General features: G+C 49.6%; 50 protein-coding genes (2 of these 50 cut by a window edge). 13 read left to right on the top strand and 37 right to left on the bottom strand.

The genetic code is table 11. From position 1 onward, the window contains the following. Positions 1 to 1409 carry the 5' portion of a response regulator gene (locus tag MHI42_RS35640; RefSeq protein WP_342422225.1) on the bottom strand. Its footprint begins 190 nt before the window's first position, so only the first 1409 of its 1599 coding nucleotides appear in the window; it begins with the start codon at positions 1407 to 1409; its stop codon lies off the left edge, out of view. Between the two features lie 272 nt (positions 1410 to 1681). Here MHI42_RS35640 and MHI42_RS35635 point away from each other — a divergent pair, with 272 nt between their 5' ends. The 3 genes from MHI42_RS35635 (at position 1682) to MHI42_RS35625 (ending at position 4198) form a co-directional block, all read left to right on the top strand. Continuing rightward, positions 1682 to 2026 (top strand): AraC family transcriptional regulator, encoded by a 345-nt coding sequence (locus MHI42_RS35635; protein ID WP_342422223.1) that lies wholly within the window; start codon positions 1682 to 1684, stop codon positions 2024 to 2026. A 117-nt stretch (positions 2027 to 2143) separates the two neighbouring features. Continuing rightward, entirely contained in the window at positions 2144 to 2896 is a 753-nt protein-coding gene (locus tag MHI42_RS35630; RefSeq protein ID WP_342424866.1) for a YdcF family protein, read from the top strand. 492 nt (positions 2897 to 3388) lie between these two features. After that, positions 3389 to 4198 carry an aminoglycoside phosphotransferase family protein gene (locus MHI42_RS35625; protein ID WP_342422222.1) on the top strand — a complete coding sequence of 270 codons (810 nt, stop codon included), beginning with the start codon at positions 3389 to 3391 and terminating at the stop codon, positions 4196 to 4198. A 63-nt stretch (positions 4199 to 4261) separates the two neighbouring features. Here MHI42_RS35625 and ybaK read toward each other — a convergent pair whose 3' ends face one another. The 4 genes from ybaK to MHI42_RS35605 form a co-directional block, all read right to left on the bottom strand. Continuing rightward, a complete protein-coding gene (gene ybaK / locus MHI42_RS35620) occupies positions 4262 to 4738 on the bottom strand; it encodes a Cys-tRNA(Pro) deacylase (protein WP_342422221.1) in 477 nt (158 codons plus the stop codon). Positions 4739 to 4825: 87 nt separating this feature from the next. Further along, a complete protein-coding gene (locus MHI42_RS35615; RefSeq protein ID WP_039294685.1) occupies positions 4826 to 5077 on the bottom strand; it encodes a YolD-like family protein in 252 nt (83 codons plus the stop codon). 144 nt (positions 5078 to 5221) lie between these two features. Continuing rightward, complete coding sequence (aspA, locus tag MHI42_RS35610; RefSeq protein WP_171716032.1) at positions 5222 to 6646, bottom strand: aspartate ammonia-lyase; 1425 nt, start codon at positions 6644 to 6646, stop codon at positions 5222 to 5224. Between the two features lie 207 nt (positions 6647 to 6853). Beyond that, positions 6854 to 8527 (bottom strand): hypothetical protein, encoded by a 1674-nt coding sequence (locus MHI42_RS35605; RefSeq protein WP_342422220.1) that lies wholly within the window; start codon positions 8525 to 8527, stop codon positions 6854 to 6856. Between the two features lie 297 nt (positions 8528 to 8824). Here MHI42_RS35605 and kduI point away from each other — a divergent pair, with 297 nt between their 5' ends. From kduI to kduD, 3 genes are all read left to right on the top strand, one after another. Continuing rightward, a complete protein-coding gene (gene kduI, locus MHI42_RS35600) occupies positions 8825 to 9658 on the top strand; it encodes a 5-dehydro-4-deoxy-D-glucuronate isomerase (protein ID WP_039294695.1) in 834 nt (277 codons plus the stop codon). Between the two features lie 34 nt (positions 9659 to 9692). Beyond that, positions 9693 to 10448, top strand: a complete 756-nt coding sequence (locus MHI42_RS35595; RefSeq protein ID WP_039294698.1) for a DeoR/GlpR family DNA-binding transcription regulator — start codon at positions 9693 to 9695, stop codon at positions 10446 to 10448. Positions 10449 to 10514: 66 nt separating this feature from the next. Further along, entirely contained in the window at positions 10515 to 11270 is a 756-nt protein-coding gene (kduD, locus tag MHI42_RS35590) for a 2-dehydro-3-deoxy-D-gluconate 5-dehydrogenase KduD (RefSeq protein ID WP_039294700.1), read from the top strand. A gap of 212 nt (positions 11271 to 11482) precedes the next feature. Here the strand turns inward: kduD and MHI42_RS35585 are convergent, their stop codons facing one another. Together MHI42_RS35585 and MHI42_RS35580 are read right to left on the bottom strand one after the other, a co-directional pair. Beyond that, entirely contained in the window at positions 11483 to 12001 is a 519-nt protein-coding gene (locus tag MHI42_RS35585) for a hypothetical protein (protein WP_342422219.1), read from the bottom strand. Further along, entirely contained in the window at positions 12001 to 12426 is a 426-nt protein-coding gene (locus MHI42_RS35580) for a hypothetical protein (protein WP_342422218.1), read from the bottom strand. Before MHI42_RS35580 ends, MHI42_RS35585 begins: the two co-directional genes overlap by 1 nt. A 151-nt stretch (positions 12427 to 12577) precedes the next feature. Between MHI42_RS35580 and MHI42_RS35575 the strand changes: the two genes are divergently transcribed. Beyond that, complete coding sequence (locus MHI42_RS35575; RefSeq protein WP_342422217.1) at positions 12578 to 13207, top strand: NUDIX domain-containing protein; 630 nt, start codon at positions 12578 to 12580, stop codon at positions 13205 to 13207. Positions 13208 to 13459: 252 nt separating this feature from the next. Here the strand turns inward: MHI42_RS35575 and MHI42_RS35570 are convergent, their stop codons facing one another. After that, entirely contained in the window at positions 13460 to 15538 is a 2079-nt protein-coding gene (locus MHI42_RS35570; RefSeq protein ID WP_342422216.1) for a beta-galactosidase, read from the bottom strand. A 188-nt stretch (positions 15539 to 15726) separates the two neighbouring features. Here MHI42_RS35570 and MHI42_RS35565 point away from each other — a divergent pair, with 188 nt between their 5' ends. Further along, positions 15727 to 16605 carry an AraC family transcriptional regulator gene (locus MHI42_RS35565; protein WP_342422215.1) on the top strand — a complete coding sequence of 293 codons (879 nt, stop codon included), beginning with the start codon at positions 15727 to 15729 and terminating at the stop codon, positions 16603 to 16605. A 58-nt stretch (positions 16606 to 16663) separates the two neighbouring features. On the opposite strand, the gene MHI42_RS35560 is transcribed toward MHI42_RS35565, so the two are convergent. From MHI42_RS35560 to MHI42_RS35540, 5 genes are all read right to left on the bottom strand, one after another. Next, on the bottom strand, positions 16664 to 18955 hold the full coding sequence (locus MHI42_RS35560; protein WP_342424865.1) for a DUF262 domain-containing protein: 2292 nt from the start codon (positions 18953 to 18955) through the stop codon (positions 16664 to 16666). An 18-nt stretch (positions 18956 to 18973) separates the two neighbouring features. After that, the gene (locus MHI42_RS35555; protein WP_342422214.1) at positions 18974 to 20323 is read right to left on the bottom strand and encodes a DUF262 domain-containing protein; all 1350 of its coding nucleotides are present in this window, start codon (positions 20321 to 20323) and stop codon (positions 18974 to 18976) included. 16 nt (positions 20324 to 20339) lie between these two features. Further along, the gene (locus tag MHI42_RS35550) at positions 20340 to 21842 is read right to left on the bottom strand and encodes a hypothetical protein (RefSeq protein WP_342422213.1); all 1503 of its coding nucleotides are present in this window, start codon (positions 21840 to 21842) and stop codon (positions 20340 to 20342) included. A gap of 192 nt (positions 21843 to 22034) precedes the next feature. After that, positions 22035 to 23774 carry an ABC transporter ATP-binding protein gene (locus MHI42_RS35545; RefSeq protein ID WP_342422212.1) on the bottom strand — a complete coding sequence of 580 codons (1740 nt, stop codon included), beginning with the start codon at positions 23772 to 23774 and terminating at the stop codon, positions 22035 to 22037. Next, positions 23771 to 25510 carry an ABC transporter ATP-binding protein gene (locus MHI42_RS35540; protein ID WP_342422211.1) on the bottom strand — a complete coding sequence of 580 codons (1740 nt, stop codon included), beginning with the start codon at positions 25508 to 25510 and terminating at the stop codon, positions 23771 to 23773. The genes MHI42_RS35545 and MHI42_RS35540 overlap by 4 nt, the downstream gene beginning before the upstream one ends. A 170-nt stretch (positions 25511 to 25680) precedes the next feature. Between MHI42_RS35540 and MHI42_RS35535 the strand changes: the two genes are divergently transcribed. Further along, positions 25681 to 26550, top strand: a complete 870-nt coding sequence (locus tag MHI42_RS35535) for a LysR family transcriptional regulator (RefSeq protein WP_342422210.1) — start codon at positions 25681 to 25683, stop codon at positions 26548 to 26550. A 458-nt stretch (positions 26551 to 27008) separates the two neighbouring features. After that, the gene (locus MHI42_RS35530; RefSeq protein ID WP_342422209.1) at positions 27009 to 27515 is read left to right on the top strand and encodes a hypothetical protein; all 507 of its coding nucleotides are present in this window, start codon (positions 27009 to 27011) and stop codon (positions 27513 to 27515) included. 81 nt (positions 27516 to 27596) lie between these two features. Here MHI42_RS35530 and htpG read toward each other — a convergent pair whose 3' ends face one another. Further along, a complete protein-coding gene (gene htpG, locus MHI42_RS35525; RefSeq protein WP_342422208.1) occupies positions 27597 to 29480 on the bottom strand; it encodes a molecular chaperone HtpG in 1884 nt (627 codons plus the stop codon). A 224-nt stretch (positions 29481 to 29704) separates the two neighbouring features. Between htpG and MHI42_RS35520 the strand changes: the two genes are divergently transcribed. Next, positions 29705 to 30157 (top strand): GyrI-like domain-containing protein, encoded by a 453-nt coding sequence (locus tag MHI42_RS35520; protein ID WP_342422207.1) that lies wholly within the window; start codon positions 29705 to 29707, stop codon positions 30155 to 30157. A gap of 1 nt (position 30158) precedes the next feature. On the opposite strand, the gene MHI42_RS35515 is transcribed toward MHI42_RS35520, so the two are convergent. Together MHI42_RS35515 and MHI42_RS35510 are read right to left on the bottom strand one after the other, a co-directional pair. Continuing rightward, complete coding sequence (locus MHI42_RS35515) at positions 30159 to 30845, bottom strand: MBL fold metallo-hydrolase (RefSeq protein ID WP_342422206.1); 687 nt, start codon at positions 30843 to 30845, stop codon at positions 30159 to 30161. A gap of 60 nt (positions 30846 to 30905) precedes the next feature. Continuing rightward, the gene (locus MHI42_RS35510) at positions 30906 to 31802 is read right to left on the bottom strand and encodes a LysR family transcriptional regulator (RefSeq protein WP_171716046.1); all 897 of its coding nucleotides are present in this window, start codon (positions 31800 to 31802) and stop codon (positions 30906 to 30908) included. Between the two features lie 119 nt (positions 31803 to 31921). On the opposite strand from MHI42_RS35510, the gene dapA reads away from it, so the two are divergent. Next, positions 31922 to 32797 (top strand): 4-hydroxy-tetrahydrodipicolinate synthase, encoded by an 876-nt coding sequence (gene dapA, locus MHI42_RS35505; protein WP_342422205.1) that lies wholly within the window; start codon positions 31922 to 31924, stop codon positions 32795 to 32797. Between the two features lie 278 nt (positions 32798 to 33075). On the opposite strand, the gene MHI42_RS35500 is transcribed toward dapA, so the two are convergent. The 20 genes from MHI42_RS35500 to sleB form a co-directional block, all read right to left on the bottom strand. Beyond that, complete coding sequence (locus MHI42_RS35500) at positions 33076 to 34620, bottom strand: DEAD/DEAH box helicase (protein WP_342422204.1); 1545 nt, start codon at positions 34618 to 34620, stop codon at positions 33076 to 33078. 173 nt (positions 34621 to 34793) lie between these two features. Next, positions 34794 to 37742, bottom strand: a complete 2949-nt coding sequence (locus MHI42_RS35495; RefSeq protein WP_342422203.1) for an EAL domain-containing protein — start codon at positions 37740 to 37742, stop codon at positions 34794 to 34796. 194 nt (positions 37743 to 37936) lie between these two features. Continuing rightward, positions 37937 to 38509 (bottom strand): phosphate propanoyltransferase, encoded by a 573-nt coding sequence (locus MHI42_RS35490; RefSeq protein ID WP_039294751.1) that lies wholly within the window; start codon positions 38507 to 38509, stop codon positions 37937 to 37939. 116 nt (positions 38510 to 38625) lie between these two features. Continuing rightward, positions 38626 to 39627, bottom strand: coding sequence for a membrane dipeptidase (locus MHI42_RS35485; RefSeq protein ID WP_342422202.1), 1002 nt, complete (start codon positions 39625 to 39627; stop codon positions 38626 to 38628). A gap of 221 nt (positions 39628 to 39848) precedes the next feature. After that, positions 39849 to 40109, bottom strand: coding sequence for a stage V sporulation protein S (locus MHI42_RS35480; RefSeq protein WP_019910496.1), 261 nt, complete (start codon positions 40107 to 40109; stop codon positions 39849 to 39851). 202 nt (positions 40110 to 40311) lie between these two features. Then, complete coding sequence (locus MHI42_RS35475) at positions 40312 to 41106, bottom strand: TIGR00282 family metallophosphoesterase (RefSeq protein ID WP_342424864.1); 795 nt, start codon at positions 41104 to 41106, stop codon at positions 40312 to 40314. Between the two features lie 196 nt (positions 41107 to 41302). Then, complete coding sequence (gene rny, locus MHI42_RS35470; protein WP_039294762.1) at positions 41303 to 42844, bottom strand: ribonuclease Y; 1542 nt, start codon at positions 42842 to 42844, stop codon at positions 41303 to 41305. A gap of 308 nt (positions 42845 to 43152) precedes the next feature. Further along, entirely contained in the window at positions 43153 to 43887 is a 735-nt protein-coding gene (locus MHI42_RS35465; RefSeq protein ID WP_342422201.1) for a RecX family transcriptional regulator, read from the bottom strand. A gap of 135 nt (positions 43888 to 44022) precedes the next feature. Beyond that, a complete protein-coding gene (recA, locus tag MHI42_RS35460) occupies positions 44023 to 45087 on the bottom strand; it encodes a recombinase RecA (protein WP_039294766.1) in 1065 nt (354 codons plus the stop codon). Between the two features lie 284 nt (positions 45088 to 45371). Beyond that, the gene (locus tag MHI42_RS35455) at positions 45372 to 46661 is read right to left on the bottom strand and encodes a competence/damage-inducible protein A (RefSeq protein WP_342422200.1); all 1290 of its coding nucleotides are present in this window, start codon (positions 46659 to 46661) and stop codon (positions 45372 to 45374) included. A 59-nt stretch (positions 46662 to 46720) separates the two neighbouring features. Next, positions 46721 to 47308, bottom strand: a complete 588-nt coding sequence (gene pgsA / locus MHI42_RS35450) for a CDP-diacylglycerol--glycerol-3-phosphate 3-phosphatidyltransferase (RefSeq protein ID WP_039294770.1) — start codon at positions 47306 to 47308, stop codon at positions 46721 to 46723. Between the two features lie 150 nt (positions 47309 to 47458). After that, positions 47459 to 47950: a YajQ family cyclic di-GMP-binding protein gene (locus MHI42_RS35445; protein ID WP_171716050.1), complete on the bottom strand. Its 492-nt coding sequence runs from the start codon at positions 47948 to 47950 to the stop codon at positions 47459 to 47461. A gap of 234 nt (positions 47951 to 48184) precedes the next feature. Beyond that, on the bottom strand, positions 48185 to 48346 hold the full coding sequence (locus MHI42_RS35440) for a hypothetical protein (RefSeq protein ID WP_167336664.1): 162 nt from the start codon (positions 48344 to 48346) through the stop codon (positions 48185 to 48187). An 83-nt stretch (positions 48347 to 48429) separates the two neighbouring features. Then, positions 48430 to 49380, bottom strand: coding sequence for a RodZ domain-containing protein (locus MHI42_RS35435; protein WP_342422199.1), 951 nt, complete (start codon positions 49378 to 49380; stop codon positions 48430 to 48432). Between the two features lie 29 nt (positions 49381 to 49409). Then, positions 49410 to 50177 carry a DUF3388 domain-containing protein gene (locus MHI42_RS35430; protein ID WP_039294778.1) on the bottom strand — a complete coding sequence of 256 codons (768 nt, stop codon included), beginning with the start codon at positions 50175 to 50177 and terminating at the stop codon, positions 49410 to 49412. A gap of 147 nt (positions 50178 to 50324) precedes the next feature. After that, the gene (locus MHI42_RS35425; protein ID WP_036692667.1) at positions 50325 to 50585 is read right to left on the bottom strand and encodes a DUF3243 domain-containing protein; all 261 of its coding nucleotides are present in this window, start codon (positions 50583 to 50585) and stop codon (positions 50325 to 50327) included. Between the two features lie 115 nt (positions 50586 to 50700). After that, positions 50701 to 51468, bottom strand: coding sequence for a 3-oxoacyl-ACP reductase FabG (gene fabG, locus MHI42_RS35420; RefSeq protein ID WP_171716052.1), 768 nt, complete (start codon positions 51466 to 51468; stop codon positions 50701 to 50703). After that, positions 51468 to 52748, bottom strand: a complete 1281-nt coding sequence (locus MHI42_RS35415; protein WP_342422198.1) for a pitrilysin family protein — start codon at positions 52746 to 52748, stop codon at positions 51468 to 51470. Before MHI42_RS35415 ends, fabG begins: the two co-directional genes overlap by 1 nt. A gap of 2 nt (positions 52749 to 52750) precedes the next feature. Further along, complete coding sequence (locus tag MHI42_RS35410) at positions 52751 to 54031, bottom strand: pitrilysin family protein (protein ID WP_171716054.1); 1281 nt, start codon at positions 54029 to 54031, stop codon at positions 52751 to 52753. A gap of 184 nt (positions 54032 to 54215) precedes the next feature. Further along, on the bottom strand, positions 54216 to 55082 hold the full coding sequence (gene sleB / locus MHI42_RS35405) for a spore cortex-lytic enzyme (RefSeq protein ID WP_171716055.1): 867 nt from the start codon (positions 55080 to 55082) through the stop codon (positions 54216 to 54218). 173 nt (positions 55083 to 55255) lie between these two features. Here sleB and MHI42_RS35400 point away from each other — a divergent pair, with 173 nt between their 5' ends. After that, positions 55256 to 57232: an AraC family transcriptional regulator gene (locus MHI42_RS35400; RefSeq protein WP_342422197.1), complete on the top strand. Its 1977-nt coding sequence runs from the start codon at positions 55256 to 55258 to the stop codon at positions 57230 to 57232. A gap of 73 nt (positions 57233 to 57305) precedes the next feature. Here MHI42_RS35400 and MHI42_RS35395 read toward each other — a convergent pair whose 3' ends face one another. Next, positions 57306 to 57671, bottom strand: partial view of a DNA translocase FtsK gene (locus tag MHI42_RS35395; RefSeq protein WP_342422196.1) — the end only. The gene runs 2313 nt beyond the window's last position; only the last 366 of its 2679 coding nucleotides appear in the window; the start codon falls outside the window, past its right edge; its stop codon occupies positions 57306 to 57308.

Below are 57671 nucleotides of genomic sequence, written 5' to 3'. Positions count from 1 at the left end.
CCGGTATGCTTCTTGAAGAAGCTGCTGAAATAATAGGGATTCATATACACCATGGCGGCTATGGACTCCAGCGTAATATTCTCGGCATAATGCTCCTCCACGTAGGTTTTCACCTGCGCAAGCTGCGGCATTTCCTTGCCGGAGATCCGGCAGCCCAGCTGCTCGGACATTTTGGACAGGACCGCTTCAAATTCCTGCTGCAGTGCGCCGAAGGTGGGTGCATCCGCCAGCTTTTCAAGCAGCGGCCTCTCTCCCTGATTCAACAGCCCCGCATCCGCGCCGAAATCAGCCATATCCTGTTCGAGCTGGATCACAGCATTGTACACATAGGACACCGCCTGGTTCCGGCTATCTCCAGAGAGCAGACGCACGGTCTCCAGCAGTTCGCCGGTTAATGCCGTTAGCCGCTCCTTGTCGAATGATTTGAGCGCTTCCGGTAAGCTGCTCTGGATGACAGCAAGTGTGGATACAGGTACAGCAGCCTCCATTGGTTCGGCGGGATAAGGAATCACCCGGTTCAATCCGGCAAAATATCTGAATCTTAGCGCTTTCAACGCAGACTGGTAGGAATCCGCCGCCTCTTCAATACCGCTGGCCGGGCGGCCGATGCCTATTGAGACCTGCAGCTTCAGAAAGCTGTTGATTTTGTGATGCAGATCCTCCATTAATTGCTGCGGTTCATTCAGATGCTCATGCTGGAGCAGCACCCCGAAACGCTCTCCTTTGCGGAACACATACCCGTTGCCCCTGCTGTCCACCGTCTCCTTGATGATGTTCAGCAATGCGAATTCCACCAGCTTGCGTTCCCGTTCCTCCCAGCGCGAAGGCTGGCCGCTGTATTCATCCGTCTCAATGACACATACGCTGACATAGCGGGTAATCGCCGTGTTGCCCATCCGGGCAAGCGTAGCTGCCGCAGCCTTATTGCCGTCGGTCAGCTGCTCCAGCTGCTCCTCAACCGTAACAGACAGGTTCTTCCGCTCATAGGATTTGAGCATTTCCTTGTTGCGCTCTTCTTCGGACTCCTGGCGGATCACCGTTACTGCGCGGATCACTACCTGCTCCAGCTGTCCCGTATTCACCGGCTTGACCAGATAATCCAGCGCCCCGTATTGTACCGCTTGCTGGGCATAACTAAATTCCTGATAGGCACTGATAAAGACCACTTTGATCGGACGACCGGAATGATGAATTTCACGGATAATATCGATACCCGAATAACCCGGCATACTGATATCACTGATAATCAGATCGGGATGACAGCTGTCGATCATCGCCTTCAGCTCTATCCCGTCACATGCTTCCCCTACTATATTAAGCCCGAGGCTCTCCCAGGCTATGAGCTTCTTCAGCCCGCGCAGAATAACCGGCTCGTCATCCGCCAGCAGCACACGTATCGTTCTGTTCATTGCTGCACCTCCGCATGGTTGTCATATATATATTATTACAGGATAGCGGCTGTTTCAGTCTGTATTCATTATTGAAGAGATTCATCCAATTATACTTTATCACGATAACCCCGGCTGCCGGGTGAAGCTTTTTAAGAGGAAAGCGCAGTTTTTTAAGAATTTTGCTGCTCGGGTATACCAGCATCTCAGGCTGAGAGAGAACAAATAAAAGAAACAGCAGCAGTCATATAAGAGGGGAACCTCCATAGGCGGCCGGGCAGCAGGAGAGCAGTATGACTGTCAGCGGCAAAAGCGGGAGTGCTGTGCGTAGAGTAACGGCTTATCTGATCAAGCACTGCGGCGAGGATTTCTCCGGGGAACAGCTTGCTTCACAGCTGAATATGAATTACAGCTACCTGTCTGCCGCGTTCAAGCAGGCCACCGGACAGACGATTATTGAGACCCTTACCAAGCTCCGGATGAACAAGGCCATCGAGCTGATGCGGACGAGTTCGTACAATGTATCTGAGATCAGTGAAGCGCTTGGCTACCCCAACCCTTACTACTTCAGCCGAGTGTTCAAAAAAGTGCTCGGTGAATCCCCCTCTTCCTACATGAAGCATCTGTACCGCACCTGAGCATGGGCGAAGCTGGGAACACCGGCCGGACTCATGGTACAATACCAGAAATGACCTGCTATGCAGGGCAGGGAACATGAGACTCTTATATAATCCTTGAAAAAGTTGGTGACCTGCTTGATCTACCTCATTAAATTCGCATACAGCTTTGTTCTGCCTCCGGGAATTTTTGTGATTCTGCTGCTGGGGATGGTGGTCTGGCTGTGGAAAAGCAGCCGCCGTCCGGCGGTCGTACTGCTCGCGGTAAGCCTGCTGCTCTATCTGTCAATGACCTCTGTGGTCAGTGACCTGCTGATTGGCAGTCTGGAACGGCAATATACGCAGCCTTCTGCAGTAGAAGGCGATGTTATTGTCATCTTCGGCGGAGGTGCCACCTCCGGCACCCCGGATTTGGACGGGCAGGGCAATATGTCCGGTCCGGCGGCGAACCGGCTGCTGGCTGCCGCCCGGCTGTACCGGCAGACCGGACTGCCGGTTATTTTCTCCGGCGGCCAGGTGTATGCGGACAGCGGCAATGAAGCCGATATCGCCCGGCGGCAGCTGATCGGCCTCGGCATCCCGGCAGAAGACATCCTGCCGGAGACCCGCTCGCTTAACACCGAGCAGAATGCGGTCAACACCGCTGCGCTTATGCAAGAGCACGGGTTCAGCCGTCCGGTGCTGGTCACCTCAGCCTTCCATATGCCGCGCAGTATGGTGCAATTTGAGCACGCGGGACTAACGCCGCAGCCCTTCCCGGTGGATTACCTGGCCAGCCGCCCCATGTCACTCTATTTCAACAAATTCACTCCCTCTGCCGGGGCCGTCTCCACCACCGGACTGGCGCTGAAGGAGTATCTGGGGCTAGTGGTAGCGAAGCTGTTGCCTTAACTGCTCATGCTGCAAACCGGGCATGACGGACATGACGGGCATGACGGGCAAAACCGAGTAACTCTGATCGCTTGTGGTCTGCACTCCGCTCGAATAAGAGTAACATTAAGCCTTGGCTGACCTCTGCTCGGCCGTAACGGTGCAATCCGGTCTCGCGCGGACTGAGATTCGCCCTGGACGGAGCTAACCGGTCTCGCGCGGACTGAGATTCCGTTATTTCGCTCCGTTCCACCTTTTTGGAACTCCCGCGGACTGAGATTCCGTTAATGGTGCCTATTTGCTCTGAAAAGATCCATTCTGCTTCACTTAGCGGAATCTCAGTCCGCAAGCTGCCGGAAATACCTGTTTTCCGGAAAATAAAGGATTCTCAGTCCGCATACTTCTGAACGACCGCATCCATTCACCTCGTTGATTCTTACTTGGCGTATGGGCTGCCGGATAGTTTCTGCAGTATCTGCGCTACATTACGTACCTCCCTAGTGAAAGCGAGGAATGCCTGTGAATCAGCACGAAGAAATATTGACCGGCGGAAATGTGAATCACATTGTCCGTAAGGCGGACACCGTCCGCCGTCCCACAGGGGACTGGAGTCCTAATGTCCATCAACTGCTGCAGCATTTGGAGAAGCAGAACTTCGGGGGAGCGCCACGTTTTCTCGGAATCGATGACGCCGGGCGTGAAATACTGAGCTATATTCCAGGAGAAGTTCCAGGCAATGCTTACCCTGAACTTAAGCCATATATGTGGTCTCGTGAGACACTTGCAGGTGTAGCACGCCTGTTACGTCATTACCACGATGTGACTGAAGGGTTCAACCCGCAACCAGAGGGAAGCTGGCAGCTCAGCTATGCCGATACCAGTGCGCATGAAGTGATCTGCCATAATGACGCTGCCCTCTACAATGTGGTTTTTCAGAATGAGGCTCCAGTGGCATTGATTGATTTCGACATGGCCGGACCCGGTCCACTGATGTGGGATATTGCCTATTCCATCTACACATCAGTTCCGCTGGCCAGCTTCGCACCTGACTACACATCAGGGTCCACCGTAGCTTACCAATCCGATTTACATGCGGCAGACCGGCGCCAGCGGATACAGTTATTTTTTGAGGCTTATGGGATTCCCGTCCCTAAGGATCTGCATACGTGGATCATTGAACGTTTGACCGTCATGTGCGACACGCTGAAGAAGGGGGCCGCGAGCGGCAATCCTGCTTTTATGAAAATGGTTGATGAGGGGCATCTGGCACACTATGAGCGTGAAATCCGGTTCATAACGGGTCACTACGCAGAATGGAGTTAGCCGTAACCGCCAAAGAAGCCGGAATCCCTAGACCTCCAGGAATTCCGGCTTCTTGCGCTACGGCTATTCTTTAATCAGATCCGTAAATACAGCAGACACCACATCTGCCAGCAGCTTAGGCTCAAGCTCCATCTGCATGCCGACGCGGCCTGCACTGACGGCGATGGTCTGCAACCCCTCCGCGCTGCTGTGTATGAACGTAGGATACAGCTTCTTAATGCCAACAGGCGAACATCCGCCGCGCACATAACCTGTCCACTTCAGCAGCTCCTTCAGCGGGAGCATCTCGATCTTCTTCGCTCCGGCAGCTTTGGCCGCTTTCTTGAGATCAAGCTCTTCAGCCACCGGAATAACAAATACATAAGGCTGCGGCCCGCTGTGTGATACCAGTGTCTTAAACACAGTCTCCGCTGGGAGGCCAATCTTCTCAGCAACAGCACTCCCGTGAATCTGGCCATCCTCATTATCATAAGTATGAAGGGTGTATCTGGCCTTTTTTGCATCAAGCATACGCATGGCATTGGTTTTGTTCACTTGCATGTCCCTGCTACCTCCAACCACTCTCCGGCGCGCCGGAGCTTTCTTCAGTCCTGCTATACTCTACCCTGAAAGACTTGCCTCCAGCGGCTAATCCCGCGGGTAATTCACCTGCATAATATCCATGAACGGAACCTTGATAATTTCTTCGTTATATCGCAGGTGTACCTTACCGGTACGCGAATCCATCTCCACAATCACTCCGCGAACCTGTTCTTCCTTCCCCCAGACCGTCAGCAGAATCTCGGAATCCTCCTGTTTCGCCTCGACCAGCTGATTGCCCAGCTCTTCCAGCACGAATTCGTCGCGGGTTGGACGTTTTGCTACTTTTGCCTTCGCCACACTATGCCTCCAGTAAGCCATTACAAATTTATGATACTTCCGGGTGTAAATGCTCCCGTATATTATAACACGACCTTTACCCCAGGTTTACAAAATAATACCGGTCTCTGCAGCCAATTTTCGCTATCCCCCGGATACTGCCCTTTACTCTTTATTCAAAAGCGCTGCCCCCGCGATCCCGGGATGGGTCATTTCATACGGATCGAGGATCAGATTCAGCTCTTCCTCACTGAGTACATTATATTTCAGGCATAAAGCGCGCACGGATTCGCCGGTCAGAATCGCTTCTCTGGCAATACGCGACACCACTTCATAGCCCAGATGCGGGTTCACCGCAGTAATGATGCCGACGCTCTGCTCGACTTCCCGCTGCAGCTTCTCCTTATTGGCCACGATGCCCGCCAGGCAGTAGTCCGTGAACACCTTGAAGGAATTGTTCATAATGCTGATCGACTGGATCAGATTGAATACCAGTACCGGCTCCATAACGTTCAACTCGAGTTGGCCTGCCTGGGCGGCGAGACAGATCGTATGATCATTGCCGATGACCTGAAAAGCGACCTGATTGATCACCTCGGCCATCACCGGATTCACCTTGCCGGGCATGATCGAAGATCCGGGCTGGCGGGCCGGAAGCGTAATTTCATTAAAGCCCGAGCGCGGACCGGAGGCCATCAGCCGCAGGTCATTGGCGATTTTGGACATGTTCATCATGCAGACCTTCAGCGCTGCCGAAACCTCGGTGTAGGCATCGGTATTCTGCGTAGCATCCACCAGATGCTCAGCACTGACCAGCGGCAATCCGCTGATCTCGGCCAGGAGTTCTACCACCCGCGCGATATAACGCGGCTCCGCATTCAGTCCGGTGCCGACCGCCGTCGCCCCCATGTTCACCTGATAGAGATGATGCCGTGTATGCTCGATCCGCTGAATATCACGCTCCAGCACGCGGCTGTACGCCTCGAATTCCTGGCCCAGACGGATCGGCACCGCATCCTGAAGATGGGTCCGCCCCATTTTGATAACCGGATCGAATTCTGCCGCCTTCAGCACAAATACGCCATGCATGCTCCGCATAGTCACCAGCAGCTGCTCCAGCAGAGAGAGCGTGGCAATATGAATCGCCGTCGGAAAAGCATCGTTCGTGGACTGTGCCATATTCACATGCGTGTTGGGACTAAGCTGCAGATAATCTCCCTTAGCCCGGCCCAGCAGCTCCAGCGCGCGGTTCGCAATCACTTCATTCGCATTCATATTCAGCGAGGTGCCGGCCCCGCCTTGAATCGGGTCTACGATGAACTGGTCATGCCACTTTCCGGCAATCACCTCATCCGCCGCCGCAACGATAACATCACCCAATCCTTTGTAGAGTCTGCCGATTTCCATATTGGCCAGTGCTGCAGATTTTTTGACGATGCCCATAGCTTTAATCAGCTCCTGATGCACCCGGTACCCGGTTATCGGGAAATTCTCTACTGCACGCAGCGTCTGTATCCCGTAGTAGGCGTGTTTCTCCACCTGTTTGCTCCCTAAGAAATCCTTCTCCAGCCGGTACTCTATCTCTGTCATATTGCTCCCCCCATGTCCTGTAGTCGATGATCGGCTTTCACAATAGTTATCTTATTCTTTCCTTTGATCTACTAAGATATTACCATTCTTAACATATCATGCTCCAGCCCATCTTGATAGCGAAGCTGGCTGCAGACAGCGCAAAAGAACCCGGCTGACGCTTCAGCATCCCCGGGTCCTCTATAGGTTCATTAATTATTTACAAGCTTAGACAGAATAACTGTCAAAAGAAACCGGTTTGCCGTTAATCTCTGCTTTTACCTCTGTCAGGCCATTATCTGTGCTTAGCTGCAGATGCTCTTCGCTGACCAGAGAGCTATATTCCGCGGACAGAATTTCTCCCGCTCCAAACTTAGGTGCCCGCTGTGCGGCGGCTGCGGCAAACTCATCAAGCCCGCTTATTCCCAGCTCCGCAGCCTGGCTAACGCTTAGCGCTTCAACAACGACTCCGCCCGGCATCCCTGCGGAGATCACCTCGAGATAATCCGGGCGTTCCAGCAGCTCATAGCCATGCGATAAGTAGACGGCAAAATACACATTGCCTGCATAACCGAACAGCGCTGCAGTCTGCTTGATCCATTCCCCTTTCGGAAGCACACCTACTATTGCAGTGGCCTCCCCCTCGGGTACCGGGAACAGGGACATGACGGTGTTCTTATGATACAAGACTTCCATATAAGGGCTTTGGTGACGCGGATCGCCCGCATTATACCCCTGGCCCGGATGGAAGAAGTACAGCCGGTTCACGCCTTCGGCTGCACCCACAGGGAGCGAATACGCCCAGCGCAGCTGCTCATTGTCGAACTCCTCTACCCGCTCCCACATGCCGCCTGCCGCATAATCCTCTGTGATGTAGGCATAGGAATGGAGCGGCGGCTGGCGGTCCGGATCACCGGCAACCACCTTCTCGGTTTGCTTCTTGACCTCTACCGCTGCCTCGCGGTTCAGTGCATTCGAACGCACCTGCTCCGGCGCTTCATAGAACAGGAAACCGGCATATTCGGTGCGCGGCATCTCCGCCGGCAGCTTGAAGTCTCCGAACTGCACATAGTCGTGCAGCACATTGCCGTCAGCCGGCACATCATGCGGCCAGCCTCTGGAATGGGCACCTGCCCAGGCGCCCTGCAGGTACCACTGGCTCCGCTCGTTCCAGAGATAATCCAGCATCTCGCCAAGGGTACGCTTAATGCCGCTGTCTGTCTCCAGCTCCCAGGCACAGGTGAACGCCTGCACCCAGTGCCAGAACCACGGGAGGCTGCCGTACTCCGGCATCCCTTTCTCCCGGATATGCGCCAGCGTGATGTCCAGACTGCGCTGTCCGTCTTCCAGCAGCTCGTCATCCTCGAAGAAGCTGCCGAAGATCAGCTTGGCTGCCGTATATTTCGCTTCATGGTGGCCGAACGTCGTTACCGGCTTACGGAAGAAGCTGCTGCGGTACACATGACCGATGGCCGTGTGGAAGGCAATACGCAGCCCCGCGCTGAACTGGCTCAAATATTGCTTGCAGAACCAGACCATCAGGCTGCCCATGATCTCCACCGGCAGCTCATGCGGCGGCGCTTCTCTGGGCTGCGGATTCAAGCCCAGCGGCCAGTGGCCATAGAGTTCTGTACCGGGCTGGCGGTTCTGCAGCAGAACCGTTTCCAGCATGACAGCTTCCGCCCTCCTTTTCGCTTCCTCCTTATCGAAAGGCAGCTCCAGGCTATCATCTACCGCAGCGGCAAATAAATAAGAAGCATAATAGAAGTTATTCCGCACATCATCATGGAACCAGAGGCCGCTCGCAAGCAGCGGACGCCGCTCCGCCTCCAGTGCGATTGAATAGATAATTTCCTGCTGGCGTATTTTATAAGAAGTCTGATCCTGAAGCCTGTCTGCCATTTCCCTCACCCTCCAATATATATTTTCTGTATCACGAGCCCCTAATCCGGGAGTCATGCCCGCGTGTGTATACATAGAACAACTATCCCTCTTCTATTAGGTATACTCCACCCTGGGAACTCACTGCTTTCCAGCTCTATTGTGCACGCTTTCAGTTCAGATGGCAATCTCTAAAACCAACAAACAAACTAAAATAAACGTACTAAAAAAGATTATCTCTTGCCAAATGAACGTAAATGGATTAAATTGTACCTATACGAACGAAAATACATTTTTCTTAAGGAGATTGAATATTCAATGGAAAGACGTTTTGCATCACATCCGAATGAAGTTAAGCAGTTTGACACTGAGCGCCTGCGCAAGGAGTTCCACATTCCGGTTATTTTTGCTCCGGATGAACTGAAGCTTGTCCTGACCCATGAAGACCGCATGATCGTTGGCGGGGCTAATCCGGTCAATGAGGATGTTGTACTTACAACGGACCTTAAGGAGCTTGGAGTAACTTACTTCCTGGAACGCCGTGAGCTGGGTATTATCAATGTCGGCGGCAAAGGTTCGGTTGTTGTAGACGGAACTGAATATGAAGTTGACTTCAAGGAATGCCTGTATGTAGGCCAAGGCTCCAAAGATGTTATTTTCAAAAGCGCGGATAGCGCCAAACCGGCGAAATTCTACCTGAATTCCGCTCCGGCTCACCAGTCCTACCCTACTACCAAGACCACGCTGGCTGAATCCGAATCCGGAGCCATGGGCGGACTTGAGAATTCCAACGAACGTACGATTCACCGCTTCATTCACACGAACGGCGTGCAGAGCGCACAGCTTGTTATGGGAATGACTCAGCTGAAACCGGGCAGCATGTGGAACACCATGCCATCCCACACTCACCCGCGCCGGATGGAAGCTTACTTCTACTTCGATCTGCCGGATGACTCTATCGTCTTCCACCTGATGGGCGAGCCTACAGAAACCCGCCACATTGTAATGCACAATGAACAGGCTGTCATTTCCCCAAGCTGGTCCATTCACAGCGGCGTGGGTACACATAACTACACCTTCATCTGGAGTATGGCCGGAGATAATAAACGTTACGACGATATGGACCCCGTAGGCATGAAAGAATTACAATAGAAGCAAATCAACTACGGAAAGATGAGGCAGGCGGATGAACCCGATACGGCGACACGAGATGATTATGGAAGTTATGCTGAACCAGAAGGATGTAACAGTGAACGAGCTGAGCGACAAGCTCCAGGTAACGGGAAAAACAATCCGCGAGGACTTAAGCAAGCTGGAGGAACAAGGACTGATCATGCGTGTACACGGCGGAGCTGTGCTGGCACAGAGCGATCAATTCGGGATTCTGCCCTCCAAAGACCCGCTGGATAAGTATTCCGAGGAGAAATCGGAGATTGCCCTGCGTGCGCTGGCACATATCGCCAAGGATGACATCATTGCACTCGACGGCGGGAGCACCACGCTTGAGATTGCCCGGCGGCTGGAGAATATGCCCCTGACGGTCATTACCAATGATGTATACATCATTAGCGAACTGGTTCCCAAAGACAACATACGTCTGGTCGTTCCCGGCGGTTACCGTGTCCGCAATATGCTGGCCGGACCTGAAGCTGTCTCCTATGTACAGAAGCTTAATATTCAAAAAGCTTTTCTCTCGGCGACAGCCGTTCATATCGAGCATGGCCTGTCCATCTATACCGGAGATTTAATCGATTTCAAACAAGCCCTAGTATCCACAGCCCGCCAGGTATTCGCCGCTTGCGATCATCACAAATTCGGGCACACCGCTCTGCGCACCTTTGCTTCACTGCAGGAAGTCGATGTGCTGCTTACAGACAGCGGGCTTGCGCCCGAGACGGTGGAGCTGTTCCGCAAGGCAGGCGTCAACATCGAGTGCGGGTAGTTTAAATACGCATTTAAGCCCTATAAGCGATACTCAATTATGCAACTTAAAGGAGAGAATTATAATATGTCATCATTATTCAGTTTGGCAGGTAAAACAGCAATCGTAACCGGCGCAGGCCAAGGTCTTGGTCAAGGGATCGCTCTTGCCTTCGCAGAAGCAGGCGCAGATGTCATCTCCGCTTCCCTATTCCCAAGTGACGAAACCGTAGCAGCTGCTGAAGCTTTTGGCGTCAAGGCACTCAGCATCGCTACTGACCTGAGCGATCACTCCAAGCTTCAGGGTATGTTCGACGAAGCTGTTGCCTTCACAGGCAAAGTAGACATCCTCGTGAACTGCGCGGGTATGATCCGCCGTACTCCAGCCAAGGATCACAGCGAAAAAGACTGGTTTGACGTAATCAACCTCAACCAGAACACTGTATTCCTGCTGTCCCAGATCGCCGGCCGCCACTTCCTCGAAAGAGGCAACGGTAAAATCATCAACATCTGCTCCATGCTCTCCTACCAGGGCGGCATTAACGTACCAGGCTACACTGCAAGTAAGCATGCCGTAGCGGGTCTGACTAAAGCTTTCGCTAACGAATGGGCTGGTTCCGGCCTGAACATCAACGCCATCGCTCCAGGATATATGGCTACTGAGAACACAGCTCCAATCCGTGCGGATCAGAGCCGTTCCGATTCAATCCTTGACCGCATTCCAGCCGGACGCTGGGGAACTGCTGAAGATGTTAAGGGCCCTGCTGTATTCCTGGCATCCGCGGCTTCCGATTACCTGAACGGACATATCCTTAATGTAGACGGCGGATGGCTGGCCAGATAATTTCGGCTTGGAATTTTTGAATAACAGTACCATGAATTGATTCGGCTTGCTCCAACTATATAGATAATAAGCGCCGTATATACAAACTGAGCGCGTATAGATAGAATTGTTCATAGTTAAGCGGCGGCTGTTCAGAGCAGCTGCTAAAGACATCAAACCCCGGATGCTTCTTAGGCACCGGGGTTCTTTGTATGCTCAATCCGCCCCAGCCCTTATCGGAACACGATGAACTCGTCAGGATTCGCACGAATGTAACCGGCGATGATCCGCAGACTATGTGCTGTAAGCTCCTGATATTGTGCGTACAGGGTGGTTACGGCTTCTTGCAGCTCCGGGTCCGCTTCCAAATCTGTAATTGCCGCTTCGTCCCAGCCCGTGCCTGCACGCAGGTTCCTCGCCTCGAACAGCTCTTTCGACTCCTCCAGCAGATGGATCAGTGGAGCATCTTCAAAGAACTGCAATCCCTCCAGCACACTGCTCCAGTATCCCGGCTGATCCAGCAGATAACTGAGCCACCCGTAGTATTCTTCTGCGGACTTAGAGCTGTGGTCATACAGAATCCGGAACATACAGAGTGCCCTATGTCCCCTGCTAAGCTGTGCGATTGCTTCATTCTTCACCGCCGGAGATTTGGCGCGGATCTTCATGAACGTGGGTTCCATGCAGGCATAGCCGAGCCGTTCATCGCTTAGCGAGTAGAATGTAGTACGCTCCATGGGTACTGGCTGCATTAGTCGTCCTCCCTGACAGTCAAGAATATAGAGCATGCCTGAACAATGGCTAAATACAAGAAATGCAGGATAAGTATCCCTATGAAGATTAGTCCGGTAACCGGCGTCGGCTTGTCCTCATGTACTGTCATAGGAAAGAGCGCAGCGAACAGGTAGACGAATAAGCTGAAATAGGCAAACCAGAGCAGACTCGTAATCAGAGCTATTCTCAGGTTGTCCAGTATTCGCCGGGTTACATACACGATCAGAAATCCGGTCAGCAAAAAGCCTGCGATATTGATTAGCGTGACCGTACGCTCAACCTTCCCGTACTCCCATCCGGTGATCCGGCTAATCCTCAGTGCATTTCCAATCAGCTCAATGGCTGCAAAGACCGGCAGAGCCAAGATGATGCTGGCCATATTTAGCTTAATCAAATATTTCATCGTTCTCCTCCTGTGCCGTACCTTCCCTCTACCATACCTCATTTGGATATTACTGTATTTCTGTATCTATGGTAAGCTGTAAAAAATATAATCGTCAAGACCCGCTGCATTCCGCATCCTGCTTTGACGCAATTGGTGAAGGAGTTTATATATGAGCGAAGAAATACTGACTACTTTTGATGAGCAAGGTAATATAACCGGAACCGCTCCCCGCGATGAGGTACACCGCCACGGTCTCTGGCACGAGACCTTTCACTGCTGGTTTGTCCGCCAGGCTGACAATGGACTGATGATCTACCTCCAGCTGCGAAGCTGGCACAAAAGAGATTATGCCGGACTGCTCGATATCACCGCTGCCGGACATCTGCTGGCTGACGAGACGGTGGAGGATGGAGTCCGTGAGGTACAGGAGGAGCTGGGCCTTGAGCTGGCTTTTGACGAATTAAAGCCTTTGGGGATTATCCCCTACCAGATGGATACAGCCGGGTTTATGGACCGGGAGCGGGCGAATGTTTTTGTTTACGAGAACAATTATGCTCTAAGTGACTTCTCGCTGCAGCAGGAAGAGGTAGCAGGGATCGTCCAGGCCCGCTTCACCGAGTTCCGCAGCTTCATCGCTGGAGCTGGCAGCACTCTACATGTGCAAGGCTTCCGGGTAACCGATGACGGTGAACGGGCCGAAATTAATGAGCAGGTTGATCTCTCACAGCTCGTCCCGCATGAGACTGCTTATTATTTGCGGGTGATTGAGGGTATTGAAGCTCTTTACAGCAGTGAATGACGTCCAGATTTCAAAGCTATTTGCTTACTCAGCTGCTTCCACGGCAAAATGTCAGGCGTAATGCTCAAACTAAATCCTTTAGATAGATTTAAAACATTTATTTTTCGTCGAACGAATTGATTCCTGGCATTACGTGGATAAACAGCATCTGCTTCACTGCAAATTGGAGGCTTATCAGATCATTCAAAAAGGCAGAACCCGACTTTTAGCGGGTCCTGCCTTTTTTAACTCATTGCTTACATTATCAGCAGATTATACCTTTGCAGTCTGGCGTTTCAGCATAACCAGCCCGTTGACCGGCAGTTTCAGCTCTGCAGGTGCAGCAGCACCGGATTCGAGGTCCGTATACTCCTGACCATCCAGCGTTACCACTTGCTCGCTGCCGCTGAAATTCTGCACAAATACATAATCATGCTCGCCGTCACTACGCAGCTGAGCCGTTACTCCTGTCGGAAGCTCGCTGTTCAGGGTGCGGCTGATCCGCTCCTTGCCGGTAATCGCGGCGTACAGATCCACATAGAACTGCGGGTCCTTCACACGCGTGGCCAGATGATAGGCTTTGCCTGCTCCCAGCTTGTTCACGGTCAGCGCCGGACGTCCGGCATAGAAGTCGCTGCGGTAATGGCCGAGCGCTTCGGCACCTTCCAGATGAATCAGTTCGGCAATTTCATGCGCATCGTAATCTCCGGTCAGCTTCAGGGTGTTGCCAGGATCCATCACAAGGCCGTTCAGATCGCGGCTGTGCAGTCCTTCCGTCTCTTCTGCCCAGATACCGAGGGTTCTGCGCAGCGGTCCAGGGAAGCCGCCCAGGTGGCACAGATCCGTCTCGCCGACTACACCTGACCAATACGTGGCCAGGAATGTGCCGCCCTGCTCCACGTACTTCTCGATCCGCTTGCCGTTCTCTTCGCTGATCAGATACAGCATGGGCGCAATGACCAGCTTGTAGCCGGACAGATCATCACCGGAGCCGACCACATCCACCGGAATCCCCAGCTCCCACAGTCCGCGGTAATGCTGAAGCACGGTCTCTTCATATTTCAGTCCGGAATTGCGGATACCCTGGGCATCCTTAACCGCCCAGCGGTTGTCCCAGTCGAACAGGATGGCTGTTTCGGCAGGAGTGGTTGTACCGACTACATCCGTTAATCCTGCCAGCGTACGGCCAACCTCAGCTACATCTCTGAATACACGGGTCTCCGCATGTCCGCTGTGATCGACAACTGCGCCGTGGAACTTCTCGCTGGAGCCGCGGCTTTTGCGCCACTGGAAGTATTGCACGGAGTCTGAACCATGAGCTACCGCCTGCAGGGAGGACAGCTTGTGCATACCCGGACGCTTCAGCTTGCTGACAATCTGCCAGTTCGTGAGCGAAGGAGTGCTTTCCATCAGCAGGAACGGTTTCTTTTTGAAGCTGCGGTACATATCGTGGTGCATCGCCGTCCAGGCTGCCAGCCGGGCATCATCATCGTCCTCGGTATACCCCCAGTCCGGATAAGCATCCCAGGAGACCACATCAAGGATCTTCGCCAGGTTACGATAATCAATGCCGTCGATCATATGCATGTTGGTCGTCACCGGCAGTTCAGGATTGAAGCTGCGCACCGAGTCAATTTCATGCTGGCAGAAGTTAATCGTCTGGTCACTTACGAAACGGCGCCAGTCCAGGTTAAGACCATGCACCTGAGTCTCTCCGTGCGGAGCCGGGGATTCGATCTGCTCCCAGGAGGTGTACGTATGGCTCCAGAACGTGGCCCACCAGGCATGATTCAGCTCGTCCAAATCTCCCTTGTATTTAACCTTGAGCCACTCTCTGAAGGCATTTTGACAGTAATCACAGTGGCATTCGCCGCCGAATTCATTCGAGATATGCCAGCCGATGACTGCCGGGTGATGAGCGTAACGCTCAGCCAGCTTGGAGTTCATCAGCGCGGTTTTTTCACGGTAGACCGGAGAAGTGAAGCAGTGATTATGGCGGACTCCGTGCAGATTGCGCACCCGGTTACGTTCAACCCGCAATACCTCAGGATATTTCTCCGACATCCAGGCCGGACGTGCTCCGCTTGGCGTAGCCAGGAAGGCATAAATTCCATTATCCTTAAAAGTATCCAGCAGCTGATCGAGCCAATCGAAGGTGAATACTCCTTCTTCACGCTCCAGCGATACCCAGGAGAAAATCCCCACGGACATTACATTGCAGCCTGCCAGCTTCATCATCCGGATATCTTCTTTCAGCACCTCAGGGTATTTCAGCCATTGCTCGGGATTATAGTCGGCACCATGCAGCATTACAGGAGCCTTGCTGCTGATTGCAGGAACTTTGCTGTTCATATTATTACATTCATCCTCTCGTATAGGGTTCGATGTTAGAATGGGACTTTTCACTGATATAAGTTCTTCGTCAGCTCTATCCCTTTAGCTTGTAACCGTTTATACTATTTATAATAAAGGATAATCAGTTGCCAATGGTAGTATAATAATAGCGTTTCCATAGCACAAAATGAATATGAGGTGTTTACATGCTCCCCTTCTCCCTGATCGAAATGCCGCGCGACCTGAATGCGTTCCCCTTATACCCTTATTCGGTCGGCCGCCATATCCAGTATCACCATGTGCGTCCGGCCGGATTCCCGGTGCACCAGATTTTCCTGATCCGCAGCGGCAGCGGACGGTTCCGCGACCTTGAGAGCGGCACTGAGACGGTGCTGACGCCGGGAATGGCCTATGCTTTTCCACCCGACCGCGGGCACGAGTATTATCCGTTGTCACATGAGCCGTGGCATGTAGGTTTCATCGGCTTCCATGGAAGCCAGTCAGCATCTGTGCTGGAGGGACTCGGCCTGCTGCCGTCTATGCTGTTCCATCCTGAACGGTTCGAGGATTGCTGGGATATGATCGGCGGAATCTGGCATACGGTAAATGGAAATAGCACCAGCCGCCAGGAGGAGCAGTCGATGCAGGATCTGTCGGTGACCCTGTACAGACTGCTGCTGATGCTGCGCAGGAGCGAATGCTCCGCCGGTACGGCGACCCGCCTGGAGAACGAAAATGTACGCAACGAAGCTCTGAATAAGGCCGTCAGCCTGATCAACGAGCATTTCACGGAGCCGCTGCTGATTACGAATCTGGCCGCTGCCGTCGGTTATTCTGTCCAGCATTTCCAGCGTCTGTTCCTGCAGGAATACGGCGTGACCCCGCATAAATATCTGCAGAACCTGCGGCTGCAGCGCGCCGTACAGATGATCACCGAGGACCCTGAGCGTCCTGTGCAGGATATCGCCCTCAACCTTGGTATGGACACCAATTATTTCATCCGCGTCTTCCGCAAGGCGCACGGGGTGACTCCGGGGGTAATGCGGAGCCAGCTTGCAAATGAGCGGGATAGTCCATTAACGTAGGGTTCCATGTAATACTTTTACATGAATGACCGCTCATTACTTTAAATGTATGCAATACTCACTTCATTTCATTAAGCTTAATAAAAAACCTACTCCCATACATATTTCGAATCGAAATATACCCTTCCTTCTCTTTTAAGTAGGCATCAAAATTATTAATTCGTTCTTTTTCAGAGCTCTCATTAAAAGCTTTAAACCTGTATAGGAGGACGTTATTTAAGTGTTGTTCAGCAGAAAAATAAATCTTTATATTGTGGCTCAAATTATCAAATATAAAGTTTTCTCCATTATAATCATTGAGATACACTGGTAGAGAATCTGTTTGAACACCATTCACTATAAACTTTCCGTCTGTATCCGAAAGAATCCAATCATAATTCGCTAAAAAGTCCCTGATATCCCAAACTGCATGTGTTTCTGCATGTGCTGCAAATCCTCTCATACCATATACGTCAGTATCCTTTGGCTGTACAATCCTTCTATTAGCGGAAATCCAACCGTCTGGCAAGCTGTGCAAAGGATATTCCAGTGCATTTTCACTAATCGGCATCCCCATTTCGGAAGTAAAGAAGTCGCACCAGGCATGTGGTAGTAGAATAGCGCCGTAACATCTATGCGTAGCTCCTCTATCTCCTTGATAGTTTTGCCATGATACTGCAATATCCGTAAAGCTGATTTTCCCAATATTAATTCTATTTATGAATATAAATTTAAGAATATCGATATATTGGTGTGGCTTATTATCAAGGCAGATCGTGCTAATCTCGGTATGAAACGCAGCGGTACAAAATTCTTTTAAATAGCATGTTTCTCCGTCATAAGTCAGAAAATTATCTGCCAGACCATTTATGAATGATAGATTCTCATACTGTTCAATTGTTTCTTTATCTGGAGAGTATTGCTTGGCGAACTCTTTCATTACAACGTTCTTACATAAATCACTCTTGCACTTTTGTATATCATTATTTGACAGCCAGGTACTAACGCTGGCTTCGAATCGCTTATTCAAAACAACGATGTCGTTTAAAAAGCATAATACCTCGTTACATTGTTCATTTGTACATCCTGTGTAATATTGAGGTATTCCTTGCACATAGTATCTGGCATAAACTATTTGCTTATCTTTAATGCCGTCACCACACCAAAGTGCTCTAGCTGCCCTACATGATTCTCTATTATTATTTAGAATTTTCTTCACAGTGCGGAGATATTCATAAAGGTTTTTCTTATTCAGATCCTGCCTCTCCTCAACAAATGGCAGATTGGATAGATAACACCAAATAACAACATCTTTCTTGGTTTCATCGGTCTTATAATTATTATGAAAGAATATATTTAACATCGCAAGGTAGTTGGTATCCCCGATATTCCAATGCTGCCCCTTACAATAATCACTAGGATACTTATTATATTGAGTTAATGAGTAACGAATACACGAAAGATAGTCAGGATATACATTCTCCATTTCACGCATCATAGCATCTAAAATAGCTTCGAGCCGTTGGAAATGCTCTTGCTTCAACCACCTAACGTCTGTAGATTTATAAGCATTATCACTATGCTTTTCTTCTATCCACATCATGCGCAAGCAGTATTGCATAAAGAAGATCAGCATCTCTTCCTCACAATGAACAACTACCGTTTTGGAAATCCCATCATCGGTTTTATTTTCTAAATGTTTATAAGCAGTAAAGAATTCAAGCCATTTGTTCTCCATTTTTAACGCGAATGTTTTAAAAGTATCTTCGCCCAACAAAATACCGGCATGATGATATAACTCCGCTTTGAATATTTCATAGGATTTTAAATCCAGACCATCGTTGATATCTAAGAAAAACTGTTCTGCATCTTCTAATTTATCAACAGGAACCAAATCAAAAACCACTTGCTCAAAAAGAAAATCGAATGATATCTTATCGGACAGCTTATACTGAGGATCAAACTCCTCAATAAGCTTAGCCAGTGAATATGTAGTGAAATCAACAGCATGTTCCTTTTTTATTTTTGTCGGGTTGTCCAACCATGAATTCGCTACCTCCCGGCCTGTAAACGAAAATTTTCTAAGGAGTTCTTTCACCTCTGTATCCGGGCCTTTTAACAGATAAGAGCAAAGACACACAAGGGTCGTCAAGCGTTGCTGTCCGTCATAAACATAAAAACATTTGTTTTCTTCGTAGCCAACAAGGCAGCTAAAGTTAAATTCCGGGTCCTTCTTAGCGCTTTCAGCCATGGCTTTTAATAGCTTTACAAACTTCTCGCCACCGCTCCCCATAACATAGTCACGTTGAACATCGGGTATAATAATTTGATCAAACTCGCTTAGCATATCTTTTAAAGACCTTTTTATCATTTCCACAAAATAACCCCTCTAGTTTTTATATTTCCCCTCGATATAGGCAGAATATATTTGCCGAAAGATATCAAATTCCTCCGCCCCGTTATCTAGCCAGTATTGTTGTTTTGCTTTATCCGTTTCTCTGTTAAATTCCTCTCGAATATTCATCAACTTATCAATATATTTGAGCGGATCAGGTTCATTCTTCAATTGAGATTCAATAAAGCAAGCTTGCTCAAACGGCTCTGACAGTTCACTACACTCTTTCCAGAGGTATTCCTCCACATATTTCTTATCATTGTTTTTTAACATTCCAAAAAAGCGGAATTCATTTTTACTTTCTTGTTCGCCGCTTCGTCCATTTTTCAACTTGTATAGACAACTAAAAGCATTATAGCTGTTCCAGTTCTTTGTGCTTATATCACATGATAAAGCTGCTAAAATATCCCGGTAGTGGTTCAAGTGAGATAACTCTTTGCCATACTCATAACCTAGCGTACTGCTCACATCATATTCATTACTTCCGTAACGCTCACAGCACAATAATTTTAAACGGTTCTCATCTGGATAGTGCTTATCTCTTTTCCTTTTTTCATCTTTTTCCGGTACTCTCTTTTCACAATATCCCTGCTGTACTAGTTTCCATACATCTTTTTTGAGAAATAACATTTCGGATAACTCTTCAAAAAGATGCAGTACTTTTTTTCTTTGCTTATCCTCTTTCGAATCCATAATTAGATTAGCTTTAATCCGATCTGAAATAACAAACCGGGTTTTATTTTTGTTTAGATTGATAAACTCATCAAATGGCTGTGTTCCAGAAATATGCAGGAGGAAATATACATTGTTTCTTATGTACTCGATAAATTCATCTGCATCTTCGGGTTTGTACGCACGGTATCCGCCAGATTCTGTCTGACTCTCTTTTGCAAGCTCTAGCACTTTTGTCATTGATTTGTAGTTTTCCTTGAACCGGGACAAATCAGTATACATTTTTTCTTCGGGAATCTCCCATCGAGCAATATTATTTAAGTAGCTTTGTCTTTTGACAACAGGTTCTTTAACGCCCTCATCTCTTTCGAATCGAAAAGAAAAACATTCTTCATTGGGCTTTAGGTATTTCAACAGTAAGTACAGAGTTATGATCCGTTGTTGCCCATCTACTAATTGCATTAAGCTATCTGCTTCACGGTATAATGTAATCATTCCCACAGTATACGTTTCTTGCTTACTTAAAAATGCAGACCATAAATCAGCAGCTAATTTTGAAGCGAGTTCAGTACTCCATTTGTAATTTCGTTGAATAAGAGGAATATATACATCATTTTCGCCAAAGCATTCTTTTATAAGATAATCGAATGAAACCATTTTGTTATTTTTCATATTTGCCCTCCATCAGTTACATTGACGCAACACTTTTACAAAGACATTTGTATAAATTCATCTTTAAGTTTTCTACTCCGTTTTCTTCTATAGTGTAAATATTCTGTAGTGACCAATCTTCAGGCACTTCCTCTGTTTCCCAATCCATAAATGAAAGCACAAATTCTATTTTTCCACTGGGCTCGGTGATAACTATATTATTCAAAAAATTATAATAGGAATCATAAAAGTTAATCAAAGATTCATTGAATCTAAGCTTTTCCTGTATAGTTTTTTTGTCTTGTTCACTAAGTTTACTATGATCTGAATTCGACAGCTCATTTTGGTTTTTTTGAAGTTTATTTATATTTTCTTTTGTGTTAGTTTTCTCTCTTTTTAGTATAGAATCATGATTATCCGCGAAATCCTTATCCTTATTTTTGCTTCCAGAGTATTTCTTAAAATAACTATAGATCAGTTGACCATATTCTACAGCATCGAATGTAAGGTGGCAGCATTTCTCAATACAAATTTCTGTATTCATCCCCGCTGAATACTCATGAATATCCCAGAGAGTATCACTTGCAATTACTTCTTTATCAGCAATCGGACTAATCCTTGAGCTAATCCCTTTATCTCCGCCTTGTACATGTTTGTCTCTTAAATATGAAAGCAGAAAAAAATCTAATTGATTGTTTTCTATACCGGTTTTTTGCTGTTCCTCGTCAACTTCTGCTTGTGAAATAAAGGTAGTACCGTTCAGAAAACGTTTAGACCAATTGTTAAAATTTTTAGCCTTTTGCTTTCTGGGATGGCTGAAGTCCAGACAAAATCGAGGCTTATGTACAACATCAAAATTATCATCTGATGACAGATATTCTTGCAAAGCAAATCTTTTATTTCTATACTCGATGAAATTAATTGGGGCATCTTTTATAACATACAAATTTGCAATTCCGTTCTCGTTAAGTTGCATATATTTAAACAAGTCTACTCCGAAACATTTGGACAAGGACTTCAATCTTATTTGTCCGCCTCGATTAATATGCTCTTTGCAGGCATGAATAATGGACTGAATTCCTCTTTCTTTTATTTTATTGTTTTCATAATGATTCTCTTGAAGCCAGTCATGCCAAGTGCTATCTTTTCCATAACCTACGCTATACAGAGTAGAGGTAGACTTTTTAAATTTCATATCATAATACCAACCCAGACCAACATTGTTCATTTCCTCTATGCTGTTGCTCTGAATATAATAATCAATTAATTTTTTAGTGAATTCTTCATCGAAAGTCTCATATTCTTGTAATAAGTTTTCGATCATTGTACAGAATCTCACGTAGTAAATAGCTATTTTCATCTTATTTTGCGAGGATTGATTGCCATCTGGTAAAATAATTCTTAGTTTTTTAAGCAGTACTGAATCATCCCTAAACACTGCTTGACCGCTTCCAATGTTATGTAACATTTCTAAGTCATTGTATGTATCTTCGCTAATTTTACCATCAAATGCCCCATGTTTTTTTAGAGCAATACTCATAGATAGAGCCTCCTAAATCTTAAAATGTTATTATTTGATAGTTATTTTTTCCAACCTTGTGATTCAATCTATAAATATTGCTAATTATAACTATTTTCTATCATAGTTACAAAGCAAAATTGCACATTACAAAAAGACTGCATCAGCAAAGTGTGCAGTCTTTTCGTATAATATAATTAACGGCGAAGCTCGTTAAACCGCCATAAACTGGCTATTATACAAGCGGGCGTAATATCCACCGCTCCTCACCAGCTCCTCATGCGTTCCGCTCTCGACAATGTCGCCGTCCTTCATGAACAGAATGAGGTCCGACTCACGGATCGTGGACAGCCGGTGGGCAATCACGAAGCTGGTACGGCCGGAGATCATCGCCAGAAAAGCCTTCTGAATCCGCACCTCCGTCAGCGTATCAATACTGCTCGTGGCCTCATCCAGAATAAGCATCGGCGGATCGACGAGCATCACACGGGCGATGGTAAGCAGCTGCTTCTGGCCTTGGGAGAGATTATCTCCCGAGCCGCTTATTTTCGTATTATAGCCCTCGGGCAGACGTTTGATGAAGCTGTGTGCATTCGCAGCTTTGGCAGCGGCAATGACTTCAGCCTCCGACGCTTCCGGCTTACCGTAAGCGATATTATCGCGGATCGAACCTCCGTACAGCCAGGTATCCTGCAGCACCATCCCGAAGTTACGCCGCAGACTGTCCCGGGTAATCGAAGTAATGTCCGTACCGTCAATCCGGATGGTGCCGCTGTCGACTTCATAGAAGCGCATCAGCAGGTTGACCAGCGTGGTCTTCCCCCCTCCGGTCTGGCCGACAATCGCCACGCGTGTACCCGGCTTCACCTCCAGACTGAAGTTCCGGATCAGCGGCCGTTCCGGGGTATAGGCAAAGCTCACCTTATCGAAGGTAATCGTACCCTGACTTCCCTTCATCACTACAGCACCCGGAGCATCTGGAGTCTCCTGCGGCAGATCCAGAATGTTGAAAATACGCTGCGCCGATGCCGTCGCCGACTGCAGCTGGGTAATGACCCCGGTAATCTCATTGAACGGCTTCGCGAACAGATTCGAATAGATCAGGAAGCTGGACAAATCCCCGACGGAAAAATGTCCCCCGATCACAAGCGCACTGCCGATCATCGCGATCACCGAGAATGTGATGTTGTTTACAAGTCGTGTAGTCGGATTAGATAAAGAGCCGTAGAATTGTGATTTGATCCCTGTCTTGTACAGCTCATTATTCCGCTCTGCGAAGCCTGCAAAAGAGCGGTCCTCATAGTGATAGGCCTGCACTACCTTTTGTCCGCCGACAAGTTCCTCCACATAACCGTTGAGCCCGCCGAGGATTTTGGCCTGCTCCCGGAACATCTGCTGCGAACGCATTGTAATGAAACGGGCAACGAAGAAGGTCGCCGGTGCAGACAACAGCACCACCAGCGTCATCACAGGGCTGATATAGAGCATTAGCCCGATAGCCCCGGCAATGGTCACGATCCCCGTCAGCAGCGTGGAGAAGCCCTGCAGCAGCCCGTCAGAGACAGCATCCATATCGTTCACGAACCGGCTTATGCTGTCGCCTTGCGGATGATTATCATGGAATTTCAGCGGCAGCGCGTCCAGCTTGTCAAACAGCTCGCGGCGGAGATCATAGACTGTCCGGTAGGCGAGCTTATTCGTATAATAGGTGAGCAGCCAGCCGAAGAAGCTGCCAACCAGATATACGGCTCCCAGGATCAGCAGCAGGCGGAAAATCTCCGGGAAGTCCACCTGATCGGGCCCGATCATATGGTCAACCGCGCGGCCGATCAGCAGCGGTCCGATCAGGCTGGCAATCACACTCAGAATGGCGCAGATGACTGCCCCTACGGTTATCTTTCGGTATTGGCTTGTATATCTAAACAGCCGTTTCCAGGTCGTTGTACTGTTCATTGTACGGCCTCCTCGCTTGAGAGCTGGGACATGCAGATTTCCTGATAGACCCCGCAGCTCTCCAGCAATTCTTCATGGCTGCCGATACCGGCAATCCGCCCTTCATCGAAGACAATAATCTGATCCGCCTGTCTTACGGTACTCACCCGCTGGGATACAAGCAGAACTGTCATATCTCCGCTGTTCTTGTTCAGTGCACGGCGCAAAGCTGCATCCGTGGCAAAATCCAGCGCACTGGAGGAATCATCCAGGATGAGTACAGGCGGACGCCCTACAACCGCCCGGGCAATCGTCAGCCGCTGCTTCTGTCCTCCGGACAAATTATGCCCTCCTCGTGCGACAAGGGTGTCCAGTCCCTCCGGCAGCTTGGCAATGAACTCTTCCGCCTGGGCCACCGCTGCTGCGGACATAATCTCTTCACGGGTTGCAGAGGCCTTGCCCCAGCGGATGTTATCGGCAATCGATCCAGTGAACAGCATCGCCTTCTGCGGCACAATACCAATTCTGCTCCGCAGCTGCTCCAGCCGGTATTGCCGCACATTCACACCTTCGACGAGAATTTCACCCTCTACTGCATCATAGAACCGCGGAATGAGGTTCACGAAGGTCGATTTACCGGAGCCGGTACTGCCGATCAGTCCGACCGTCTCTCCCCGGTGAATGTCGACCGTGATATTCTCCAGCGCAAGCTCACCGGTTGTGTTATACCCGAACGAAACATTGCGGAAGGAGATCACCGGCGCTGAATCATCACGCTTGGCCGCCGGCGCATCTGCCGCAACCTCGGCAACCGATGCCGTCATTGCCAGCACCTCGTTGACACGGTTGGCAGATGACGAGGCTTTGGTGAACAGAATAACGAGATTGGATACCACAATCAGCGCCAGCAGGATCTGGGTCACATAGTTGATGAATGCGATAATCTCCCCCTGTGACAGCCGTCCGGCATCGATATGAATGCCGCCTGCCCACAGAATGGCGATAATCGCTGCATTAACCACCAGCGTGGTCATCGGGCCCAGCCAGGCGGATATACGTCCGACCCGGATTGCGGTCTGTGTCAAATCCTCCGAAGCTTCATTGAAGCGCTGCTTCTCCCGGCGGCTCTCGGCGAAGGCGCGGATGACCCGGATACCAGACAGATTCTCGCTGAGCACCAGTGCCAGACGGTCCAGCTTCGCCTGATATTTGCGGTAGAGCGGCGAGCTGCGCGTAATGATGAAATACAAAATGACACCGAATACCGGAGTAGCCGCAATCAGGATCAGCGACAGCCGGAAATCCAGAATCATCGACATGATGATCGCCCCGATGCAGATGAACGGAGCACGGATAACCAGCCGGATCAGCATGGCTACGGCCAGCTGGAGCTGATTGACATCATTCGTGATCCGGTTGATCAGCGATGGCGTGCCGATAATATCAAGCTCTGCGTAGGATAACGATGAAATATGCTTAAACATTTTGTTGCGCAGCGATGTGCCGAAGCCCTGTGACGCGCGCGCTGCGTAATATTGGCAGATCATAGAGCAGCCGAAACCGAGGATGGCCATCAGCACCATCAGGGAGCCCATGCGGTAGACATAGGCGCTGTCCTGCCTGCCAATTCCGTTGTTGATAATCAGGGCTACAATCGTCGGCAGCAGCAGCTCCAGAATCGCCTCCAGCAGCTTGAAGATCGGCCCGATGATCACTTCTTTCCTGTAAGGCTTTAGATAAACAGCAATTTTGAACACAGTAATCCTCACCTAACCTACGTAGTATGTATTCACTCTTGAAAAAAACAAAAGACCCGTTATGATTATGTCATACCTGCTTACATATTAATAATATTGGTTTCGTATCTTTTCCATATGATTTTCATATGGCATTTGATTGAAGACGCGGAACGGGAGGCTGTAATAACATGGATATCCGCCAATTGAAATATTTCCTGGCGATTGCCGAGGAAGGGCAAATCACCTCAGCAGCCAGGAAGCTGCAAATGGCCCAGCCGCCGCTCAGCCAGCAGCTTAAGCTGCTGGAGGAGGAGCTCGGGGTTAAGCTGGTTGAACGCGGTCCGCGCAGCATCCAGTTAACCGATGCGGGGATTATTTTGCGTAACCGGGCTCAGCAAATTCTTGAATTAACGGATTCGACCACGAGAGAAATCAATGATTTTGCCAAAGGATTGAAGGGCAGCCTCTCGATCGGCACCGTCTCCTCTTCCGGAGCCACCCTGCTGCATGACCGGCTGGGCGAATTCCACAAGAACTATCTGGGCGTTACTTTTGAAATTCATGAAGGCAATACATTTATGATCATCGATCTGCTGAACAAAGGCATCGTCGAAATCGGCATTATCCGCACCCCTTTTAATTCCAGCAATCTTGAATGTCTGTATCTCAATTCTGAGCCGATGATTGCTGTGATGACCCCTGATTATGACTGGAATTCAAGCGAAGCGGCTATTTCACTCGGAGAGCTTCAACATAAGCCGCTTATCATTTACCGCCGGTTTGAGCAGCTTATTCGTGAGACCTGCCTGGAGCATGGCCTTGAACCTCAAATTTTCTGCATGAACGATGATGCGCGGACCACCCTGCTCTGGGCCAACGCCGGACTTGGCATCGGAATTATTCCCAAATCTGCTTTTGAGCTGGCGAATCACGGCAATCTGATCTATAAGGAGATCCGGTGTGAAGAGCTGCATACCCGTGTAGCCGCCGTCTGGATCAAGGACAAGTATTTGTCGTCGCTGGCTACCAAGTTTATCGAGACCTTCCGGGCACGCTGAACCCTGAACACGAAAATACCTTTCCCTCTCCCGGCAACAGTGCAGTTATCCGGCCCGGACATTCTGGAGGATGTCCAATTCCTGCTTTCTTCATCCTGTCTTTCATCCTGTCTTTCATCCTGTCTTTCATCCTGTCTTTCATCCTGTCCTTCAGGCCGCTCCACCCTGCATCACGCTGGCAGAATCCGGGATTCTGACGTTTCACACCGCATGGACTAAATGTTGTACATCTTACAACTTGGCTACCTGGATACCTGGGTGTTCAGACAGATTGTTGTATGAAATACAAGAATTGTCCCGCTAATCCGCCCGGATGAGCATAAATACTGCCTTTTATACAACAATCTTGAACTATAGCCGAAATTATAGTGAAATTGTTGTATTTTGGGCAGGATTTTATAAGTGATAGTTTTAAGTTCTGCTTATTTAAAACTAATCAATCCGGAGGAGTGAAGCTAATGCTTCCCACAAAGAGATCATTAGTCACAGCGGTTATTTCCACTGTAATATTTTACTCTTCAGGAATTGCAGCTGGAGATATTTCAGACTTGAGTAGTAAGGAAGAAGGAGTAATAACCGCTCACGACACAGAACGATTGAAATCATTGGGAATTCAACTTCATCTGCCAACATCAAGTAATATGGTAATTACAAAGGAACAAGCTATTTCCTTAGCGCACACGAGTGCACCAAAATTTGCTTCCGAAGCCCCTGAGGTAATTATAGAATATCAGCTGCTAACCTATCCATATTTGACTGCATTCTCAGAACAGGCGCTGAATAAGAATGCAAACCTTAGAGCAGATGGTTATTTAAACAACACACCCGTTTATATCGTGACCTTCAAAGGGATTCATGGTACCGGCCATGCTGCAAGAGGGCAAAAGGTGCCAACGTATAAAGAATTCAATGTTGTAATCGATGCCAGCAGCGGTGAAACTTTATTTTCATTTACTTACAAATAAATAAAAAAACACCCCGCACTGGTCTGACCAGTAGCGGGGTATTCTTGTATCGCAGGTCCACTGGCTGGCGCGAACGCCGGTTTAGACCATGATTTTGCAAATATCGTTCGTGAACTGCACCGGATCGTTAACCTGCAGACCTTCGATCAAGAGCGCCTGGTTATACAAGAGGTTAGTGTAAAGACCCAGCTTCTCCTTGTCGCCTTCGGCAGCAGCCTTCAGCGATTTGAAGACATCATGGTGAATGTTGATTTCCAGCACCTTGTCCGCTTGTACATCCTGGCCGCCGTTAGGCATAGCCTTGAGGATTTTCTCCATCTCGATCGTCAGCTCGCCTTCTGTAGATAGGCAGACCGGATGGGATTTCAGCCGCTTGGATGCTTTGACTGCCTTCACTTTGCCGGACAGGATGCCCTGCATCGCTTCGAACAATCCCTTGTTCTCATTCTCTTCCGCTTCAGAAGGCTTGTCCTCGGCGCTTTCTTCGATCCCCAAGTCACCACTGGAGACGTTCTTGAATTCCTTCTCTTTGTAGGACATGATCATCTTGATTGCGAATTCATCGATATCGTCGGTGAAGTAGAGGATCTCATACCCCTTGTCCAGCACCATTTCCGTCTGTGGCAGCTTCTCGATGCGTTCCACCGATTCACCGGAGGCATAGTAGATGTACTTCTGGTCTTCCGGCATTCTTTCCACATATTCAGCCAGCGTAACCAGCTTCTTCTCCTTGGAGGAGTGGAACATCAGGAGGTCCTGCAGCGTTTCTTTTTCCATACCATAGTCGTTATAGACCCCGAACTTCAGCTGTCTGCCAAAAGATTTGTAGAACGTCTCATATTTCTCACGCTCATCCTTCAGCAGGCTCAGGAGCTGGCTCTTGATCTTGCTCTTAATGTTCTTCGCAATCAGCGTCAGCTGGCGGTCATGCTGCAGCAGCTCACGGGAGATGTTCAGCGACAGATCCTCGGAATCCACCATCCCCTTGACGAAGCTGAAGTAGTCCGGTAGCAGATCCCCGCATTTGTTCATAATCAGCACGCCGTTGGAGTAGAGCTCCAGGCCTTTTTCATATTCCTTGGTGTAGTAGTCGAACGGCGTATTCTCCGGAATGAACAGGATTGCGTTATAGACCACAGCGCCGTCGGCACTGATATGAATATGCTTCAGCGGCTTATCGAAGCCGTAGCGTTTCTCCGCATAGAAGTTGTTGTAGTCTTCTTCCGTCAGCTCGTTTTTGTTCTTGCGCCAGATCGGCACCATGCTGTTCACGGTCTGCTCTTCAATAACATCGACGAATTCATTCTCGGCGTCCTCTTTAGGCTGTCTGCCGGTAATGTCCATCTTGATCGGGAAGCGAATGAAGTCCGAATATTTCTTGATGATCGACTTCAGGCGGTACTCTTCCAGGAACTCATCGTAGTTATCGTCTTCGGTGTTTTCTTTGATCTTCAGCGTAATTTCGGTTCCGACAGCATCCTTCTCACAAGGCTCAATTGTGTAACCGTCCGCACCCTGGGATTCCCACTTGAACGCCTGGTCGCTGCCCAGCGCTTTACTGATCACCGTAACATCGTCAGCCACCATGAATGCGGAATAGAAACCTACCCCGAATTGTCCGATGATGTTGTGTCCGTCCTTGGCTTCATTATCCTTCTTAAAAGCAAACGAGCCGCTGTTCGCGATAATCCCCAGATTGTTCTCCAGCTCTTCCTGCGTCATCCCGATTCCGGTATCGGAAATGGTTAACGTACGGCTTGCCTTATCGGCGGTCACTTTAATGTAGTAATCCTCTTTATTGAACACCAGGCCTTCGTCGGCCAGTGCTTTGTAATAGATTTTGTCGATGGCATCGCTTGCATTCGAAATCAGTTCCCGCAGAAAAATCTCCCGCTGTGTATAGATGGAGTTAATCATCATTTCCAGCAGTCTTTTGGATTCGGCTTTAAACTCTTTTTTGGCCATGAATAAATAAATCTCCTTTCAAAAATAACCTTCGGATTGCGGATCATCGTTTAGCACTCCACTCACCTGAGTGCTAACACTACCTTTTATATACCATATTCTCGTTTTTGATGTCAATATCTTGCTGCATACAGAGGTCCGCTCAAAAAAGAAATGAATTCTATTTTAGTCCATGTTAGCATTCGAAATGTACTCATTACAGCGAAAGAAAGGACAATGAAACGATGAAAATCCAGCTCGAAACGTTTCCTGTAACACGCATTGCTTATGTGCGCCAGACAGGTCCCTATGGTCCCGGTAACAGTAAGGCTATGGAGGCCTTAAAGGAATGGGCGCAGGCACACCGGCTGCTTACCGGATCAGCCATCCTCTTCGGGATTCCGCAGGACAACCCGGACACCACCCTGCCTGAACATTGCAGATATGATGCCTGTATCAGCGTACCGGAGAATGCCCAAGCAGATAAGTCTATTAATTACGGTGAAATTCCCGGCGGGACCTATGCGGTTGTTACTATACAACATACGGCTGAGGCAGTTCAAAAAGCATGGACGGAGATCCTCCCCGCCCTCTACGGCAGCGGACATCTGCTCGATTACCAGCGGCCGGTTATGGAGAGATATACAGGTGATATGATCAGCAATCATCTTTGCCAGTTATGTTTTCCTGTACACTAATTTAGAAGCCGAGTTTTCCTTCATGGAAGCAGTAATAGGTGCGCGCCTGAAGTGCTTTTAACCGTTCCAAAGACTCTTCTGCACTCGCCAGCTCCAGACAGTATTGCGGATTCGCGACAGCCAGTTCATTCTCCTGGTTCACTGCCGCGTCACCCGTAATTACACTGCTTAGCTCAGCAAAATACAAAGAAATATGACCAGACGTATGCCCCGGGGTGGCAATGACTTGGCACTTACCATTCAGAATCCACTCGCCCTCCCGGACCGTCTGATTCACCGGAACATGCCGCAAATTCTTCAATAGCTGTACAAACTCTTCACCGGACGCCTGCTCTTCTGCAGACATGTCCACTAGCAGTGCTTCTGCCTGGATCAGACGCTCAGATTTCACCAGGCCTGAGATGGATGGGGTCTCCACTTCGCTCGCAATGACCGTAACTGACGGGTATTTCTCCACGAAATCGTACAAGGCGCCGATATGGTCATCGTCGTAATGGGTGATAATGATATTCTTCAGATTCAAGGGATCGTACCCCAGCTCCAGGATCTTCTTCTCTATCAAAGGCATGAAAGTTGGATAACCGGTATCGACCAGGGTTAACTCTTCCCCGGATACAATGAGGCTCGGATAAATGTAATAGGGCTGTCCTTCATACTCAAACTGAATAGGTAGCTCAATAATGTCCATATGATCCTCCGCGTGTCTATATTAGAACATTGCATACTGCGCTTACTCAGGTTTCCACCCTCACAGCACTACGGCTTTAGCCTTCGCATCCTCCCGCAGCATCTGGATCAGTGACTGGAGCGGCAGCGACTTCCACTTCTTCGGATGGAGCAGGAGCTGCAGATCGAAATGAATCTCCGGATGGGCAAAAGACAGCTCGGCGAGATTCCCCCGCTCGATCTCCTCTTCAGCTACAATTCTCGGCAGCAGCGCGATGCCCAGGCCGTTCCGTACACAACGCTTGATCGCTTCCAGATTCGACAGCTCAAAACCGATCCGGAACACAATCCCGTGCTCCCGGAGCAGGTTCTCGAACAGGCTGCGGTAGATACAGCTCTCCTCGGAGACAATCAGCTCGCAGTTGTTGAGATCCTGCAGCGTCACCTGCGCCAGGCTTGCCAGCGGATGGCTGGCAGGTGCCACGAGGACGAGCGGCTCTTCCCGGATGATTGTACGCTCAAGCAGGGTGTCTGCCGTGCTGCGGTCCAGGAGGAGGCCGATATCGACCTCGCCGTCCCTGATTTTGGAGATCAGATTGGCCTCCTGCTCCGTTTGCAGATGAATGTTCAGTCCGGGGAACATAGTCCGCAGCTGCTGCAGGAACGGCGGCAAATAAAAGGCGGCAAGTGAATCAATCGTCCCGATCGTCAGCGTCCCGCCAATCTGCTGGGCGATCGTTTCTTTGGAGCGGTCGTACAGATCTAGAATCTCCACAAACAGCTTCAGCAGCTCTTCCCCCGGCGGAGTCAGACGCAAGGCACGGCCATGCCGCTCTATCAGCGGTACACCGTATTCCTTCTCGATCTTCTGAATCTGCATCGTTACACTGGACTGGGCATAGCCCAGTTCTTCAGCCGCACGGGTGAAGCTCTGCCGCTTCGCGACCTCGCGGAAGGTCCGCATATAGGTTAAGTCCATATCATCACCCTAACATCAATATTATTGATAACCTACATCATTTATTATAGCTAACGACGATGCAATAATCCATGGTACAGTAGGATAAAAGGATTTTACAATTTTGGAGGACGATATTCATGTTAACAGAAGAACAGATTTATGGAATCTATGTTCCCGTGGTAACCCCGTTCCATGCCGCCGGCGAGATTGATCTGGAGTCGTATCAGCGGTATGTGAACAACATCATCAAGAACAGTATTCATGGTCTGGTCGTTAATGGAACCACTGGAGAATCGCCGACAGTCAACATACAGGAATTGCAGACACTCGTGGATGCATCACGTGAGCTTTTGAAGAACACTTCCATCCCGCTCGTGGTTGGCACGGGTACCAATGATACGATGTCCACTGTCACCCGCACAGAGCTTGCTGCCAACTCAGGTGCCGATGCCGCATTGGTTGTCGTCCCTTATTACAGCCGTCCTTCGCAGGAAGGCATTATCGCCCATTTCAGCAAGGCAGCTGAGGTCGGCCTTCCGATTATTGCCTATGATATTCCCGGCCGCGCCGGAGTCGGCATGTCCGTAGACACCGCCCGTACGATCCTGGAGATGAACAACGTTGTCGGGTTAAAAGACTGCTCCGGCTCTCCGGTGCTGGTCTCCGAGCTGTCCCGCCACGGCTCCAAGCCCGTGCTCTGCGGCGATGACTTGAACTTCTTCGATATGCTGGGCTGCGGAGCCGCCGGTGGCATGCTGGCCTCGGCCAATGTACATACCGCTTCCTATCTCAGCATCTACGAGCAGTACAGAGCCGGCCAGGTTGAGGCCGCCCGGGCTGCCTTTGATCAGCTCGTACCGCTGATGAAGCTGCTGTTCAAGGAATCCAATCCGGCGCCGATCAAATGGCTGCTCAGTGCACGCGGCGAGATCTCCTCCGACACGCTCCGCCTGCCGATGACCTCCATCAGCGCTGCGCTGCGCGAAGAGCTGGGTGCTTATCTCGCCGGGTAACTTCTTCTGCTCATTATAGTAACAATAAAGGCGACATCGGCGAAACCGCCGCTTCTCAGTCAGGGACTGGAAAGCGGCGGTTTTTGCGTGCTCTTCTACTAAAGTAACGATTGACGAGACGCTTCCATGCAGAAAACCACGAACGGTAGAGTAAACGAGCCCATTGTATGCGATAAACCGAATACATTACGCATCCGCAAGGGTTTTACCTCAAATCAAATAAAGCAGCCTCCCAAGGGAAGGCTGCTGTTTATCTTTACATTATTCATCTCAAAAAGTTATTGAGATCTGCCTGCTTTGGCCGCAGGACGGTTGCCAGGTCTGTTGCCGGACTGGCTGGAACGGCCGTATTGGCCTCCAGCCGGCTTGCTGCTCTGGTTGCCGCCTGGACGGGCGGCAGATCTTTCGCCCGGCCGGCTGCCGGAGCCTGCTCTGTTGCCGGACTCGCCAGCAGGCCGGCTGCTGCCAGCCCCGCTGCCCGCATAGCTACTGCCTGATGCGCTTTTCGCTCCGCTGCCTGCATAACCACTGCCCGACGCGCTTTTCGCTCCGCCGTTACCGCCGCCCTGCTTGCCTTGCGAGAACCATTCCGATTTCGGCTTGCGTGCCGGGTTCGTTTTGGCTTTCTGCGACGGTTTGGCTGGTGCTTTGCCTGGACGGTCTGCCAGCAATGCCAGATTGCTCTTGGACATCGGATAAGCATGATCCTTCACTTCAGGAATCACCTTGCCGATCAGCTTCTGGATATCCTTCAGGTAAGGAATTTCCTCAGCTTCGCACAGCGAGATGGCAACTCCGCTCATTCCCGCACGGCCGGTCCGGCCAATACGGTGAACATAGGTTTCCGGAATATTCGGCAGGTTGAAGTTGATGACATGGGACAGCTCATCAATATCAATTCCGCGGGCGGCGATATCTGTAGCCACCAGCACGCGTGTCGCGCCGCTCTTGAAGTTTCTCAGCGCATTCTGGCGGTCATTCTGCGATTTGTTGCCGTGAATGGCCTGAGCGGTAATATTGATCCGGGTCAGATCGCGGGTTACCCGGTCAGCTCCGCGTTTGGTGCGGGTGAAGACGAGCGCCGACACGATCGAAGGATCCTGCAGCAGACGGTTCAGCTGATTCTGCTTATTGCCGTTCTCCAGCAAATAAATCGATTGCTCGATTCTGTCTACGGTCGAAGATACCGGAGTAATCTCAATTTTCACCGGGTCCACCAGCAATGTCTTCACCAGCTGGGAGATCTCCGTCGGCATCGTTGCCGAGAAGAACAGCGTTTGCTTCTTGGCCGGCATCTTGGCAATAATCCGCTTCACGTCATGAATGAAGCCCATGTCCAGCATGCGGTCTGCTTCATCCAGCACAAGAATCTGCACATGCTGCAGATCCACATGTCTCTGGCTGATCAGATCGATCAGTCTGCCCGGTGTAGCAATCAGAATATCTGCGCCTTGGCTAAGCGCCCGTTCCTGGGCCTTCTGGGATACCCCTCCGACAATCGCTGTCGAGCGGATCGTTGTGAACTTGCTGTACGCCTGAATATTCTCGGAGATCTGTAGAGCTAGCTCTCTGGTCGGGGTCAGAATCAGGGAACGGATACGTTTCGCTCCGCCGGTTCTGGCCGGCTGCTGGCTGAGCAGCTGAATAATCGGCAATGAAAAAGCTGCGGTTTTTCCGGTACCCGTCTGGGCACAGCCCAGAATATCTCTGCCGGCCAAGGCCGCAGGGATGGATTCCTCCTGAATTGGAGTCGGGGATGTATAGTTTTCCAGGCTCAGTGCCTTGAGAATCGGGGGAATCAAGTTCAAATCGTTAAATGTCATTTTATCTCCTTAATTTTGAGTACATATATTAGCAAGCCATTAATCACTGTATATATCATCTGCGGCGTCTCCACATAGCGCTCGTCAAAGTCATAACACATAATGATAACACGTTTAGACATTAAAAAGAAGCGATACTTTCATCGCTCCTCTTCAAAACCAATATTTATCTGTTACAGCCGGACTTTTTTCAGCTGTTCTTTAATGCTTTTCACCGGGTCGCCCAGGAATATCCGGGTATGCGCAGGCGTGCCTTCACGGATTTGGATCGCCAGGTTATTCAGATTCCGGATCAGCCCGAGCCGTTCACTTTCCTCCATCTGAAACTGGACACCGTACTCATACACCGCGCCATTCTCCAATTCGTGGGTCCAGGCAATTTTGCCCAACAGATGGGTTGGCTGATGCAGAATCTCGGTTTCAAATTTAAGCAGAATATTGTCGTTCACCGGCAGCTTATAGCCCATCACGAATTTCAATCCGCCCGGCCCGATATTGGTCAGATATACCTCGGTACTTCCGAGATCTACCTCCCTGCCCTTAAACGTACTTATCGTCATTCCGGCAACGAGCGGATTGGCTAAATCTACGCGGAAGTATTCCCGGCGGTTACTGACTGGCGGGATTTCTGTTACTCCCGGGCTCGGGTTGGCCATATGCTTCTCGCGAAGCAGCATTCCCAAGGCTTCCGGTTCAACCGGACGGCTGAAATAATAACCCTGTATCTCATCACACTGCTGCTCCTTTAAATACTCATATTGCGCCTCCGTCTCCACACCCTCAGCCACAACATTCATTTTTAGCGCCTTGGCCAGATTCAGAATGCACTCAATAATGCTTTGGTTCACAGGGTCAGTCAAAATTTCTTCCACAAAGGCCTTGTCAATTTTCACCGTATCCAGCGCTAACCGCTTAAGCATATATAAAGAAGAATAGCCCGTCCCAAAGTCATCAAGTGAAACTTTAATCTTCCGTTTTCTAAGCTCCTCCAGCAATTGAATGACTTCCCTCTCATTGGTCATGAAGGAGCTCTCCGTGATTTCAATCTCCAGATATTCGGGAGCCAGCCCGGACCCGGCAAGAATTTCATCAATCGTCTGCAGAATATTCTGCTGGAACAGCTGCTGCACCGAGAAATTAACGGATACCGTAATATGCGGCAGCCCCATCTCCTGCCATTGCTTGTTCTGCCGGCAAGCTTCCCGGAGCACCCATTCTCCGATAGGCACTATAAGTCCGCTCTCTTCTGCAATCGGGATGAACTCCGCCGGCGACACCAGCCCCCAGTCCGGATGATTCCAGCGGATCAGCGCCTCGGCACCGAGAATTTCCCGGGTCTGCGTATCCACTCGCGGCATATATTGCAGGAACAGCTCCTGTTTCTCCAGGGCTTTGCGCAGATCATTGGTCATGGTGAATATTTTGAAAGACTGGATGTTCAGCGATGAGGAATAGCACTGGGCCTGGTCCCTCCCCTGTGACTTGGCATGATATAGAGCCGAATCTGCATTCAGCAGGAGCCTATCAACCGAATCCCCATCCTCCGGGAAAATACTGATCCCCATACTCAGCGTGATATTAAGCTCAAAGCCTGCTATTAAATAATCTTCCTTGGTACGGCTGATAATGGACTCGGACAGGAAGATTGCCTCACGGTGGCTCTCCACTTCCGGCAGAATAATACAGAACTCATCCCCGCTTAACCGGTACGCCACCCATCCATTTTCAAGGCTTTCCTGCAGTTTGACGGCAAACTGTTTGAGCAATGTGTCACCTATAGTGTGCCCCAGAATATCATTGACGGCCTTAAAGCGATCCAGATCAATCAGGAGCACCGCAAGCTTTTTATTATAAAATGAGGCCAGTATTAACTGTTGATCCAGCTGCTCTTCAAACATCCGCCGATTGGGAAGCCCCGTCAGATAATCGTGATACGCCAAATACTCTGTTTCCTGCTCCGTTTCCTTCCGCTCGGTAATATCCAGGACAGTGCCAACGATTGCATTCTCATTGATGTGTAATATCCGGGTGTAATGTACTTCACAATAAATAAGGCTGCCATCCGGCTTGACGGCTCTATGTATCATTGTGCGGTTAAATTGCCCTTCCGTTAAACCCAGCATCTTGGTGGATACCGTATCGCGGTCCCCCGGGTAGATGGAATCCAATACCTGCCGTCCCATCAAGCTAACGTTCCCCAGCATTCGTTCAAGATGAGGATTAGCATAGATATATATTCCATTTTGTACAATAAAAACACCTACTATCGACTGCTCCACAATACTCCGGTATTTAGCCTCCGCTTCCAGCAGATGCCGCTCCATGGACTTTTGTTCCGTTACATTTTTGGCTATGCCATAGATACCCACCAGCTCATTAGCAATCATTACAGGAATATTCGTTACAAAAATATCAATAGCCATGCCATCCTTATGCCTGGCTGTCAGCTCATAGCTTCGCGGGCTTACGGTATTTATCACTTCTGCAATAACCTTTCTGGAGAGGCTGACCTGCTCCGGATCAATCAGGCGTTCAAAGCTGGTATGGACCAGCTCGCCCTCGGTATATCCAAACAGTCCGTTCATAGCTGCATTGCAGGACAGAATCATACCTTCAAGATTGCTGGAATATACCGCATCCGTATTATTTTCAAACAATGATTTGTAGTATTGGCCTTCTTCAATCAGTTGAAGCTGCAAAGCTGTCTTTTCCGTGATATCCTGAACAGTCCCAATCGCCTCGTTGTCCCAAAACCGCGCACTTTCAGCGACATAACGGACCTCTCCGTCCGGGCGGATAATTCTATATTCTATTTGATAGGACTGCATGGACTCCAGGGAATTAGAGAAAGCCAATTTTACCCGCCCTGCATCCTCCTCATGGACCCTGGCAAATACATTATCCAAATCCACTTTGGAAGACAGCGCCTGACCATAAATCGCATACATATGTTTCGACCACGTTATTTTTTGCAAAATCCGGTCATATTCCCAGTACCCCACATATGCCAGTACCTGTGCTAATTCAAACCGCTTGTTTCTTTCCGCCATAAATTCCGATAACACCACTGTTCCGGCTGCTGCCTCATCGGTTGAAGTTGAACTCGATTCCTTCTGGTTCATTGCTCCGCCTTCTTTCTGAATGCATTTTGGCAACCACCCGCTGAACACCAGATACCGGCTTTTGGTGCATACAAGAATATTTTCCCAGATGCTACTCTTATTCCACAACAACAACGAAAACCCTTTATTCGACAAAAGCACAAAAAAAGCAGAGGATTTCTCCCCTGCCCGTTGCTTGCAATAATATTATAAGACTAATCTACGATTTCAGCAGTATCGCCGTTATTGGCACCTGCAGCGTTAGCTTCGTCGGTGTCGATATGCATATCAAGCTTGAAATTGTCGGATACACGGGCGATTACGTTCTCCAGCACCAGGCCGCGTTCGCCGCCAAGGCGTACCTTCAGGAGCTGCTTGTCGGCAATGCCCCAAGCTTCTGCTTCAGAAGTGTGGAAGTGGATGTGACGGGCTGCCACAATGACACCTGTCTCCAGTTCAACTTCACCGGCTGGACCTTTGATAGTAATGCCTGGTGTTCCTTCAATATGGCCGGATTCACGTACAGGTGCCTTCACGCCGAGGCTGAATGCGTCTGTGCGCGATACTTCCAGCTGGGAAGCCGGACGGGCCGGGCCGAGAATTCTCACTTTGTCGAACTTACCTTTGGTACCGATTACTGCTACTTGCTCGTTTGCTGCGAATTGTCCTGGTTGGGAAAGGGGTTTGAACTCAGTCAATTGGTAACCTGCTCCAAACAATGCTTCCACATGCTCCTGCGTAAGGTGAATATGTCGGGCCGACACACCTACGGATACAGTCTTGCTCATTTTTAAGTCACTCCTTGTATTTTCTCTAGTATCTGTACAAGCCACTGAACATTATACATCTTATTACCCATAAAAAAAAAGACCCTCATCACAATGAGCGCCTTTTTTTCGACATTTTACGATCCGATAAACGGATTGTCATAGTTTTGCCATTTTAAAGAACCCGCAGAAGAAGGCAGATGCGTTCTTAAGAAAGTCAGCGCATTCCCGCTCAACCAGCCTTTCACCTCATCCTCAGGATAGTACCTCAGCAGCAAGTCGGTAAACTCCGCATATTTCCCCGGATGCTCAAGGCCCTCGACCCACATCTCAATGCCGTCAAAATCTGAGCCGAACATCAGCTGCTTCGAGCCTCCCATCGCGCAGACATGTTCAATATGCCTCCGCATATCATCAATCTTCGCTCCTCCCCCGTCACGTACAAACCAGGGGACAAAGGTTAATCCCATCCGCCCGTCCACCGCAATCAGCGCCTGGATCTGCTCGTCGCTCAAATTGCGGGGATGGCCGCAGATGGCCGCGCTATTGGAATGTGAAGCTATGAACGGGCGTTTACTGCGTTCCGCCAGCTCCCAGAAGCCTGCCGGTGCCAGATGGGACACATCCAGCAGCATGCCGCTTCCATTGCACCACTCGATCAGCCGCCTCCCCTTCTCCGTGAAACCGCCGTTGCGCTGCTCCAGCACACCATCCGCAGCCCAGTTGGCGTAATTCCAGGTTACCCCCAGAAAACGTACTCCCAGCTCAAAGCACAGCTGTGCATAGAACAGATTGCCCTCCAGACCGTCCACGCCCTCCAGAGAGAGCATCCCGAAGGCAGGGGCTGTAAGTATCTGTTCATCTGCCTCTTCCTTCCAGCGGAGCCACTGCAGGCCCCCTGGGCCAACTACCTTCTGCCGGAATAATTCAATTTGCCCGAGAACATCCTCAAACTTCGCTCTCCCGCGGTCCGCCGACAAATAAACCGCAAAAACCTGAAGTTCGACATTCCCCTCCACCAGCCGCTCTGCCGTCACGTCCAGACGGGGGTCATTCTTGAAATCTATCTCCGGACTGGCCTGCAGCTTGCTTAAAGCATCACAGTGGAAATCCGCCACTCTCAGCTTCTTGACACTCACTGTAAAGATCGTCTCCCTTCTCTTGAAGAACTGAATAACGGTGGAATCTCTTATTTATAAGTGTATGCCACAGCATCAGGGATGAGACGGGACAGTAAGTGGAAGCGGCTACGAAGCATATAAATTCTTATATATCAAAATAACCCCACAAAGTGGGGCACCCCAAAAATACAAAAACCTGTTTACAATGTAAACAGGCTCAATCTAAAAAGGTCATATAATTATCTGGGTTCAACAATAAGTTTGATCGCCGTCCGGTCTTCCCCATCAATCACTATATCCGTAAAAGCCGGGATACAGATCAAGTCGACTCCGCTAGGTGCGACAAATCCCCGGGCGATGGCAACTGCTTTGACTGCCTGGTTCAGTGCTCCTGCTCCAATAGCTTGTAGCTCGGCCGATCCACGTTCGCGAAGAACACCTGCTAGTGCGCCAGCAACGGAATTTGGATTGGATTTAGCTGATACTTTTAATACATCCATAGTAAGTACCTCCCCTGGGAAAATGATGGTGTTCTTCTTCCACTACAGTAGATGTTATTCGCGAGAGAAGATTTAATTCCTTCTTTTTGCGGACCTCTCTGGAGAAATTAGTTCAAAAGATACTCTTTTTCGATATAATAAATATCACACTTTACCCAAAACAAGCGACTTTTCCCGAAAACCCTGATTCTTTGTAAATCCTCTAGCTCATCACCCATTCATCTTCACGCAGCCGGATCTTCTCCAGTCGTGTCGCCTTACCCGTAGCTTCATCAAGTTCTGCAAATAAACCGTGCAGATGCCATTTGCCTTCGTCGACTACAAACCGGGAGGGAAGCTGAGTTGTAAATTTATAGATGATCGCATCCTTTTCCATACCCAGAATTCCTTCTCTTGAACCAACCATACCCGCATCTGTCAAATAAGCCGTGCCTCCAGGCAGGATCACATCGTCATTGCTCTGTACATGAGTGTGCGTGCCTACAACGATCGAGGCGAGGCCATCCATGAAATAGCCCATTGCTATTTTTTCGGAGGTGGCTTCAGCATGGAAATCAACCAGAATACATTTATGCTCTCTGCGCAGCTCTTCCACAATCTCCTCGCCAATGCGGAAAGGATCATCAATCGCCGGAAGGAAGGTGCGGCCCTGCAGGTTCACAATTGCCAGCTGTTTGCCGTTGCCTTTAACGACTGTGTACCCTCTGCCCGGAGTCCCCGGCGGAAAATTAGCCGGACGGATGATCCGCGGCTCGTCATCAATGAACTCAAAGATATCCTTGTTATCCCAGGTGTGATTGCCCATCGTAATCCCGTGCACACCCCAGTTGAAAAATTCATTGGCTATAGCCGCTGTGATCCCTCTTCCGGCTGCTGCATTCTCACCATTGGCAATAATAATATGCGGCTGATATTTACTTTTCAGAGATGGCAGCATTTCACGCAATGCCTTTCTGCCCGTATTGCCAACGATGTCACCGATAAATAAAACTTTAATGATTTTCTCCTCCTAAAAGTTTTGTAAGCATCAGCTTCTTGGATTTTCACTTCGTACAAAACTTATTTATAAGTTTAATTTCACCGATTCTGCATGGTTCCAAACTCAGGGCTTGCCCGCCTGGCTATGGTTCAGCTCATGGGGCCGCTAGCGGTATGCAAGAAAAAAGGCCCCGCAGGGGGGCCGATTTCCTTGCTTATTTAGCGTATTCTACAGCACGTGTCTCACGAATAACGGTAACCTTGATATGACCCGGATAATCCAGCTCACTCTCAATCATCTTCGTAATGTCACGGGCCAGACGGAAAGCTTCCGCATCATCAATCTTCTCAGGCTGTACCATTACGCGGACCTCACGGCCTGCTTGGATAGCATAGGATTTCTCAACGCCCTCGAAGGACTCCGAGATCTCCTCCAGCTTCTCCAGACGTTTGATGTACGTTTCCAGGGTTTCGCGGCGTGCGCCGGGACGTGCAGCTGACAATGCATCAGCAGCTCCGACCAGCATTGCAATCACCGAGGTAGCTTCGACATCTCCATGATGGGATGCGATACTGTTGATAACCACCGGATGTTCTTTGTACTTCTTCGCCAGTTCGACGCCGATTTCAACATGCGAGCCTTCTACTTCATGATCAAGCGCTTTGCCGATATCATGCAGCAGTCCGGCACGTTTTGCAAGCACGATGTCTTCCCCAAGCTCACCGGCCATAAGTCCAGTCAAATAAGCAACCTCCATGGAGTGCTTAAGTACGTTTTGACCGTAGCTCGTACGGAATTTCAGACGGCCCAGAATTTTGATCAGATCCGGATGCAGACCATGAACGCCAACCTCGAAGGTAGCTTGTTCACCGTATTCACGAATCCGCTCATCCACTTCTTTACGGGATTTCTCCACCATTTCTTCAATCCGTGCCGGATGGATACGTCCATCAGCCACCAGTTTCTCAAGTGCTGTACGGGCCACCTCACGGCGGATCGGATCAAATCCTGACAGTATAACCGCTTCCGGCGTATCATCAATAATAAGATCAATCCCCGTAAGAGTTTCCAGGGCGCGGATGTTACGGCCTTCGCGGCCAATAATCCGGCCTTTCATCTCTTCATTCGGCAATGTAACAACAGAAACCGTGGTTTCTGCCACATGATCAGCTGCACAGCGTTGAATAGCCAGTGTAATAATCTCGCGGGCTTTCTTGTCCGCTTCTTCCTTGGCCTGCTGTTCTATTTCCTTAATCATCTGAGCAGTTTCATGGCGAACTTCCTGTTCAACATTGCTGAGAATGATACTTCTGGCATCATCGATGCTCAGATTGGAGATACGTTCCAGCTCAGTAACCTGATTCTTGTAAATAACATCAATCTGCTGTTGGGTTTCATCAATTCGTTTCTCTTTGTTAGCTACTTGTTCTTCTTTTCGTTCAAGCGATTCCATTTTTTTATCCAGCGATTCTTCCTTTTGCAGCAAACGTCTCTCTTGCCGTTGGATTTCATTCCGACGTTCACGAGTTTCTTTCTCAGCTTCGGTACGGATTCTATGAACTTCGTCCTTAGCCTCGAGTACCGTTTCCTTCTTCAGCGCCTCCGCCTCTTTCTTCGCGTTCTCCACGATGACTACGGCTTCTTTCTCTGCGCTTGAAATCTTAGCTTCTGCAAGGGATTTACGAATAAAATAACCGAATCCAAAGAATGCTGCAGCTACAACGAGAACGATAATGACCCAGATCACTGTTTCCATCTGTTCACCTCCTCGTTGATATCCTCCAAGGCTTACCCTTGGGTATTTGTGCAGTTGTTAAACTATCCGTTCATCACCATACAAAAAACCGGTAATACACCGATTGCCATACTGCACATGCTGCACATGCACACTGCCCGCCTTATCCGGCGATTACATTTCATATGAGTTGTACGCGAACCGGAACATAAGAGTCTGCTTTTTGGGAAGGAAAAAGGATTCTTAGTTTATGCCGATTCATGTTATATTTTATTATTTATAAAAAGACATTGTCAAGAGAGTCGATAAACGCATTAAAGTCAAGAGAATCAATCCAGATCGAAAATCTCCTCTTCTTCCCCCGCAGAATCCTCTTCCGCACGTAGAATCTGGATCACCTGGCGCACCATTTCACCGGAGAATCCTCTGCGCATCAGAAACGCTCCCGTCTTGCGCCGCTTCTCATTTATATCTCCCCGCAGCAAATTCCATTTCTTCCGCCCGGTCTGCAGTGCGCTCTCCATTTCCTGCTCAGGGGTGATCTGATCCAGCGCTTCAGAGATCAGCGATTTATCAATCCCCTTCTCGCGAAGCTCCTGGCGGATCCACATTTTTCCCTTACGCTGGTTCGTTATGCGCTGTTCCGCCCACTGCTTGGCGTACAAGGGGTCATCCAGAAGCCGTTCCTCCTGCAGCCGCAGCAGAACTTCGGCAATAACAGTCTCCCCTATTTCCTTCTCCCGTAAACGGCGGGCCATTTCCTGTGCCGTTCTGGGCTTGCGTTCCAGGTATTTCAGACCTTCTACATAGGCCCGCTGACGTTCATCGGCAGCAACAATTTCCTCCAGATCCGCCTTCACAAACGAGCTTCCGGAAATCATCCGGTATTTAATCATGACATCTTCATGAACAGTCACGTTATAGACACCGAAATGAATCAAATAACGGTAATTCGACTTCTTCAGCCGCTCTACACGCGTGATTATAAGTTCTTCATCTTCGGGAAAATCGGCCAGAATCTGTACATCCTGTTCATCCGGCTCTGAATCCAATTGTATCACCATAACTGTCACTCACCTCGTTAACACAGACATAATGCCCGATTAATTTACGAAAAAGCGCCCTGCTCATTCATCACAGGGCGCCTTATATCTTATCTTCATTATTAAAATTAAATTGCTAAGGACCTGCAGCTTACATTATTCAATCTCAAGCAGCAATTTCTCTTCTTCCTCTTGCTCTGCAACCACATCAGCTTCGGTTGGTGCAGCTACCAGAGTAGATAAATTACTTGCTTCGCGGATCTTATTCTCAATCAACAGGGCAATATCCTGATGTTCTTTCAGGAACTGCTTGGAGTTCTCACGGCCTTGGCCAAGACGCTCGCCCTCATAAGAATACCAGGCGCCGCTCTTGTTGACGATATCCATCTCAGTACCGATATCCACAAGGCTTCCCTCTCTGGAAATTCCTTCGCCGTACATGATATCCACATCCGCTTGCTTAAACGGAGGCGCTACCTTGTTCTTCACGACTTTGATCTTGGTGCGGTTACCCACAACATCGTTCCCCATCTTAATGCTCTCTACCCGGCGTACATCGAGACGAACGGAGGAGTAGAATTTCAGAGCGCGTCCACCCGGAGTGGTCTCAGGGTTACCGAACATAACTCCGATCTTCTCACGAAGCTGGTTAATGAAGATGGCAATCGTGTTGGATTTGTTAATGGCACCAGACAGCTTGCGCAATGCCTGGGACATCAGACGGGCCTGCAAACCTACGTGGGAATCTCCCATGTCGCCTTCGATTTCGGCCTTCGGTACCAATGCTGCAACAGAGTCAATAACGATGATGTCTACAGCTCCACTGCGAACAAGAGCTTCAGCAATTTCCAGTGCCTGTTCGCCCGTATCCGGCTGGGATAGCAGCAATTCATCAATGTTAACGCCAAGCGCATTCGCATACTTAGGGTCAAGGGCATGCTCCGCATCGATGAAAGCAGCTTGTCCGCCAAGCTTCTGTACTTCTGCGATAGCATGAAGTGCAACGGTCGTCTTACCGGATGATTCCGGTCCGTATACTTCAATAATGCGTCCTTTGGGAAGTCCGCCAATACCTAGTGCAATATCAAGTGCCAAAGATCCGCTAGGTACAACTTCCACTTTCATGTGAGTGGATTCTCCCAGTTTCATGATCGAACCTTTACCGAATTGTTTTTCTATTTGACGAAGCGCCATATCAAGCGCTGCACGACGATCTGACAATCAGACCACTTCCTTCACTGTTTATAGTATTATAATAACGTGTTTTGGAGGTCTTGCCAAGCTTTTTTTCGAACATACATTCGTTTTTTTTGTCTCCCGGGTTAATACTCCCTTTTATTGTAAGCCTCCTTCCGGATGATAGAGACACAAGCTTAATCCTCAAAAGGTCTCACGCGGTGGATCATAGAGGTCACGCCAGCGGGGAATATAAACAAAGAACCGCAGCAGAGAATTTCTATGCCACGGTTCTTCCGTATGAACAAATTATATACCGGCCCGGTTGATTATTGCAAGGCCGATCCTTCAAGCGGGGTTGCCACCTTGCGTTCCTCCAGCCGGCGCCAGAGTCGGTACAGCAAGGCCTTGACTGTGCGCAGGCGGATGTTCTCGCGGGTTCCCTTGAGATTCAGCTCGTATACCTCAGTCTTCCGGCCGCGTTCGGCCAGTCCGACGAACACAAGCCCCACAGGCTTCCGTTCGGAATAGCCCGGCCCGGCTACACCGGTAACAGACAAGCCAAAGTCACTATCCCCGATCATCCGCACCTGCTCTGCCAGCACTTCGGCTACCTCACGGCTGACCGCACCGGGTGCGTCAGGACCCTCCAGCATAGCTGCAGGCACATTCAGCAGCTTCTTCTTCAAATCGTTCGAATAACAGACGATTCCACCGGCGAACATGGAAGCACTGCCCGGGATGTTCGTGATGCTCTCCATCAGCAGTCCGCCCGTGCAGCTCTCAGCAGCACTAAGCGTCAGGCCTGCATCCGCCATCCAGTCGACAATCAGCTGTTCCAGCGGCACATCAATATTGGCATACAGATTCTCCGGCAGAATTTCGGCAATCTTCTTCTCCAGCACATCAAGCTTAACCATAGCCTCACGTTCGGACGGGGCTTTGGTGGAAATACGCACTGTCACTTCACCTTCCTTGGCGTAAGGAGCAATCGTAGGATCGCTCTGGCCGCGGATCAGGTCAATCAGCTTGTCCTCCAGCAGCGATTCGCCAATGCCTGCAAACTTAAGCATCTTGGAGTAGATCGGCATTTCGCTGGTCAGTGCATGCTGCTGCAGCCAAGGCTTGGCTTTATCTGTGAACATCGGCTTCATCTCCCGGGGTGGACCCGGCAGTACGATGTAGTACTTGTTATCTTCTGCAAAAGCAATACCTACCGCAAGGCCGATTTCATTAGACAACGGTGTCGTTCCTTCAATCACCAGCGCCTGCTTGCGGTTATTCTCGGTCATGACAATCTTGCGGTCATCGAAGAAGCGCTGCACATGATCCATAGCAAGCTGGTCGATATGAAGGGTACGGCCAAGCGCCGCAGCAAGTGCATCTTTGGTCAGATCATCTTCTGTCGGTCCGATTCCGCCGGTGAACAATATAATATCTGCACGGTTCCGTGCAATCTCAATTGCTTCCATAAGACGGTTCTTGTTGTCTCCGACCACGGTCTGAAAATATACATCAATCCCTAACGCAGCCAGCTCTATTGAAAGAAACTGGGCATTGCTGTTTACTATCTGTCCAAGCAAAAGTTCTGTTCCAACGGCAATAATTTCCGCTTTCATAGCTGGCGTTCTCCTCCTGATTGTAGAAATCATGCAAAAATCAAGCAGCTTGGCAAACTTCAGGCATTATGAAGCTGCAGCAAGTCCTTGTTCTTCACGAAATAATCAATACCCGAATAGATGGTGATAATCGCTGCAGCCCAAATCGCAATATCATCCACCGGGATGCTGACGAACTGGAACGGGAAATTGTTAAGCAGAAGCAGCGAAATCGCGACAATCTGAGTGACTGTCTTTATCTTGCCCCATTTGCTCGCGGCCACTACTTTGCCTTCAAGCAGTGCCACCTGGCGCAGGCCGGTCACGGCAAATTCACGGCTGATGATGACAATGGCAATCCAGGAATCACATCTTCCCAGCTCAACCAGCGAGATCAATACTGCAGAGACCAGCAGCTTGTCTGCAAGCGGGTCCAGCAGTTTGCCGAGATTGGTGACCATGTTATACTTTCTGGCTATGTACCCGTCTATTCCATCTGTACTGGCGGCAAGCAGGAAAATAACAGCTGCAATCAAATGATTAATTGAAAGCTGAAATGAGCCCCAATGTATCGGTTCCGGATAGAAGCTGAAATCCACCAGCAGAAAAAACATCATAATCGGGATAAGACAAATACGTGCTAGCGTGATGCGGTTGGGCAAATTCACTGAAGTTCCTCCCCTGATCCATACGAATCCGATATTCCACAATTTTCTTCAAAACTGCTTTAGCTAGTATATTATAGCCATAAATAAGTGTCAAAAAAACATAAAATACCCCGCAAAGTAAGGTGCGTATACACTGCGGGGTACGTAAGCTTACTTTAAATTGTTAAACTGCAGATCGAGCGGCAAATCAGCTTTGCGCAGGAGCTGGATAATTTGCTGGAGATCATCGCGGCTTTTACCGGTAACACGGATCTGATCCCCCTGAATGGTGCTCTTCACCTTCAGTTTGGAGTCACGGATCAAGATGTTAATCTTCTTCGCGTTCTCCTGATCAATTCCCTGCTTCAGGCCCAGACGCTGGCGTACAGTCCCCAGTGAGGCGGGTTCTACTTTGCCAAAATCCATATTTTTCAGTGTAATTCCTCGCTTAACCATTTTCGACTGCAGGATATCAATAACCGCATTTAGCTTGTATTCATCCTCTGAAGCGATGACCAGCGCATCTTTTTCCAGCTTTAGACTGCTTTTGCTGTTCTTGAAATCGAAGCGGTTATCAATTTCCTTCTCCGTCTGGTGAACCGCATTGGTTAATTCCTGCATATCCATTTTGGATACAATGTCGAATGAACTTTCCGAACTCATGATTCCACGTCCTTTGCTTACATTTAGTCTGTTCCTATTATATGAGAAAGGGACTCTTAAGTCTAATACTGGAAGGGAAAGCACCGCCGGCATTACAAAACAACCCCACAAAGTGGGGTCCTGGCTTCCAGAGATAGAACGTAAAGAGATAGAGCGTATAACTATGTATTAAGGATTACATTATAAAAAACACGTCTCCCGAAGCAAACTCCGGGAGACGCTCACATCCAGGTATTATCTGCTGCGTGCAGGAGCCCGGAACATATCCAGAATCCCAAGCACAATATGTGCCAGTCCGAAGCCCAGAATACCATAGCCCCAGGCACCCGGTGTCAGATAATAACCGAGGAGACTGACAATAATGCCAAGTCCTGTTACGATCCAGCTGACGGTCATGAGAGAATACACCTCACTTTGGAGTAAGAACTGTAAATCATTCCTAGGTTCTCCAATCCGCCAAAACCTATACATTGGATTTGCTATTCGGTAGTGGTACTCTCACCGTCAGCAGCTGCACCATCAGTGCCGGAGGCAGAAGTTCCGTCATCCAGCTCCAGGAGCAGCCGGGACGATGTTTTGCCATCGGTAATAACTTGTCCGTTCACAGAAATTGTAGTAGCCGGGGAATATCCGGATTTGATGTACATTCCTGCACTTCCGAGCGTAAAGCTCATATTATCGCCAGCCTTAGTGTTTCCGAAGCTTAGCTTCTCCCCCTTGGAGTTCTCGCCCTGGTAGACTTCAAGCCAGCTGACTCCCGTCGCGGCAATCTCTACCTGAACCGAGCTTCCCGCAGGTGCCGTAACCTTATAGATTGTCGTTTTGCCCGACTTGCGGTCCTCTGTAACCGTTATGGACTGCGTGGACGGAGTCGGGGAAGGCACCGGAGTAGCAGTTGGTGCAACAGTCGCAGTTGCTCCAGTATCCGTAGTAGCTGTAGCTGCTGCACCGCCGCCGGCCGCTGTGGCTGAAGGCTGAACCTTCGCCGGATCTTGCGTAGCGGCAGTCAAACTCCCCGAATCCGTTTTGTCCGCCTCTTCTTTATTCATCGTTGAAGATGCATACAGATAGATGACCACAAGGATTAAGACAGGAAAAGTCCACATCAGCAAGGTAGGCAGCCACTTGGCATTCCGTTCCGTTTCAGGCTTGCGGCTCCGCTTCTGGATCACTGTCTCCATGGGGGTATCGACCGGAGCCGCAGGCACATTGCCGTGCTCCTCCATCAGTTCATCCGGGTTTACCCCGACCGCTTCAGCATAGGTTTTGATAAAGGCCCGGACATAGAAACTTCCCGGAAGCACTTTATAATCACCTGCTTCGATGGCTTCCAAATATTTTTTGCGGATCTTTGTTACTTCCTGGACATCATCAAGACTCATCCCTTTTTGCAGACGCGCCTCCTTCAAATGCCGGCCCAGTTCCGACATACCATCACCTCCTAAAAATATTGTATATATTAAAGATCATCACTGTAGCTTGTCGTAAACGACTCGTACAATATCTCTTCGTTCGGCATATTGCGCAGCTCGATAATGATATCGAAATCATCAAAGGTGTACTCGGATTCCCGCACAAAAATATCCGGGTGCTCAATCACCTTGGTGCTCGGCATACTCATAACGTTCTGCAGCAGGTTGTAATGCTTCTCATTCGAACGTATAGTGCTGACAATTCCGTCAATGATGAATACATTATTCGGGTTCAGCTCATCATCCGCCAGTTGGCTCCGTACCGTCTGCCGCAGCAGCGTGGATGAGACAAAGGTCCAGCGCTTCATGGCACATACACTGCCGGCAATAATAGATTCCGTCTTCCCTACACGCGGCATGCCTCGTAGACCTATAACCTGATTCCCTTCCCGCTTAAACAATTCACCGAGGAAATCCACCAGCAGTCCGAGCTCATCGCGGGTGAAGCGGAAGGTCTTGCGGTCATCCGAATCGCGGTCAATATATCGTCCATGACGGACGGCAAGCTTATCCACAAGGCGCGGAGAACGCAGTGCCGTAACCGTTATATTATCAACTTTTTTGAGCATCTCGCCCATCAGCATGATCTTCTCATCGTCACTTGTTTCCAGCAGCATCCCGCGGGTTTTGCCTTCAACACCGTTAATCGTCAGGATATTGACTTCCAGCATTCCCAGCATTGAAGCGATATCTCCAAGGAGACCGGGTCTGTTCTTATGTATCTTGTACTCCATATACCATTGTTTATATTCCACTTTTGCGCACCTCATAGATTCCTTTTCCCTGCATGTCACTTTCGCTACACGGGTCATGTTAATGATATATAAAAAAAAATTGAAAGGCAAGGACACTGTTGTAATAATTGCAGAAAAGCTCCCGCAAGGGGAGCTTCTTCCGCATGCTTATGCGTTTTTCTTTGCCAGTTTGACCATGAGTCCAGCAATAGTATGCTTCTCATCATCCGTTCCGACATCCCAGAGCTCTTTGATGGCCCGGTTGGAATAGTTGCCCGGATCGACCTTCTTATCGAGGAATTCCCCGATTTCAAAAGCCAGCTTGGTGATGGTCTCGTCGCTCATCCCCATTTTTTCGGCCTGAATGACCCGGTCTCCCAAAAAGCTTTTCCAGGTATCAAAGTTCTTCACTACGGAATCTGTTGACATCTTAAATCCTCCTCAAGTTGTAATGATATTGAGATTTAAAAGCAACAGTTATAATATGTCTCAAGCCGGAAGTTCTTATGCTGGAGCATTTCTCCAGAACTCATACTGCCTGGCCTTAAGTAATCCAGCCGCCGTTCGGACTGATGATCTGGCCGGTAATATACCCCGATTCAGGCAGCGCCAAAAAATAAACCAGCGATGAAATATCTTCAGGAGAAGCAAGCCTCCCCGCAGGGATCTCATCCTCCAGCATCTTCACCTCATCCGCCTGCAGATTGGCCAGCATGGCCGTGTGGACCGCTCCCGGTGCAACAGCATTCACTGTTACCTTGGAAGGTGCCAGTTCCTTGGCCAGCGCCTTGGTAAAAGCATTCACTCCACCCTTGCTCGCGGAATAAGCCACTTCACAGGAAGCACCCGAAATTCCCCAGACGGAAGAAACATTAATAATCCGCCCGTAACGCTGGGAGACCATATAAGGCATGAAAATCTGGCTGCACATAAAGGTGCCCTTCAGATTCACCGCCATAATATCGTCCCACACTTCCTCCGTTACGTCGGCCAGCATGCCATAATGCGCCTTTCCGGCATTGTTGACCAGAATATCCGGCATCATGCCGCTGGCCTCAAGCCGCTCGGCCATACGCACAAGCTGGCTGCGGTCCTTCATGTCCGCAGCCACAGTCATCACCTTTGCCCCCAGCGCCATGCACCGCCGGGCAACATCATTCGCCGCTTCATGCGAATTCATATAATGAATCACAATGTTCATGCCTACCGAAGCAAATCGCTCGGCGATGGCTCCGCCGATTCCCCCGCTGCCTCCGGTAATAAGCACTGTCATTTCTCCAATCGCTTTGCTGTCCTCTCCCGGTAATGCCATTAAGGACTCACCACAAGCGATACGGCCAGCTGCTCCCAGTCCACATGATTACGCAGCCGGTCATTCACTTCCTCCAGCGTGATCGATTCATATAGGGGAAGTACTTCGAACAGATCTCCGCCGCGGAACTGGTAACGGGTGAACTCATGGGCAATGCTCTCCGGCGAATTCAGCATACGCAGATAGCCGCCGATTTTCTTTTTGCGGGCACGCTCGAAATCCTTCTCCGCGAAGCCCGTCTCCTGGATATGACCAACCTCTTCTTTGATCCGGTCAAGCAGCAGGCCCGGATCTTTGGTATCGCCGCCGATTGCCGAGAACGCATATTGCGGGGAGCTGTTGAATTCATGGCCGAAGCTGTCCGAGATCAGCTCCTCATCATAGAGCTTCTGATACAGCGCCGTACTGCTGCCAAGCAGCAGATCCAGCATCAGTCTGGTGGTCAGATCACGGCGAACTGCCGCCTCACCTGTGAGGCCATCCACCTTTTCCTTGAATCCGAACATCATTTTGGGAATAGAGACCGCGAGCCGGCTCTCCACATGCTTCGATGCCACCTTATGCGGCTCCTGCTCGAAGATGCGGGTGATTTCACCCTGCTTCTCATAATTTTTACCCTTTTGATTGTTGCGGATCAGTTCAAATACCTTCTCAGGATCGACACCGCCGACAATGAACAGCAGCATATTGCTGGGATGGTAGAAGGAGTTGTAACAGGTATACAGCGTTTCTTTGGTGATGGTAGCGATCGACTCGATGGTTCCGGCAATGTCAATATGAACCGGATGTTTGGCATACATCGCTTCGATCAGCCCGAAATACACACGCCAGTCCGGGTTATCCGCATACATGTTAATCTCCTGGCCGATGATCCCTTTTTCCTTCTCCACATTCTCATCCGTGAAATAAGGACGCTGCACAAAATCAACGAGGGTACTGAGATTCTGCTCAATGTTCTCCGTCGCCGAGAAAAGGTATACCGTCTGGTCAAAGCTGGTGAATGCATTCGCAGATGCGCCGTTGGAAGCAAAGGTGGCAAAGATATCACCTTCCGGCTCTTCGAACATTTTGTGCTCCAGGAAGTGGGCAATACCGTCAGGCACGGTGGTTTCTTCCCCGCCCGCTACCTTAAAGTGATTATCTACAGAACCGTATCTGGTCGCAAAGGTAGCGTAGGTTTTGAGAAAAGACGGCTTCGGCAGCACATACACCTGCAGACCGTTATCCATAACCTCATGATACAGTGTTTCTTGAAGTCTTTCGTAATGGAGCTTTTCCACCGCTATTCCTCCTTCCCTGTCAGGAAATAAATCGTATCAAGCTGGAAGGTGTCAGCCGCAGCCTTCACTTCTTCCGCTCCTATGTGGTCAACCTGGTCCATCAGTTCCTGTGCAGAACGGTCCTTTCCGGATATCTGGCGGTTAAAATCATACGAGATCATCTCAAATGCGGAATCCTGAATTTCGGACAAAAGGTTGCGGATCATCGCTTTGGTCTGGCTCAGCTCCAGATCACTGATATTGCCGGCCTTCAGCTCATCCAGCTGCTTGCGGATAATATCAACGGCCTTGCCGTAATTCTGGGTCTCGATTCCCGCTTGAATCGTCCCGATGCCCTTATGCCCGTCATAGCGTGAGGAAGCATAATAGGCCAGGCTCTCTTTCTCGCGCACGTTGACGAACAGCTTCGAATGCGGATATCCGCCGAGGATGCCGTTGTACATGAGCGCAGAAGCGTATCTGTCATCCTTGTACGTGATTGAGGTGCGCAGACCCATATTCAGCTTGCCTTGATTGACATCCAGCTTCTCCTCCACCGTCCGCACTTCAGTAACCGTTACCGGAGTGAAGTCTGAGGTGTACGGCGCAGATTCGGAATGTTGGGCGCGGCCGAAATTGGCAATGACCAGCTTCTCCACTTCTTCCGGTGTAGTATCACCTACCACGTACAGATCAAGGGTCGCTCCATTCAGCCAGGAATTATAGGACTGGTACAGCGATTCAGGCGTGATCGTATCCAGATCGGCTCTTTGTCCGAGCGGATGCAGACGGTATGGTTCAAGGCGGCACATTTCCTCAATGCAGCGTTCTGCCGCGTAACGGATTTTATCGTTCACAATCGCTTCCAGCTTCTTGCGGACGGTCTCGCGTTCAGTCGCCACATAAGACGCGCGGAAGCTTCCATCCTCCAGCAAAGGCCGGGTCAATACTTCTCCGAGAAAAGCAAAAGATTCTCCAAGCAGGCTCTCCTTGCTCTGTACGAAGGAGTCATTGATCGTGTCCATCCGGAACTGCACGATCTGATAATCGCCGCGTTTGTAGATGTCGAAGCCGAAACCTGCACCATAAAGCTCCTCCAGACGTTCGCGGAACTGGGTGGTTTCAGGGTAGGAGGCTGTGCCCCGGCGGAGCACAAAAGGAACCAGTGCTGTAGGGGTGACGGTACTTTCGTCAAGCGGAACGCCGGCATAAAGTGAGATGGCGAACGTCTTGAACGCCTTGGTCGGCAGAACGTGTATGCGCATGCCTGCGGCGCTGCCATGTTGAAATCCATTATTTGTCAAGTCCAAAACTCCTTTGCGGCGTGGGTAGATGCTATACAACAAGTTTATGAAGTATTATCCATTCTAAACCATTCCAAAGTAAGGAAGCAACCGGAAGACAGCGTACCGGTTGCTCTCAGAAAAGATTTATACGGACGCTGTCATGCTGCCATTAATGCCTTGCTGTGCAAAAACATTCCTTCAGCTACATACAGAAAATATGCTCGCCGATCGTCTTCACCTGCGGCCGGCTCCAGATCCATTTGGAAGTGGCTGTCTTGGGATTGAAATAATAGAGACAGCCGCCGGAAGGGTCCCAGCCGTTAAGCGCCTGCTGCACTGCCTTGCGCGCCTGTTCATTTGGCTCCAGATAGATCTGACCGTCCGCAACAGCCGTGAAGGCCCCCGGTTGAAAAATCACCCCCGAAGGCGTGTTGGGAAAGCTCGGTGATTTAACCCGGTTAAGAATAACCGCCGCCACCGCTACCTGTCCTTCAAACGGTTCCCCGCGTGATTCACCGTAAACGGCATTAGCCATGATTTTCAGATCATTTTCGGACAGCCCCATCGTATTGCCGGAAGACAGCTCAGCTGTATTCGTTTTGGCTGTTTCATTCTTTTTTGCCGCTGTGCCGGATGATGTATCCTTATTGGCGGTCGATGTCTTGGGGGCTGTAGGTTTCCAGGCAGTTGTTGCATTGTACAGTTTGAGCTTTGTTTTGGCACCAACGACTCCGTCGGATTTCAAGCCGAATTTCCACTGGAACCAGGTGACGGCATTTTTGGTTTTGGCCCCGAACTGGCTGTCAATAGCACCGGCATAATAGCCCAGATGCTTAAGTCTCCCCTGGAGCTCATACACATCCTGCCCGGAAGATCCAAGCTTCAGCGGCGTTGTGCCAAAAGCGGGTAATGCTTCTTCCCCTTCGTCAGGAATTTCCGTTATAACTGGGGCTGCTGCATTCGATTGGGCGTACGTCACGCCACGATCTTCAAAGAATACGCCGGCAAACGGTGCGGCGGCCAAGGCAAGGGTCAGTACGGCAAAGATCCACTGCTTATGTTTTGTCATAGGGGTTCGCTCTACCTTTCTCTTGTAAGTTCTGCATGAATGGCTAAAGTTATTATGACGACTGACAAGACATCCTATGCATTACCGTAAGACTGGCAAGAGCAAATCCATTGCAACTGAGAACAATTATCAACTATACTTGGGTTATGAACCAACAGGAGTTGAGAAGAATCATGAATCTGAAGGACCATATCGTTCTGTGGAACCACGCTTTAATAGAAGTTATTGATATCCGCAAGGCCTCTTTCACTTCGGGAGAACCTCCGCTGCTGTACCGCCTTCCAGCCAGTACATATATGTATGTCGTACGCGGCAGTGCAACTGTACTTATAGATGAGATTTCATTTGAAATCAGCGGCTCCAGTGTCATTCATGGCGGCAAAGGCATGATGATCAAAGTGCTCAAGACACAGGAAATCCTGGATTATTACTTAATTTTGTACAGATCCACACTCACCCTCCCCGGACGGCGGAATCTCACAGCACTTATGGAGCGCAGCCGGCCTTTTAGCAAAATTTACAATTTCACTCCAGGCAATCCGCTTCCGCTGTACGAGATCCTGATCCAGATGTATGGCGAATGGCAGCAAGGCGGCGTACTCGAGCATCTGCATGCCAAAGCCTTGTTCTATCAATGGGTCCATGAGCTGCTCCGTCAGCTCCATGCGCAGGATATCCAGCCCCTCAAAGCGGATTCGCTGGACCAGGCAGTACGCTACATGCACGACAGTTACAGCAAACCATTCACGCTGGATGCACTCGCCGGCACACTCGGGATGAGCCCGAGAACCTTGTCGAGGCTTTTCCGGATGAGGCTTCAGACCAGCCCTGCCCAGTATATGATACAGATCCGCATGGACAAAGCCCGGGAGCTGCTGCTGAATACAGAGTCCACGCTGCATGATATTGCGCTTGCCGTCGGCTACCCGGATGCATATCATTTCGGCAAAATGTTCAAAAAGCATTTCGGCACCTCGCCGGTAAGGTACAAAAATTCCCTGCTAACCGTGTCAAACTGGCCGGAAATACCATCCGCTGTGTCCGCTTATGACATTGCCTGTGAAGACACTCTCCGATATATTGATGATGATAATCATTATCAATATAACCCAAAAGGAGCGTCACCCATGTTCAGAACGGCTAAACCATCCCTAATGCTCACCTTGTTGTTATGCTTCACCATAGTGTTAAGCGCGTGTTCCGCAGGAGGTGCCAACAACACTACAGCGGGCAATGCCAGCAACTCAGGAGCCGCTTCGCCTGCTGCGACTGCAGCCGCTACAACATCCCCTGATAACACTGCAGCCGAGGCCCAGACCCGGACCATCTCCACCGTCAAAGGAGACGTAGAGGTTCCAGCCGATCCCCAGCGTGTGGTAGTACTGTATCTGCTGGGCGATGTCCTCGCACTTGGTATCAAACCCATAGGTGTATCTGATGTATCCGAAGGCGCAGCCTTTGAGAATGAATTGAAGGATGTACAGAAGCTGGGCACCTGGTTTGAGGCTAGTCCTGAGGCTGTACTCTCGCTGGATCCCGATCTGATCATTGTTCCTTCTGAGGAGACCTATGCTGCACTGCATGACATCGCACCGACAGTGCTGGTCCCTTATGAGAAGATGACGACCGATGAGCGGGTAAGGTTCATTGGACATATTTTCGGCAAGGAAGAACAGGCTACCGGCCTTTTGAACAGCTTCAATGCCAAAGTGGAGGACAGTAAGCAGAAGCTGCAGGAAGCGGGAATTCTCGGTTCAACGGTCTCCATCATGGAAGGCGGCGCAGACCGCAGCATGGTAGTGGTCATGAGCAAACAGTATGGCCGGGGTTCACAGGTCATTTATGAATATCTCGGAATGAAGGCGCCTGAGATTCTCCAGCAAAAAATTGATTCCAAGAGCGATATGGGCGGTGATTCCGTATCCTTTGAAGTTCTGGCCGATTACAGTGGAGATTATATCTTCCGTTCTTCCTACGACGGGATGGCTGATCTGACTGCCGACCCGCTCTGGAACAGCATTCCGGCAGTCAAAGAAGGCCGCCTGATGGAGATTGACTTCGGATTATCCTATTACAGCGATATCTATTCGCTGAACGCGCAGCTTGATTTCATTGTGGACAGCCTGCTTGCAGCACCCCGGGTCAAGTAATTGTAGATCAATCACAAATTGCCTAACTTAAAAAAGATGACCCGTATCTACTTCTACGGGTCATCTTTTTGGGTTATGAACTGATTCTGTTATGCTGATACTGTTCGAGGGACATCAGCACCTCACGGGGCTTGCTGCCCTCGTAAGGCCCGATCACGCTTCTTGCCTCCATGGCATCAATTAACCGTGCAGCACGGGTGTAACCGACCCGCATGCGCCGCTGAAGCAGCGACACCGAGGCTTGCTTGGCTTCCAGCACAATCTGGACGGCTTGTTCGTACAATTCATCCTGCGGATCCTGATCCTCCGATAGGGTATCATCCACTTCAGGAACAAGGGATTCATCATAATTCGCTTCACCCTGGCTGCTTACATACTGCACAATGGTTTCGACCTCCTGATCACTCATGAAGGCCCCCTGGACACGAATCGGCTTGGA

The sequence above is a fragment of the Paenibacillus sp. FSL E2-0178 genome, assembly GCF_038593005.1.
Taxonomy (GTDB): Bacteria; Bacillota; Bacilli; order Paenibacillales; family Paenibacillaceae; genus Paenibacillus_AQ; species Paenibacillus_AQ phytohabitans.
Note: the sequence above shows the minus strand (reverse complement) of the source record. Positions and strands in the feature narration are given on the sequence as shown.

Bases quoted from the DNA above. Each gene is read 5' to 3' on its own strand.
- MHI42_RS35635 (WP_342422223.1), top strand. From the start codon at position 1,682: ATGACTGTCAGCGGCAAAAGCGGGAGTGCTGTGCGTAGAGTAACGGCT.
- MHI42_RS35625 (WP_342422222.1), top strand. From the start codon at position 3,389: ATGCCTGTGAATCAGCACGAAGAAATATTGACCGGCGGAAATGTGAAT.
- ybaK (WP_342422221.1), bottom strand. From the start codon at position 4,738: ATGCAAGTGAACAAAACCAATGCCATGCGTATGCTTGATGCAAAAAAG.
- aspA (WP_171716032.1), bottom strand. From the start codon at position 6,646: ATGACAGAGATAGAGTACCGGCTGGAGAAGGATTTCTTAGGGAGCAAA.
- MHI42_RS35605 (WP_342422220.1), bottom strand. From the start codon at position 8,527: ATGGCAGACAGGCTTCAGGATCAGACTTCTTATAAAATACGCCAGCAG.
- kduI (WP_039294695.1), top strand. From the start codon at position 8,825: ATGGAAAGACGTTTTGCATCACATCCGAATGAAGTTAAGCAGTTTGAC.
- MHI42_RS35595 (WP_039294698.1), top strand. From the start codon at position 9,693: ATGAACCCGATACGGCGACACGAGATGATTATGGAAGTTATGCTGAAC.
- kduD (WP_039294700.1), top strand. From the start codon at position 10,515: ATGTCATCATTATTCAGTTTGGCAGGTAAAACAGCAATCGTAACCGGC.
- MHI42_RS35585 (WP_342422219.1), bottom strand. From the start codon at position 12,001: ATGCAGCCAGTACCCATGGAGCGTACTACATTCTACTCGCTAAGCGAT.
- MHI42_RS35580 (WP_342422218.1), bottom strand. From the start codon at position 12,426: ATGAAATATTTGATTAAGCTAAATATGGCCAGCATCATCTTGGCTCTG.
- MHI42_RS35575 (WP_342422217.1), top strand. From the start codon at position 12,578: ATGAGCGAAGAAATACTGACTACTTTTGATGAGCAAGGTAATATAACC.
- MHI42_RS35570 (WP_342422216.1), bottom strand. From the start codon at position 15,538: ATGAACAGCAAAGTTCCTGCAATCAGCAGCAAGGCTCCTGTAATGCTG.
- MHI42_RS35565 (WP_342422215.1), top strand. From the start codon at position 15,727: ATGCTCCCCTTCTCCCTGATCGAAATGCCGCGCGACCTGAATGCGTTC.
- MHI42_RS35560 (WP_342424865.1), bottom strand. From the start codon at position 18,955: ATGATAAAAAGGTCTTTAAAAGATATGCTAAGCGAGTTTGATCAAATT.
- MHI42_RS35555 (WP_342422214.1), bottom strand. From the start codon at position 20,323: ATGAAAAATAACAAAATGGTTTCATTCGATTATCTTATAAAAGAATGC.
- MHI42_RS35550 (WP_342422213.1), bottom strand. From the start codon at position 21,842: ATGAGTATTGCTCTAAAAAAACATGGGGCATTTGATGGTAAAATTAGC.
- MHI42_RS35545 (WP_342422212.1), bottom strand. From the start codon at position 23,774: ATGAACAGTACAACGACCTGGAAACGGCTGTTTAGATATACAAGCCAA.
- MHI42_RS35535 (WP_342422210.1), top strand. From the start codon at position 25,681: ATGGATATCCGCCAATTGAAATATTTCCTGGCGATTGCCGAGGAAGGG.
- MHI42_RS35530 (WP_342422209.1), top strand. From the start codon at position 27,009: ATGCTTCCCACAAAGAGATCATTAGTCACAGCGGTTATTTCCACTGTA.
- htpG (WP_342422208.1), bottom strand. From the start codon at position 29,480: ATGGCCAAAAAAGAGTTTAAAGCCGAATCCAAAAGACTGCTGGAAATG.
- MHI42_RS35520 (WP_342422207.1), top strand. From the start codon at position 29,705: ATGAAAATCCAGCTCGAAACGTTTCCTGTAACACGCATTGCTTATGTG.
- MHI42_RS35515 (WP_342422206.1), bottom strand. From the start codon at position 30,845: ATGGACATTATTGAGCTACCTATTCAGTTTGAGTATGAAGGACAGCCC.
- MHI42_RS35510 (WP_171716046.1), bottom strand. From the start codon at position 31,802: ATGGACTTAACCTATATGCGGACCTTCCGCGAGGTCGCGAAGCGGCAG.
- dapA (WP_342422205.1), top strand. From the start codon at position 31,922: ATGTTAACAGAAGAACAGATTTATGGAATCTATGTTCCCGTGGTAACC.
- MHI42_RS35500 (WP_342422204.1), bottom strand. From the start codon at position 34,620: ATGACATTTAACGATTTGAACTTGATTCCCCCGATTCTCAAGGCACTG.
- MHI42_RS35495 (WP_342422203.1), bottom strand. From the start codon at position 37,742: ATGAACCAGAAGGAATCGAGTTCAACTTCAACCGATGAGGCAGCAGCC.
- MHI42_RS35490 (WP_039294751.1), bottom strand. From the start codon at position 38,509: ATGAGCAAGACTGTATCCGTAGGTGTGTCGGCCCGACATATTCACCTT.
- MHI42_RS35480 (WP_019910496.1), bottom strand. From the start codon at position 40,109: ATGGATGTATTAAAAGTATCAGCTAAATCCAATCCAAATTCCGTTGCT.
- rny (WP_039294762.1), bottom strand. From the start codon at position 42,844: ATGGAAACAGTGATCTGGGTCATTATCGTTCTCGTTGTAGCTGCAGCA.
- MHI42_RS35465 (WP_342422201.1), bottom strand. From the start codon at position 43,887: ATGGTGATACAATTGGATTCAGAGCCGGATGAACAGGATGTACAGATT.
- MHI42_RS35455 (WP_342422200.1), bottom strand. From the start codon at position 46,661: ATGAAAGCGGAAATTATTGCCGTTGGAACAGAACTTTTGCTTGGACAG.
- MHI42_RS35445 (WP_171716050.1), bottom strand. From the start codon at position 47,950: ATGAGTTCGGAAAGTTCATTCGACATTGTATCCAAAATGGATATGCAG.
- MHI42_RS35440 (WP_167336664.1), bottom strand. From the start codon at position 48,346: ATGACCGTCAGCTGGATCGTAACAGGACTTGGCATTATTGTCAGTCTC.
- MHI42_RS35435 (WP_342422199.1), bottom strand. From the start codon at position 49,380: ATGTCGGAACTGGGCCGGCATTTGAAGGAGGCGCGTCTGCAAAAAGGG.
- MHI42_RS35425 (WP_036692667.1), bottom strand. From the start codon at position 50,585: ATGTCAACAGATTCCGTAGTGAAGAACTTTGATACCTGGAAAAGCTTT.
- fabG (WP_171716052.1), bottom strand. From the start codon at position 51,468: ATGGCATTACCGGGAGAGGACAGCAAAGCGATTGGAGAAATGACAGTG.
- sleB (WP_171716055.1), bottom strand. From the start codon at position 55,082: ATGACAAAACATAAGCAGTGGATCTTTGCCGTACTGACCCTTGCCTTG.
- MHI42_RS35400 (WP_342422197.1), top strand. From the start codon at position 55,256: ATGAATCTGAAGGACCATATCGTTCTGTGGAACCACGCTTTAATAGAA.